52 protein-coding genes and 1 rRNA gene (1 of these 53 only partly in view) are annotated in these 56,304 nt (G+C 73.6%); 34 read left to right on the top strand and 19 right to left on the bottom strand.

The features are described from left to right. Positions 1–11: 11 nt before the first annotated feature. Both rrf and RM780_RS19375 read left to right on the top strand, forming a co-directional pair. Positions 12–128 (top strand): 5S ribosomal RNA (rrf, locus tag RM780_RS19370). 114 nt (positions 129–242) lie between these two features. After that, the gene (locus RM780_RS19375; RefSeq protein ID WP_311632060.1) at positions 243–737 is read left to right on the top strand and encodes a GNAT family N-acetyltransferase; all 495 of its coding nucleotides are present in this window, start codon (positions 243–245) and stop codon (positions 735–737) included. Between the two features lie 15 nt (positions 738–752). On the opposite strand, the gene RM780_RS19380 is transcribed toward RM780_RS19375, so the two are convergent. The 5 genes from RM780_RS19380 to RM780_RS19400 form a co-directional block, all read right to left on the bottom strand. Next, entirely contained in the window at positions 753–2,069 is a 1,317-nt protein-coding gene (locus RM780_RS19380; protein WP_311632061.1) for a type IV secretory system conjugative DNA transfer family protein, read from the bottom strand. 25 nt (positions 2,070–2,094) lie between these two features. Then, entirely contained in the window at positions 2,095–3,537 is a 1,443-nt protein-coding gene (locus tag RM780_RS19385; protein ID WP_311632062.1) for an ATP-binding protein, read from the bottom strand. Between the two features lie 64 nt (positions 3,538–3,601). Beyond that, on the bottom strand, positions 3,602–5,167 hold the full coding sequence (locus tag RM780_RS19390) for an SCO6880 family protein (protein ID WP_311632063.1): 1,566 nt from the start codon (positions 5,165–5,167) through the stop codon (positions 3,602–3,604). Next, the gene (locus RM780_RS19395) at positions 5,164–6,618 is read right to left on the bottom strand and encodes a hypothetical protein (protein WP_311632064.1); all 1,455 of its coding nucleotides are present in this window, start codon (positions 6,616–6,618) and stop codon (positions 5,164–5,166) included. The genes RM780_RS19390 and RM780_RS19395 overlap by 4 nt, the downstream gene beginning before the upstream one ends. After that, positions 6,608–7,435, bottom strand: a complete 828-nt coding sequence (locus RM780_RS19400; protein ID WP_311632065.1) for a hypothetical protein — start codon at positions 7,433–7,435, stop codon at positions 6,608–6,610. Before RM780_RS19400 ends, RM780_RS19395 begins: the two co-directional genes overlap by 11 nt. 164 nt (positions 7,436–7,599) lie before the next feature. Here RM780_RS19400 and RM780_RS19405 point away from each other — a divergent pair, with 164 nt between their 5' ends. After that, complete coding sequence (locus tag RM780_RS19405) at positions 7,600–7,980, top strand: GNAT family N-acetyltransferase (RefSeq protein WP_311632066.1); 381 nt, start codon at positions 7,600–7,602, stop codon at positions 7,978–7,980. 349 nt (positions 7,981–8,329) lie between these two features. Here the strand turns inward: RM780_RS19405 and RM780_RS19410 are convergent, their stop codons facing one another. After that, positions 8,330–9,364, bottom strand: a complete 1,035-nt coding sequence (locus RM780_RS19410) for a sigma-70 family RNA polymerase sigma factor (protein WP_311632067.1) — start codon at positions 9,362–9,364, stop codon at positions 8,330–8,332. A 277-nt stretch (positions 9,365–9,641) separates the two neighbouring features. Here RM780_RS19410 and RM780_RS19415 point away from each other — a divergent pair, with 277 nt between their 5' ends. Beyond that, positions 9,642–11,177: a protein kinase domain-containing protein gene (locus tag RM780_RS19415; protein ID WP_311632068.1), complete on the top strand. Its 1,536-nt coding sequence runs from the start codon at positions 9,642–9,644 to the stop codon at positions 11,175–11,177. A gap of 29 nt (positions 11,178–11,206) precedes the next feature. On the opposite strand, the gene RM780_RS19420 is transcribed toward RM780_RS19415, so the two are convergent. The 3 genes from RM780_RS19420 to RM780_RS19430 form a co-directional block, all read right to left on the bottom strand. After that, the gene (locus RM780_RS19420) at positions 11,207–12,106 is read right to left on the bottom strand and encodes an Fpg/Nei family DNA glycosylase (RefSeq protein ID WP_311632069.1); all 900 of its coding nucleotides are present in this window, start codon (positions 12,104–12,106) and stop codon (positions 11,207–11,209) included. Positions 12,107–12,179: 73 nt separating this feature from the next. Beyond that, entirely contained in the window at positions 12,180–12,839 is a 660-nt protein-coding gene (locus RM780_RS19425; protein WP_311632070.1) for an O-methyltransferase, read from the bottom strand. A 38-nt stretch (positions 12,840–12,877) separates the two neighbouring features. Further along, positions 12,878–14,047: a hypothetical protein gene (locus RM780_RS19430; RefSeq protein WP_311632071.1), complete on the bottom strand. Its 1,170-nt coding sequence runs from the start codon at positions 14,045–14,047 to the stop codon at positions 12,878–12,880. Positions 14,048–14,368: 321 nt separating this feature from the next. Here RM780_RS19430 and RM780_RS19435 point away from each other — a divergent pair, with 321 nt between their 5' ends. From RM780_RS19435 to RM780_RS19460, 6 genes are all read left to right on the top strand, one after another. Then, complete coding sequence (locus RM780_RS19435) at positions 14,369–15,073, top strand: UbiX family flavin prenyltransferase (RefSeq protein WP_311632072.1); 705 nt, start codon at positions 14,369–14,371, stop codon at positions 15,071–15,073. A gap of 77 nt (positions 15,074–15,150) precedes the next feature. Then, on the top strand, positions 15,151–15,621 hold the full coding sequence (locus tag RM780_RS19440) for an Lrp/AsnC family transcriptional regulator (RefSeq protein ID WP_311632073.1): 471 nt from the start codon (positions 15,151–15,153) through the stop codon (positions 15,619–15,621). 82 nt (positions 15,622–15,703) lie between these two features. Further along, positions 15,704–16,870: an aminofutalosine synthase MqnE gene (gene mqnE / locus RM780_RS19445; RefSeq protein WP_311632074.1), complete on the top strand. Its 1,167-nt coding sequence runs from the start codon at positions 15,704–15,706 to the stop codon at positions 16,868–16,870. A 77-nt stretch (positions 16,871–16,947) separates the two neighbouring features. Further along, the gene (locus RM780_RS19450; protein ID WP_311632075.1) at positions 16,948–17,247 is read left to right on the top strand and encodes a DUF4229 domain-containing protein; all 300 of its coding nucleotides are present in this window, start codon (positions 16,948–16,950) and stop codon (positions 17,245–17,247) included. Positions 17,248–17,785: 538 nt separating this feature from the next. Then, on the top strand, positions 17,786–19,111 hold the full coding sequence (locus RM780_RS19455; protein ID WP_394813020.1) for a dicarboxylate/amino acid:cation symporter: 1,326 nt from the start codon (positions 17,786–17,788) through the stop codon (positions 19,109–19,111). Between the two features lie 303 nt (positions 19,112–19,414). After that, positions 19,415–21,394 carry an AMP-dependent synthetase/ligase gene (locus RM780_RS19460; RefSeq protein ID WP_311632076.1) on the top strand — a complete coding sequence of 660 codons (1,980 nt, stop codon included), beginning with the start codon at positions 19,415–19,417 and terminating at the stop codon, positions 21,392–21,394. Positions 21,395–21,507: 113 nt separating this feature from the next. Here RM780_RS19460 and RM780_RS19465 read toward each other — a convergent pair whose 3' ends face one another. Further along, positions 21,508–21,711: a cold-shock protein gene (locus tag RM780_RS19465; protein WP_311632077.1), complete on the bottom strand. Its 204-nt coding sequence runs from the start codon at positions 21,709–21,711 to the stop codon at positions 21,508–21,510. A gap of 302 nt (positions 21,712–22,013) precedes the next feature. On the opposite strand from RM780_RS19465, the gene RM780_RS19470 reads away from it, so the two are divergent. The 3 genes from RM780_RS19470 to mqnC are packed head-to-tail and all read left to right on the top strand — an operon-like array spanning position 22,014 to position 26,066. Then, a complete protein-coding gene (locus RM780_RS19470) occupies positions 22,014–22,928 on the top strand; it encodes a menaquinone biosynthetic enzyme MqnA/MqnD family protein (RefSeq protein ID WP_311632078.1) in 915 nt (304 codons plus the stop codon). Beyond that, complete coding sequence (locus tag RM780_RS19475; RefSeq protein WP_311632079.1) at positions 22,894–24,804, top strand: serine/threonine-protein kinase; 1,911 nt, start codon at positions 22,894–22,896, stop codon at positions 24,802–24,804. Before RM780_RS19470 ends, RM780_RS19475 begins: the two co-directional genes overlap by 35 nt. A 59-nt stretch (positions 24,805–24,863) precedes the next feature. Next, on the top strand, positions 24,864–26,066 hold the full coding sequence (mqnC, locus tag RM780_RS19480; protein WP_311632080.1) for a cyclic dehypoxanthinyl futalosine synthase: 1,203 nt from the start codon (positions 24,864–24,866) through the stop codon (positions 26,064–26,066). On the opposite strand, the gene RM780_RS19485 is transcribed toward mqnC, so the two are convergent. From RM780_RS19485 to RM780_RS19495, 3 genes are all read right to left on the bottom strand, one after another. Continuing rightward, the gene (locus RM780_RS19485; RefSeq protein WP_311632081.1) at positions 26,063–26,311 is read right to left on the bottom strand and encodes a ferredoxin; all 249 of its coding nucleotides are present in this window, start codon (positions 26,309–26,311) and stop codon (positions 26,063–26,065) included. The two genes, mqnC and RM780_RS19485, sit on opposite strands and share 4 nt — an antisense overlap. A 44-nt stretch (positions 26,312–26,355) precedes the next feature. Continuing rightward, the gene (locus tag RM780_RS19490) at positions 26,356–27,546 is read right to left on the bottom strand and encodes a cytochrome P450 (RefSeq protein ID WP_311632082.1); all 1,191 of its coding nucleotides are present in this window, start codon (positions 27,544–27,546) and stop codon (positions 26,356–26,358) included. A 327-nt stretch (positions 27,547–27,873) separates the two neighbouring features. Next, a complete protein-coding gene (locus RM780_RS19495; protein WP_311632083.1) occupies positions 27,874–28,689 on the bottom strand; it encodes a hypothetical protein in 816 nt (271 codons plus the stop codon). Between the two features lie 226 nt (positions 28,690–28,915). Here RM780_RS19495 and RM780_RS19500 point away from each other — a divergent pair, with 226 nt between their 5' ends. Then, a complete protein-coding gene (locus tag RM780_RS19500; RefSeq protein ID WP_311632084.1) occupies positions 28,916–29,077 on the top strand; it encodes a hypothetical protein in 162 nt (53 codons plus the stop codon). 65 nt (positions 29,078–29,142) lie between these two features. Here the strand turns inward: RM780_RS19500 and RM780_RS19505 are convergent, their stop codons facing one another. After that, entirely contained in the window at positions 29,143–29,508 is a 366-nt protein-coding gene (locus RM780_RS19505) for a hypothetical protein (RefSeq protein ID WP_311632085.1), read from the bottom strand. A gap of 108 nt (positions 29,509–29,616) precedes the next feature. Between RM780_RS19505 and RM780_RS19510 the strand changes: the two genes are divergently transcribed. Then, positions 29,617–30,318 carry a demethylmenaquinone methyltransferase gene (locus tag RM780_RS19510; protein ID WP_311632086.1) on the top strand — a complete coding sequence of 234 codons (702 nt, stop codon included), beginning with the start codon at positions 29,617–29,619 and terminating at the stop codon, positions 30,316–30,318. A gap of 27 nt (positions 30,319–30,345) precedes the next feature. Further along, positions 30,346–31,629, top strand: coding sequence for a geranylgeranyl reductase family protein (locus tag RM780_RS19515; RefSeq protein ID WP_311632087.1), 1,284 nt, complete (start codon positions 30,346–30,348; stop codon positions 31,627–31,629). Positions 31,630–31,734: 105 nt separating this feature from the next. Here the strand turns inward: RM780_RS19515 and RM780_RS19520 are convergent, their stop codons facing one another. Beyond that, positions 31,735–32,556, bottom strand: coding sequence for a C40 family peptidase (locus RM780_RS19520; protein ID WP_311632088.1), 822 nt, complete (start codon positions 32,554–32,556; stop codon positions 31,735–31,737). A gap of 667 nt (positions 32,557–33,223) precedes the next feature. Here RM780_RS19520 and RM780_RS19525 point away from each other — a divergent pair. From RM780_RS19525 to nuoN, 14 genes are all read left to right on the top strand, one after another. Then, a complete protein-coding gene (locus tag RM780_RS19525; protein WP_311632089.1) occupies positions 33,224–33,583 on the top strand; it encodes an NADH-quinone oxidoreductase subunit A in 360 nt (119 codons plus the stop codon). Between the two features lie 34 nt (positions 33,584–33,617). Then, positions 33,618–34,172, top strand: a complete 555-nt coding sequence (locus RM780_RS19530; RefSeq protein WP_311632090.1) for a NuoB/complex I 20 kDa subunit family protein — start codon at positions 33,618–33,620, stop codon at positions 34,170–34,172. A gap of 85 nt (positions 34,173–34,257) precedes the next feature. After that, positions 34,258–34,992: an NADH-quinone oxidoreductase subunit C gene (locus tag RM780_RS19535; protein ID WP_311632091.1), complete on the top strand. Its 735-nt coding sequence runs from the start codon at positions 34,258–34,260 to the stop codon at positions 34,990–34,992. Then, positions 34,992–36,326, top strand: coding sequence for an NADH-quinone oxidoreductase subunit D (locus RM780_RS19540; RefSeq protein ID WP_311632092.1), 1,335 nt, complete (start codon positions 34,992–34,994; stop codon positions 36,324–36,326). Before RM780_RS19535 ends, RM780_RS19540 begins: the two co-directional genes overlap by 1 nt. 65 nt (positions 36,327–36,391) lie before the next feature. Then, on the top strand, positions 36,392–37,228 hold the full coding sequence (gene nuoE, locus RM780_RS19545; protein WP_311632116.1) for an NADH-quinone oxidoreductase subunit NuoE: 837 nt from the start codon (positions 36,392–36,394) through the stop codon (positions 37,226–37,228). 4 nt (positions 37,229–37,232) lie between these two features. Continuing rightward, positions 37,233–38,633 (top strand): NADH-quinone oxidoreductase subunit NuoF, encoded by a 1,401-nt coding sequence (gene nuoF / locus RM780_RS19550; protein ID WP_394813021.1) that lies wholly within the window; start codon positions 37,233–37,235, stop codon positions 38,631–38,633. Continuing rightward, positions 38,630–41,155, top strand: a complete 2,526-nt coding sequence (locus RM780_RS19555) for an NADH-quinone oxidoreductase subunit G (protein ID WP_311632093.1) — start codon at positions 38,630–38,632, stop codon at positions 41,153–41,155. The genes nuoF and RM780_RS19555 overlap by 4 nt, the downstream gene beginning before the upstream one ends. Further along, positions 41,155–42,540, top strand: a complete 1,386-nt coding sequence (gene nuoH / locus RM780_RS19560) for an NADH-quinone oxidoreductase subunit NuoH (protein WP_311632094.1) — start codon at positions 41,155–41,157, stop codon at positions 42,538–42,540. Before RM780_RS19555 ends, nuoH begins: the two co-directional genes overlap by 1 nt. Next, positions 42,533–43,165 carry an NADH-quinone oxidoreductase subunit NuoI gene (gene nuoI / locus RM780_RS19565; protein WP_311632095.1) on the top strand — a complete coding sequence of 211 codons (633 nt, stop codon included), beginning with the start codon at positions 42,533–42,535 and terminating at the stop codon, positions 43,163–43,165. Before nuoH ends, nuoI begins: the two co-directional genes overlap by 8 nt. Then, positions 43,162–44,094: an NADH-quinone oxidoreductase subunit J gene (locus RM780_RS19570; protein WP_311632096.1), complete on the top strand. Its 933-nt coding sequence runs from the start codon at positions 43,162–43,164 to the stop codon at positions 44,092–44,094. The genes nuoI and RM780_RS19570 overlap by 4 nt, the downstream gene beginning before the upstream one ends. 85 nt (positions 44,095–44,179) lie before the next feature. Further along, positions 44,180–44,479: an NADH-quinone oxidoreductase subunit NuoK gene (gene nuoK / locus RM780_RS19575; RefSeq protein ID WP_311632097.1), complete on the top strand. Its 300-nt coding sequence runs from the start codon at positions 44,180–44,182 to the stop codon at positions 44,477–44,479. Positions 44,480–44,501: 22 nt separating this feature from the next. Further along, a complete protein-coding gene (gene nuoL / locus RM780_RS19580) occupies positions 44,502–46,397 on the top strand; it encodes an NADH-quinone oxidoreductase subunit L (protein ID WP_311632098.1) in 1,896 nt (631 codons plus the stop codon). A 27-nt stretch (positions 46,398–46,424) separates the two neighbouring features. Then, entirely contained in the window at positions 46,425–48,071 is a 1,647-nt protein-coding gene (locus RM780_RS19585; RefSeq protein ID WP_311632099.1) for an NADH-quinone oxidoreductase subunit M, read from the top strand. After that, a complete protein-coding gene (gene nuoN, locus RM780_RS19590; RefSeq protein ID WP_311632100.1) occupies positions 48,068–49,669 on the top strand; it encodes an NADH-quinone oxidoreductase subunit NuoN in 1,602 nt (533 codons plus the stop codon). The genes RM780_RS19585 and nuoN overlap by 4 nt, the downstream gene beginning before the upstream one ends. 75 nt (positions 49,670–49,744) lie before the next feature. Here nuoN and RM780_RS19595 read toward each other — a convergent pair whose 3' ends face one another. Next, complete coding sequence (locus RM780_RS19595; protein ID WP_311632101.1) at positions 49,745–50,347, bottom strand: hypothetical protein; 603 nt, start codon at positions 50,345–50,347, stop codon at positions 49,745–49,747. Positions 50,348–50,601: 254 nt separating this feature from the next. Here RM780_RS19595 and RM780_RS19600 point away from each other — a divergent pair, with 254 nt between their 5' ends. Further along, complete coding sequence (locus RM780_RS19600) at positions 50,602–51,606, top strand: polyprenyl synthetase family protein (RefSeq protein WP_311632102.1); 1,005 nt, start codon at positions 50,602–50,604, stop codon at positions 51,604–51,606. 206 nt (positions 51,607–51,812) lie between these two features. After that, positions 51,813–52,703: a LolA family protein gene (locus tag RM780_RS19605; RefSeq protein ID WP_311632103.1), complete on the top strand. Its 891-nt coding sequence runs from the start codon at positions 51,813–51,815 to the stop codon at positions 52,701–52,703. A 307-nt stretch (positions 52,704–53,010) separates the two neighbouring features. Here the strand turns inward: RM780_RS19605 and RM780_RS19610 are convergent, their stop codons facing one another. Further along, positions 53,011–53,463 carry a VOC family protein gene (locus tag RM780_RS19610; RefSeq protein WP_311632104.1) on the bottom strand — a complete coding sequence of 151 codons (453 nt, stop codon included), beginning with the start codon at positions 53,461–53,463 and terminating at the stop codon, positions 53,011–53,013. A gap of 21 nt (positions 53,464–53,484) precedes the next feature. Here RM780_RS19610 and RM780_RS19615 point away from each other — a divergent pair, with 21 nt between their 5' ends. Next, complete coding sequence (locus tag RM780_RS19615) at positions 53,485–54,093, top strand: CGNR zinc finger domain-containing protein (RefSeq protein ID WP_311632105.1); 609 nt, start codon at positions 53,485–53,487, stop codon at positions 54,091–54,093. A 2-nt stretch (positions 54,094–54,095) separates the two neighbouring features. Beyond that, on the top strand, positions 54,096–54,488 hold the full coding sequence (locus RM780_RS19620) for an SRPBCC family protein (protein WP_311632106.1): 393 nt from the start codon (positions 54,096–54,098) through the stop codon (positions 54,486–54,488). An 18-nt stretch (positions 54,489–54,506) separates the two neighbouring features. Here RM780_RS19620 and rarD read toward each other — a convergent pair whose 3' ends face one another. After that, positions 54,507–55,424, bottom strand: coding sequence for an EamA family transporter RarD (gene rarD, locus RM780_RS19625; protein ID WP_311632118.1), 918 nt, complete (start codon positions 55,422–55,424; stop codon positions 54,507–54,509). Between the two features lie 221 nt (positions 55,425–55,645). Then, positions 55,646–56,304, bottom strand: partial view of a 2-oxoacid:ferredoxin oxidoreductase subunit beta gene (locus RM780_RS19630; protein ID WP_311632107.1) — the 3' portion only. It continues 436 nt past the right edge of the window; only the last 659 of its 1,095 coding nucleotides appear in the window; the start codon falls outside the window, past its right edge; it ends in the stop codon at positions 55,646–55,648.

Here is a 56,304-nt window from a genome sequence, read left to right on the forward strand (position 1 = left end):
TCTCAGAGTGTTCCGGTGGTCATGGCGGAGAGGAAACGCCCGGTTACATTCCGAACCCGGAAGCTAAGCTTTCCAGCGCCGATGGTACTGCATGGGGGACCGTGTGGGAGAGTAGGACACCGCCGGACAAATATTGAAGAGGAAACAGGGCCCGCCGGAATTCGCCGGCGGGCCCTGCTCATGTGTCCGCGTGTGCGGACAAACGTTGCGGCTCGCGCTCGGGGGGTGCAAGCATCGGGCGCATGACCTACAGGATCCGCCAGACTCGTCGCGAGGACTGGGAGAAGCTGAGGGAGCTGCGCCTCGTCGCCCTTCAGGACCCGGTGGCACCCGTGGCGTTCTACGAGCCCTACGAGGAGGCGGTGCACCTCACGCGAGGGGAATGGGAACGCCGGGCCTCCGGCCGGGAAGCGGTGACGTTCATCGGGGAGACCGAGGCCGGCAACTGGGCCGGGATGGTGGGGGCGTTCAGCAGGCAGCGCGTCGTCTACGTCGTCGGGGTCTACATGCGGCCGGAGCACCGGGGGACCGGCCTGGCGCGGGAGCTGATGCGCGCCGCCATCGCCTGGGCCGACGGCAACGAGGTGCGGCTCCGCGTCCACGAGGGCAATCAGCGCGCCGCGCGCTTCTACGCCTCCCTCGGCTTCCGGCCGACCGGGGACGCGGACGCCGACCCCCGCGACCCCTCGCTCCACGCCTACGAGCTGGCGCTGACGGAGCTGACCGAGGACGCCTGACCGGGGGCCGTCGGCTCAGGCGGCCGGGTCGAGGAAGGTCAGGGTGGGCTGGTCGGCGCGCAGGGCCTCGGCCAGCCCCGCGCGCAGCCCGGCGGTCTCCTTGTGGTCGCCGACGATGTAGAGCGTGGCGCCCTCCCCGGCGACGTTGTCCAGAGCCAGGGTGTCCACGCGTCCGGGGGCGCACGCCTGGCGGATGTGGAGCTGTTCCAGGCCGCTCAGGGCTCGCTCGATCAGCTTCAGCGCTGCGTCCCTGCGGGCCGGGTGGCCGGTGAGGGCGCTCTCCAGCTCCATGGCCGCGCCGCCGGCCGCGCGGGTGTGGGTGCGCAGCACCTTCCCGGCCTCGCCCGCCGCCCTGCCGTGGGCCCAGCGCTGCACCTGCGGGAAGGGCTCGCCGGAGAGCGCGGCGGCGTGCAGGTAGCAGCGCAGCATCGTCTCGGCGGTATCGGCGTCGAGCTGGAAGATGGGCTCGGACGGACGGACGGGCCCGAGGAGGGCGGCGGCGCGGCGGCGGGCGACGGGCATCTCCTCGCAGCCGCGGTGCGGGGCCCAGCGCAGGCGGACGGGGGCGTCCGTGGCGTGGCCGGGGTCGTAGACGTGGACGGGGCCGCGCCGCCCGCGCTGGCGGGCGGTCCGGTCCCACAGGTGCCCGGAGGGGTCGATGACGACCAGGCCCTCGGGGGCGTCGAGCACGGCCGCGACGGGCTCGCGCCCCGGCACGGGCACGGACACGGGAGCGGGCACGGGAAGGGCGGCCTCGGGCGCCGGGGCCTGCGGCGCGGGCTCGACCAGGCGGCGCGGGACGGCCGGACCGGCCGGTTCGTCCACGGGCGCGGGGACCGGGGCGGGGGCCCGCGGGGCCGGTGCGCGCCGGGAGCGGCGTCCGGCGGGGCGTTCCACCGGGCCCTGCGCCGGGCGTTCGGCGGGCGGGGGCGTGACCGGCGGAGCGGCGGGCCTGGGCCGGCCGCGGTGGGCGCGCCAGCGGGCGACCCGGAACGAGATCCACAGGGTCAGGGCGAAGAGCACCGCGAGCTGGGCGAGGAAGACCAGCCACAGGGCGTTGGCCCCGGGCAGGGCGGCCGGGTCGGCCTCGGGCCAGGCGGCGGCGACGTCCCGGGGCGCGGTGAGCAGGGACCGTATCGCCGGGGCGGTGCCGACGAAGGTCACGCCCGAGGGCCAGCCGCCGTTGCTGAGCAGGCCGGCCAGGCCGGTCGCCGTCCACACCAGCAGGGTGAGGCCGACGAGGGCTCCCAGCGTTCCGATGAGCAGGGCGTCCGGCACGCCGCCGCCCGCCCGCCGCGGGGCCGGGCCCCGCTGCTGCCGTTCGTATGCCATCCGTCGCCGTCCGCTTTCCGCCCGCCTACAGGACCCCTTGCCGCTTCTCGAACGACATCACGCGGGCCTCGGTCTCCGCATCGAAGGGGTCCTCGGGGTCGCCCGCCGCCTCCAGCGCCCGGCGGCCCGGCGGGGCTTCGGCCTCGTGGGCGGGCAGCGGGGCTGACTCGGTCATCGCGCGGTCGGTGAAGACGAGTGGCCGCTCGGCCTCGGTGACGAGGTGCTTGACGACCTGGACGTTGCCGTTGACGTCCCAGACGGCCATGCCGGGGGTGAGGGTCGGGATAATCTCCACGGCCCACCGGGGGAGGCCCAGGACCTGTCCGGTCGCTCTGGCCTCGTCGGACTTCTGGGCGTAAACGGTGCGCGTAGAGGCCATCTTGAGGATCGCGGCGGCCTCCTTGGCCGCGGCGCCGTCCACCACGTCGGAGAGGTGGTGGACCACGGCGACGAACGAGAGTCCCAGTCGGCGGCCGAACTTCAGCAGGCGCTGGAAGAGCTGGGCCACGGAGGGGGAGTTGATGATGTGCCACGCCTCCTCGACCAGGAAGATGCGCTTCTTGCGGTCGGGGCGGATCCAGGTGTGCTCCAGCCAGACACCGACGATGGCCATCAGGATCGGCATGGCGATGGAGTTGCGGTCGATGTGCGAGAGGTCGAAGACGATCAGGGGCGCGTCCAGGTCGATGCCGACGGTGGTGGGGCCGTCGAACATGCCGCGCAGGTCGCCGTCCACGAGCCGGTCGAGGACGAGGGCCACGTCCAGGCCCCAGGCGCGGACGTCCTCCACGTCGACGTTCATGGCGTCGGCGGACTCGGAGTGCGGGTGGCGCAGGCGTTCGACGATGTCGGTGAGGACGGGCTGGCGGCCGGTGGTCGTGCGGTTGACCGCGGCGTGGGCGACCTTCAGGGCGAAGCCTGAGCGCTCGTCCAGCGGGCGGCCCAGGGCGACCTCGATGATGGTGCGCAGCAGGGCGAGCTGGCCGGTGGTGGTGATGGCAGGGTCCAGCGGGTTGAGGCGGACGTTGTCGTCCAGGGCGGCCATCGGGTCCAGGCGGATGGGGGTGATGCCCAGCTCCTGGGCGATGAGGTTCCACTCGCCGACGCCGTCCTCGCCCTGGGCGTCGAGGACCACGATCTGGCGGTCGCGGAAGCGGAGCTGGCGCAGGACGTAGGTCTTCTCCAGGGCGGACTTGCCGTTGCCGGACTCGCCGAGGACCAGCCAGTGGGGGGCGGGCAGCTGCTGGCCGTAGAGCTGGAAGGGGTCGTAGATGTAGCCCTTGCCCGAGTAGACCTCGCGGCCGATGATCACGCCGGAGTCGCCCAGACCGGGGGCGGCGGTGGGGAGGTAGACCGCCTGGGCCTGGCCGGTGGAGGTGCGCACGGGCAGGCGGGTGGTCTCGGCACGGCCGAAGAGGAGGCTGGTGAACGCCTCGGTGATGGCGCTCAGCGGGTCGCGCGCGGGCACGGCTCCACCGTCCTCTCCGGGTGTCGGGGGGTGTTGGGGGCCGCCGGGGGGCGGCCGTTCCCGGTCATCGCCGGATTCCGGTGGCGAACGGGAGAGTGTTGACGAAGGCGCGGTGGTGCTCGCGGTCGCACCATTCGAGCTTCAGGTAGGACTTGCCCGCGGAGGCGCGGATGGTGCGCTTATCGCGGGCCAAAGCTTCCGGGTGGGGGGAGGAGACGGTGAGGTAGCCGACGAGGTTGACGCCGGCGGCGCCGGAGGCGAGGTCGTCGCCGCGCTGGTCGACGCGGCCGTGGGCGGCGACGTCGCGGGGGTCGACCGTGCGGTTCATCTTGGCGGCGCGGGAGCGTTCGGCCTCGTCGTTGGTCTTCTCGGTGAGCATCCGCTCGATGGCGATCTCGGTGGGCTCCAGGTCCATGCAGACGGCGACGGTGCGGATGACGTCGGGGGTGTGGACGAGGAGCGGGGCGAGGAAGTTGACCCCGACGGGGGTCATCGGCCACTCCTTGACCCAGGCGGTGGCGTGGCACCAGGGCTCGCGGGTGTCGGACTCGCGGGTCTTGGCCTGGAGGTAGGTGGCCTCGCGGGCGTCCAGCTCGGCCGGCCAGGCGTTCCGCTTGGTCATCGCCTGGATGTGGTCGATGGGGTGGTCCGGGTCGTACATCGAGTGGATGAGGGAGGAGAGGCGGGCCTCGCCCAGGGGCTGGCGGACCCGGATGTCGGCCTCGGCCAGCCGGGCACAGATGTCGGCCAGCTCGCGGGCCATGATGACGGCCAGCGCCTCGTCCTGCGTCATCCGGCGCTGGCGTCCGCCGTTGCCGCGAGGGACGCGGGAGGCGCGGGCGATGGTCTGGGCCTCGTGGCTGAGCTCGCGGGAGTGGTGCATGCAGGCCACGAGGTAGGCGCGGTGCTGCTCGCTGGAGGTGGAGACCATCGACTGGAGCTGGTCGTAGGAGTCCTGGATCCAGTGCGGGGCGAGGGCGTCGCCACGCTCGCGGACGTCGTTGGCGTGGGCGTCGGGGTCGGCGGGGAGGGTGCGGGCGAGCATCTGGAGGCGGGTGACGTGGCCGTCGCCGTTGGCCACGTGCTTGAGGAGGCTGCCGAACCGCTCGACCAGAGCCTCCTGGTCCTCGCTGTCGCGCAGGCCGACGCCGGGGCCCTCGATCTCGATGGCGGCGGTGATGGTCCTGCGGTCGGTGTGCAGCAGGACGGCCAGCTCGTCGGGGCCGAAGGCGGCGGCGAGCCACTGGACGCGGCCGACGCCGGGTGGGGCGCCGATCTCGATCTCGCGGCCGTCGAGTGAGGTGCCGGCCTCGGCGGCGGCGGAGCGGTAGGTCGCGCCGCGCCGCTGGGTGCGGCGGAAATGCCGGTTGATCTCGAACCACCTGTAGAACGTGCGGCCGTTGTAGGGCATGTAGACGGCGGCGAGGGCGAGCATGGGGAAGCCGGCCAGGCCGACGATGCGCAGGGCGAGGGCGGGGATGAGCAGGCCGCTCATCATGCCGAGGAAGGCACCGACGACGACGAGGGCGATCTCGCCGGTCTCGCGGTTGCGGCCGACGATGGCCTGAGGGCGGGCGCGGCCGATGAGGTAGGTCCGGCGCCGGGTGAGGGTGTGCGGGGGGGCGGTCACGGGTTACCTCCTCGGTTCCGCTGGTTGGTGCCGGCGCCTCCGGTGCCGGGGGCGCCGCGGCCTGCCGCGCCGGGGGGCGGGCCGGACTGGCCGGTGCGGGCGCTGTGGGCGGCGACGCCGCCGGCCAGGGGGTTCGTAGGGCGCTGGGCGCCACCGCCGCCGGGGGCCCCGGCGCCGCCCGCGCCTCCGCCGCCGTCGCGGGTGCCGTGGGTGGACATGCCCTGGCGCAGCATGTTGGCGGGGGTGGCCAGGGCGGCGCCGGCGGCGCGGCTGGCGGTGTCCTGGCGCATCTGCCGCTGGCTGACGATCTCGTCGCCGAAGCCGGGGACGAAGCGGTAGATCATCGCGGAGGCGAAGATGGCCAGCAGGATGATGGCCAGGCCCGAGATGATCGAGCCGACGGCGGTGGGGCCGTCGTCGGTGGTGAGGGCGCCGGCCAGGCCGAGGACGATGGCGATCACCGGCTTGATGAGGATGACGGCGATCATGATCCCGGCCCAGCGGCGGACGTGGCTCCAGAGGTTCTTGTCGACCAGGCCGGCGTAGACGGCGGTGCCCAGCAGGGCGCCGACGTAGAGCATCGCGGCCCGGATGACCAGCTCCAGGGCGAGGACGCCGGCGGCGAGAATGGAAATCAGGGAGACGACGATCAGCATGATCGGGCCGCCGCCGATGTCCTCGCCGTCCTCCAGGGCGGCGGCGAAGTCGCCGAAGAACGCGTCGGAGTTGTCGCCGGTACCGGCGACGATGGCCTCGGTGACGCCGTCGGTCGCGGAGACGACGACGTAGAGGATCAGGGGCGTGAAGGCGGAGGCCATGACGGTCAGCCACAGGAAGCCGAGCGCCTCGGAGATGGCCGTGGTCAGGGGGACGCCGCGAATGGCGCGCTTGACGATGGCAAGCAGCCACAGGATGAGGGTCAGGACGGTGGAGGCGGCGAAGACGACGGCGTACTGGCGCAGGAACGAGGCGTTGGTGAAGTCGACGTTGGAGGTGGCGTTCACCAGGTCGGAGAGCTCGTTGACCATCCAGGACGCGGCGTCGGCGCAGCCTCGGGCGAGGGAGGAGAGGGGGTCGAGGGAGTCGTTGAGGCCGGCGCCCCCGCCTCCGCCGCCGCCCGAGCCGCCGTCGCCCTCGCAGTAGTCGCGGGCGGCGCCGCTGATCAGATCGCAGGCGCCGTCCTCCTCGCCTGCGCCTTCTCCCTCGCCGCCGCCGTTCTCCTGCTCGCTGTCCTCGCCGTTCGTGTCCTCGGGGCTGGTGTCCTCTGTGTTTCCCTCACCGTCCTGGTCGCCGGTCTGGCCCTCGGACTGGCCGTCCGTCTGGCCCTCGGTCTGCTCCTCGTCTTCGGTGGTGGCGTGGGCCCGCGGCGCGAGCGCCAGGGTCGTGGCCAGTAAGCCGACGGGGCCCGTCGCCAGAGCGGCGGCGTGGCGGAAGCGGAGGCTAGCGCGCATAGGTGAACCCTCCGTACTCTTCGACCGCCTCGGCGATCTCGTCCGCCCCGGAGACGCGGTTGTCGCCGCTCACGGGGGTCGGTCCCTCGGCCTGCTCGGTGCTGACCACCCTCCAGTCTGCGTTCTCCCAGGCCAATGTGAAATGCGTCGTGAACCAGCTCGTGCGCACGGGGTTCTGGGAGTCGGTGCCGGCGATGCCGAAGAGACTGGTGCACCACACGGATACGGTTGCGGTGGTGCCGTCGTACGTCGTGACGGACGTTCCGATGGGCAGGGTGCGGCTGACGAAGGTGTATCCGTCCGGCACGCCACCCTCCGCGTCCAGCCCGATGCTTGTGTTGAGTTCGGAACTGTAGTCGTCATCGAACGCCGCGCGCAGGTCTGTTCGCGATGCGGAGGCGCTGATGGTGTCCACGATCACACGGCGCCGGTCGGTGTTGAACATCTCCGAGCCGCCCAGCGCGACGGCGTAGTTGGCCGCCGCGGACTCGGCGCCCTGCTCGGTGTGGGGCTGACCCATGGGGATGCCGTTCGTCTCGCTCTCCACCGGGCGTTCGCCGGAGGGGGCGGTGGGCTGCGCGCCGCCCTCCTCGCCGCTCTCCTCCGCGGACGACTCCCCGTCACCGCCGCTGCGGCTGGCGAACACGATGGCGCCCAGCAGCAGGACGACGACGGCGACGATGGCGCCGACGCTGCGGCCCGGGGAGGCGGCGGAGCGCCGCCCGCCGGTGGGCTCGGCGGACTCGGGGAGCCGGGTACGGGTCTGCGCGGGGAGCCGCCGACCGCGCTCGTCGTCGTAGTCGTCCCCGTAACTCATGGTGCGGTCCCCTCAACAGCGGTGAGTCTCCTGGCTCCTCACATGACGTTAGCGCCCCCTCGCGCCGTTCCGCCCCGCCACCGGTACGTGAGGTACGCGACGAGGGCCCCGTGACGCACGGGACGGGCGGGGCGCGGGCCCGGCCGCGGGCTTACGGTGCCGGGATGGTCGCGAAGCGGAAGAACACGGAGATCAGGATCAGGCCGGCCGAAGTCGGCGATGTGGCGGCGGTGCTGGCGTTCTGGAAGGAGGCGGCCGAGGGCGAGAGCGTCTCGGACGACGTGGCGGGCGTGGAGGGGCTGCTGGCGCGGGACTCCCACGCGCTTTTGCTCGCCGAGGTGGACGGCGAGACGGCCGGGACGGTGATCGCCGGCTTCGACGGGTGGCGCTGTCACCTCTACCGGCTTGCGGTGGCGCCGCGTTGGCGCAGGCAGGGGGTGGCGAGCGCGCTGCTGGCGGCGGCCGAGGAGCGGTTCGCCGGGCTCGGGGGGCGGCGGGCCGACGCCATGGTGCTGGAGGAGAACGCGCGCGGGCGCGCGGCCTGACGGGCGCGCGGGTACCGCAGGCAGGAGGAGTGGCGCAGGTGGGTGAAGGCGCTGGGGCGATGAGTTCTTGGCGGGCGGGGGGTCTTCTTCTGTGTGTGGGGATGGGGAAGGAGGGCCGATGGGCGGTCGTGAGGTGTTCGTGGTGCGGGGGCCGGTGGGGTTGGAGGACGTGGCGGGGGTGTGCGAGCGGTTCGCCGCCTTCGTTCAGGTGCGGGGGGGTGGTGAGGTGACGGTGGATCTCGGGGAGGTGGGCGGGCCCGGGGTGGTGGGTCTTGAGGTCGTGGCGCGGCTGCGGCTGACCGCGCGTCGGGTGGGGTGCCGGGTGCGGTTCGCCGGGGGAGGGGAGGGGCTAGTCGGCCTGCTCGGCTGGCTCGGTCTCGGCGGGGAGGTGGGTGGGGAGGCCGAAGAGGGGGAAGAGGCGGGCCGTGTCGAGGAATGCGTTGATCCCCGTGACGCGACCGGCTGAGACCTCGATGACCTGGAGGGCCCAGGGCGAGTGGCCGCCGTCGGGGTCGGGGCGGTACTGGCCGAAGGCCGCGGCGCCGTTGGCGAAGGTCGGTATGAGGCGGGAGCCGCGGCAGCCCGCGCCCTGGCCCGTCATCCAGGCGGCGATGTCGGCCGGGCCGCGCATCCACAGGTCGTACGGCGGCATGGAGAGCGTCGCGTCCTCGTGGAGCAGGGCGGTGAGCGCCTCCATGTCGTAGCGCTCGAAGGCGTCGAGGTAGCGGGCGAGGAGGGCCTTGTGGTCCTCGGACAGCGGCTGGTCCGCTCCGCCCTCGGTGGCCCCGCCCTCGGCCACGCCGGTGGCCGCCAGGGTGGCGCGGGCGCGCTGGAGGGCGCTGTTGACCGAGGCGACGGTGGTGCCCAGCAGCTCGGCGACCTCCGCGGCCTTCCAGGCCAGCACCTCGCGCAGGATCAGCACGGCCCGCTGCTTGGGCGCCAGGTGGTGCAGAGCGGCGACGAACGCCAGGCGCACGGAGTCCCGGGTCTCGGCGCGCTCGGCCGGGTCGTCGGGGAGCGTTCTGCTGTCGGGCATGGGCTCGATCCAGGCGGACTCGGGCAGGGGCGGGCCCAGCACGGCGGAGGCGGTCGGCGTCGGCGAGGAGAGGTCCATCGGGCGGGCGCGGCGGCTGCTGCCGCTGAGCTGGGTGAGACAGACGTTCGTCGCGATGCGGTAGAGCCAGGAGCGGAACGAGGAGCGGCCCTCGAAGCGGTCGTGGGCGCGCCAGGCGCGCACCAGGGTCTCCTGGACCGCGTCCTCGGCCTCGAAGGCGGAGCCGAGCATGCGGTAGCAGTAGGCGGTCAGCTCGCGGCGGTGGGCCTCCAGACGCTCGTCGAGCGTCCGGTCCTCGGTGACGGTGCCGGCGGTGATGTCGCTGGTCATCGGGGCTCCTGGCGTCGGTTCACGGCGGTGCGTGGGCGGGACTCTGTGGGGTCTCTGTGGGCGGCGACGGGTGTCGCTCGTACATCCGTGCCGTATGGGGGGCCAGCGTAACCAGGGGCACTGACAATCGAGCCGAGCCCGGGCCGGGCCCGCGCGGCCGTCCCCGACGACGGCCCTGCGGATGCCCCTGCCAATGCCCCTGCCGCCGCCCCTCCCAGGGCGCCGGGCGCCGCATAAAGTAGCGGGTACCTGGGCCAGGACGCAGGGGGTGCGAGGGATGCAGAACCGGGTGCTCGACGGGCGGTACCGGTTGGGGCGTGCGTTGGGCGCGGGCGGCAGCGGCACCGTCTGGGAGGCGGTCGACCTGCGCCTGGAGCGGCGGGTGGCGGTGAAGCTCGTCTCGACGGTCACCGCGGGGCGCGACCCGCGGGTGCGGGAGCGGTTCGAGCGGGAGGCGAAGCTGCTGGCGGCGCTGTCCAGCCCGTTCATCGTGACCGTGCACGACGTCGGCGAGGCCCGGTGGGAGGGCGCGGCCGACAGCGTCCTGTACCTGGTGATGGAGCGGCTGCCGGGCCGTTCGCTGGACCGGATGCTCTCCGAGGACCCGCAGCTTCCGCCGCCGACGGAGATCGCGCGCTGGGGCGAGCACATCTGCCGGGCGCTGGCCGTGGCCCACGCCTCGGGCGTGGTGCACCGCGACCTCAAGCCCGCGAACGTCATGGTCGGCCCCGACGGCCTGGCCCGCGTCCTGGACTTCGGGATCGCCGCGGTGCTGGCCGACTCCACCGACCACGCGCGGCTGACCTCGACCGGCGTGGTCGTCGGCACCCCCGCCTATATGTCGCCTGAGCAGATCGAGGGCCGCACGGTCGGCTTCGGCTCGGACCTGTACTCGGCCGGCTGCGTCCTCTACACGCTGCTCACCGGCCGCCCGCCCTTCCACGGCGACTCGCTCTACCAGCTCCTGCGGCAGCAGATGGAGAGCGCGCCCCAGCCGCCGAGCGCCCTGCGCGGCGGGCTGGCGCCGGACTGGGACCGCCTGGTGCTGGGCCTGCTGGCCAAGCGCCCGGCGGAACGGCCGGGCGACGCGGCGGCGATCGCCGACCGGCTGCGGGACCTGGCGCTCTCGGCCGCCGCGGCGCCCACCGTGCTGCTGCCCTCCCAGGCAGTGCCGCCGATGCCCCCCTACCGCCCCTCGACCCGCGTGGACCCGCGCTCGGTGCTGCTGTCCACCTGCCCGCTGCCCGGCGGCGGCCGGCTGCCGCTGGCCACGGGGCAACGCATGCGGCTGGCCGAGGTGATGCCGCGGGCGGCCGTATTCCAGGTCGGCCTGGACTGGCAGGCCCCGGAGGGCGCGGAGGTGGACGCCAGCGCGCTGGTGCTGGACGACGGTGGCTCGGTGCTCTCGGAGGAGCACTTCGTCTTCTACAACAACCCGGATCCGGCCGGCGTCGGCGTCGCCCTGGCGGACGGCGGCCCGGAGGCGCGGTTCGCGGTCGAGCTGCCCGCGCTGGAGGCGGCCGTGGAGCGGGTGGTCTTCACGGTCTCGGTGCACGACGCGGAGGAACGCGGCCAGGACCTGTCCGACGTCGCCCTCCTGCACGTGCGGCTGATCGACCCGGACAGCGGCGACGAGCTGCTGTGCTACGGCTTCCCGGCCGGGCCGCCGCACGCGACGGGCGTGACGTTCGGGGAGCTGGTGCGCGAGGAGGACGGCTGGTGGTTCGCGGCCGTGAGCCGGGCGTACGCCGGGGGACTCGCGGAGATCGTCGAGGCGCACGGCCTGGCGGTGGAGGCGGACCCGGCGGGCTGAGAGCCGGGGCGGGGCCGGGCGTTCCCGCGCTACTTCAGCAGCCGCGAGAGGCGCCGGTCCGCCAGCGGCTTGCCGCCCGTCTGGCAGGTGGCGCAGTACTGGAGGGAGGAGTCCCGGTAGGACACCTCCCGGACGGTGTCCCCGCACACCGGGCAGGGCTGCCCCGTGCGCCCGTGCACCCGCAGGCCCGTCTTCTTCTCCGTCTTCAGATGCCGCGCCGCCAGCCCCCGCGAGCGCTCCACGGCCTCCCGCAGCGTGCCGGTCAGCGCCGCGTACAGGGCCGCCGCCTCCTCGGCGTCCAGGCGCGCGGCGATGCGGAACGGCGACATCCGCGCCGCGTGCAGGACCTCGTCGGAGTAGGCGTTGCCGACGCCGGCCAGCACGGACTGGTCCCGCAGCACGCCCTTGACCTGCCGGTTCTCGCCGGCCAGGAGCGCCGCGAAGGTCTCCTGGGTGAACGCCGGGTCCAGCGGGTCGGGCCCCAGCCGCGCCACGCCCGGCACCTCGGCCGGGTCCGCGACGCAGTAGACGGCCAGCCGCTTCTGAGTCCCGGCCTCCGTCAGGTCGAAGCCGGTGCCGGGCGGGTCGGCCAGGGCCAGGCGGAACGCCAGCGGGCCCTTGCCCGGGCGCGGCGGCGCGGACGGCAGCCGCTCCTGCCAGCGCAGCCAGCCGGCCCGCGCCAGGTGAACGACCAGGTGCAGGTCCCGGGCCACGTCCCCCGCAGCCGGGTCGCCCGCGCCCAGCGTCAGGTCCAGGAACTTGCCGTGCCGGTCCACCGCCGTGACCGTGCGCCCCGCCAGGGCGGACACCGGCGGGTCGTAGGTCTTCAGGACGTGGAACGCCACGGGCAGCGCGGTGGCGACCGTACGGCCGGTCAGCCGGTCGGCGAGGAATCCCCTGAGGGCTTCCACCTCGGGCAGTTCGGGCATGTGTTCCAGAGTAGGTCACCGCCCGCCACTCCCCCTGAAGGGGACTTACCGGGCTTTCCGGCTCGCGCGGCGGTCAGCGCTTGCGGACCAGCGTCACGCCGTCGCGCACCGGGAGCAGCACCGAGTCGGCCCGCTCGTCGGCCGTGATCGCGTCGTTCACCCGCCGGATCGCCACGACCTCCGGCTCGTGGGCGGCGGGGTCCACGACGCGGCCCGTGCGCAGGGTGTTGTCCAGCACGAGCAGGCCGCCGGGCCGCAGCCGGGTGATCAGCTCCTCGTAGTAGACGGGGTAGCCGGTCTTGTCCGCGTCCACGAAGGCGAAGTCGATCTCCTCCTCGGCCGGCAGCGCGCGCAGCGTCTCGGCGGCCGGGGCCAGGCGCAGGTCGATCCGGTCCGCCACCCCGGCCCGCTCCCAGTAGCGGCGGGCCACGGACGTCCACTCCTCGGAGACGTCGCAGGCCAGCAGGCGGCCACCGGGGGCCAGGCCGCGCGCGATGCACAGAGAGGAGTAGCCGGTGAAGGTGCCCACCTCCACGGCCCTGCGGGCCCCGGTCAGGCGCACGAGCAGGGTGAGCAGGGCGCCCTCGTCGTGGCTGATCTGCATGCTCAGGTGGGCGGGCAGGGTGCGCCGCGTCTCCTCGGCGAGGTCGCGCAGCACCGCGTCGGCCGACGGGCTGGCGTGGGCCAGGAGGTAGTCGTTCAGGGCCGGGTGGACGATGTCGATGGCGTTCATGGGCCCGACCCTAGGCGCCCGCGCGCCCGGCCGGCCGTTCAGGGCTGCATCGGCCCGGGGACGTCCGCGCGGTCCTCGTCCTCGGCGCGGCGCTCGTTCTGCTCGGCGAGGTAGAGCAGCGCGACGGTCAGGTCCTCGGGGCTGAGGGCCTCCGCCGGCTCCTCGGGCGGGTCGAGGTTGAGGGCCGAGCCGCCGTTCAGCCGGAGGTTCAGCGGCAGGCTGCCCGCCTCGCCCTCCGCGCCGCCCGGGGCGAACTGCGCCAGGTCGAAGCCGACGTCCGTCAGCACGCCGTTGCGAATCGTCAGCTCCAGCGTCACCGGGCCGGCCGGGTCGGCGGGCTCGCCGGCCAGCGGCGGCAGTCCGAAGCGTTCGCTCTGCTCGTCCAGCAACGCCAGCAGCGGGCCCGCCGCCCGCTGCGCCTCGCCCGCCGGGAGCGTCACGTCCACCCGCTCAGCCCCGCGCTCCTCGCCCCGCCGGTCCAGCGTGGCGCCCGAGCGCAGCGTGCTCTCCAGGCCGTCGGTCCACGCCCACAGCGCCTCGGGGGTCAGCAGCGCCCCGCCGTCGGTGAGGGCTGCGGCGAGGGCCGCGGCCGTGGCGGGGGGCACGCCCGCCTCCTCGGCCAGCGCCTCGGCGTACCCCTCGTAGGCGAAGGGGTCCACCCGCACCCAGTCCCCGCGCAGGGCCGCGGCGGCGCTGCCCAGCGACTCGGGGAGGCGGGCGGCGTCCCGCTCGAAGCGCTCGGCGCGGGCGACGGCGGCCTCGCCGCCGCCGTACACGTCCTCGACGACCGCCTGGCCGCCGACACGGACGTAGGTGTCGCCGGCAAGCTGCTTGACGCCGGCCACGTCCCGGCCGCCGAAGTTCAGCGTCATCGCGCCGTCCAGCGCGGCGCCCTCCTCCAGGTCCCGCAGCCGCGTGTCGCCCTCCGGGTCCCCGACCGAGACGGTCAGCTCCAGGTCGGAGAGCAGCCGGGCCTCCCCGGGAGTGGCCCGCGGCCCCTCCCGGCCCTGCCGCTCGTCCGCCCGGCGGAGGTAGTCGTACACCTGTTCCGGGGTGGCGTCCACGGTCGCGGTGGCCGTCACGGCCTCCCACTTGGTCAGCTCGTCCACGGCGCCGGAGACCGCGTGCCCCGCCCGGGCGCCCTCGATGACCTGGCAGGCCCCGGTCCCGGCGGCCAGCAGCGCGGCGCCGCCGAGCGCGCCGAGCACGGAAACCAGCCGGGCACGCGGCCGGTAAGCGCGGGTACTGATGGGCTCACTCCTGTCCGTGGGGGCCGCGGGGGCCCTGGGGGTCCGTGGGGGCGACGGACGGGCTCCCTCAAGTGTCCACGCGCCGCCGGGGGCGACGACGCCCGGGGCGCCGTCTGTGGCCCAGGCGTCACCGACCGGTAAGCGGGCCGTTAGCTCCCGGCCGCCCGCCGGCCGGGGCCGGGCCGGTTCCCCGGCGGAATGTCCGGGGGGCAACGTCCGCGGCGGGCCGCCCGGCGGGGGCCGGGGAGGGTTCCGCGGGAGAGGCCCTAGCCTCGGGGCATGCGAGATTCGACGCGGCGCCCCTGGATCGTCGGGGTGTCCGGCGCCTCGGGCACGCCCTACGCCGCGGCCGTGCTGCGGGCCCTGCTGGCGGCCGGGGAGGACGTGGACCTGGTGGTCAGCCGGGCCGCGCGGCTGACCCTGCTGGACGAGACCGGCGTCGCCTTCCGCGACGCCCACGCCGCCGAGGACCTGGCGGCCTGGCTGGAGCGGGGCGCGGACGGCAAGCCCGGGACGTTCCCCCTGGAGGCGGCCGACCTCGCCCGCGTGCGGCACTGGCCCGCGGGCGACCTGGCCGGCGGCCCGTCCTCCGGCTCCTACCCGGCGAAGGGCATGCTGATCGTGCCCGCCTCCACGGCGGCCGTCGCCGGGGTGGCCCTGGGGCTGTCCAAGGACCTGCTCCAGCGCGCGGCCGGCGTCACGCTGAAGGAGCGCCGCCCGCTGGTCGTCGCCGTCCGCGAGACCCCGCTGGACGGCCAGACCCTGCGCCACCTGGTCACCCTCGACGGCGACGGGGCCGTCGTGCTGCCCTGCGCCCCGGCGTTCTACGCGGGCGCCGCGCACCTGCAGGACCTGGTGGACTTCGTCGCGGGGCGCGCGCTGGACGCCGTCGGCGTGCCGCACGGGCTCTACCGGCGCTGGCGCGGCGAGCTGGGCGCGGCGCGCGGGGAGGGCGGACGGAGGGGCCGGGCCGGGCTCTCGTAGGCCGCCGGGGGCGAATGCCTTAGATTCTTCTGTGCGACGGACCATTCAGCCACGGGGACGAGGAAGGCGCTGCGACGATGGACGCGGTGGACAGGCAGCTGATTCAGGCGTTGCGGGAGAACGGCCGGGCCTCCTATGCCGAGTTGGGCCGCCTCGTCGGCCTCTCCGGGCCCAGCGTCACCGACCGCATCAACCGGCTGGAGGCCGCGGGCGTCATCACGGGATACCGGGCGACGGTGGACGCCCGCTCGCTGGGCCTGGGCGTCACCGCCCTCATCGGCATCCAGCTCTCGGACGCGGTCGACCACGACGAGGCCGCGGCCCGCCTGCGCGAGCTGCCCGAGATCGAGGACTGCTGGTTCATCGCGGGCGAGGACTCGTACATGCTCAAGGTCCGCGCCGGGGACGTGGACGGCCTGGAGCGCACCATCCGCCGCCTGACCGGCATCAAGGGCGTCTCCCGCACCCGCACCACCATCGTGCTGTCCACCAAGTGGGAGAACCGCGTCGGCGACCTGCCCGAGCAGGCAGGACGGGCGCGGGCGTAGTCTCGACCGAGGTGCCGCGGCACGGCCGGGTCGCCGGGGCCCGGCGGGAGTGCCGGGGCGAACTGCGAGGAGGCGTGTGGGTATGGACGCGGGACTCAAGCGCGAGCTGGAGGCGAAGGTCCTGGCCGGCGAGCGGCTCGGCCGGGAGGACGGCGTCGCCCTGTACGCCTCGGACGACCTGGCGTGGCTGGGCGGCCTGGCCCACGAGGTGCGCACCCGCAAGAACGGCGACGCGGTGTACTTCAACGTCAACCGCCACCTGAACATGACCAACGTCTGCACCGCCTCCTGCGCCTACTGCTCCTTCCAGCGCAAGCCCGGCGAGAAGGACGCCTACACCATGCGCATCGAGGAGGCCGTCCGCCTGGCCCGGGCCATGGAGGGCGACGGCCTGACCGAGTTGCACATCGTCAACGGCCTGCACCCCACGCTGCCCTGGCGCTACTACCCGCGCTCGCTCCGGGCGCTGAAGGAGGCGCTGCCGCCCTCCGTCTCGCTGAAGGCGTTCACCGCCACCGAGATCCACCACTTCGAGACGATCTCCGGGCTGCCGGCCGACGAGATCCTGGACGAGCTGATCGACGCGGGCCTGGAGTCGCTGACCGGCGGCGGCGCCGAGATCTTCGACTGGGAGGTGAGGCAGCACATCGTGGACCACAAGACCCACTGGGAGGACTGGTCCCGCATCCACCGCCTCGCCCACTCCAAGGGCCTCAAGACCCCCTCCACCATGCTCTACGGGCACATCGAGGAGCCCCGGCACCGCGTGGACCACGTGCTGCGGCTGCGCGAACTCCAGGACGAAACCGGCGGGTTCCAGGTCTTCATCCCGCTGCGCTACCAGCACGACTTCGTGGACATGAAGGACGGCAAGGTCCGCAACCGCCTCCAGGCCCGCACCACGATGGCCACCGGGGCCGAGGCACTGCGGACGTTCGCCGTCTCCCGGCTGCTCTTCGACAACGTCCCGCACGTGAAGGTCTTCTGGGTGATGCACGGCGTGCAGACCGCCCAGCTCGCCCTCCAGCACGGCGCCGACGACATGGACGGCTCGGTGGTGGAGTACAAGATCACCCACGACGCGGACAACTACGGAACGCCCGATAAGCTCACCCGCGAGGACCTGCTGGAGCTGATCCGGGACGCCGGCTTCCGGCCCGTGGAGCGCAACACCCGCTACGAGGTGGTCCGCGAGTACCCCGGGCCCGACCCGGACCGGCGCGAATCCCCCCAGCCGATGCGCGTGTGAGGCGCCGTGCTTGACTGGAGGCGGCTCCGCCCCGGGGGCCCGGACCCGGGGAAGCGCGAGGAAGGAAGGGCCCGCCCGTGAGGACGCGCAACGCCACTCTGCTCTACACCGGCCTGCGGCTGGCCATCTTCGCCGCCAGCTTCGTCGTCATCGCCGTGCTCGCCTACGTCGGCGTCATTCCCGAGTCCGTGGGCACGGCCAACCCGCTGTGGCTGATGCTGCTGTCCATCGTGGTCTCCGCGCCGATCAGCCTCGTCGTCCTGCGTGGCCGCCGCGAGGCGATGTCCCGCGAGCTGGCCCCCCGCATCAGCCGCGCCACGGACAACGCCCGCCGCCGCCTGAACGCCAACCGCGCCATGGAGGACGACGCGGCCTGACCCGGCCGCGGGCCTCCGCGCACCGCCCGCCCCGGCCGCCTCCCGGCCGGGGCGTTCGCACGCCGTGATCTCCCTCACCCCGGTCCGCCCCCGCGCCCGCCCCGGCCCCCGAACGCCCCCGGCGCGCGCCGCCGACTCCCGTGCCGGCCACGGGCGTTGCGGCGGAACGGCCCGGGCGCGGGCCGCGCGTGAACGATTCGCGCCGGTGACGAGGGCAAGCGGCGGTGCTACGGTGCAGAGCATGAGAACCGCAGTCGCGCCGCCCCTGGCCACGAGCGTCCTGCTCGTCGCGCGCCTGCACATCGACCTCTGCCGCTGCCTGACCGCCGCCTGTCGCTGAACCCCCGGCACCGCGCCCCGCGTCACGCCCCCGCCGCGTCACGCCGCCGCGCCCCCTTCGCCGCCCTTCGCCGCCCTTCGCGCCGGCAACGCCCCCGGCCGCCCCCCGTACGTACCCGGGCCCCGGCGCGCCCGCGCGTTCCCGTGCGCCCCCCGGCCGTTTCCCATCCGTTCCCACCCGTTCTTCCGGAGTGTGCCCGTGTCCTCGCCCGCCCCCGAACCCGCCGCGCCCCAGCCCGGACCCGCCCGGCGGGGGATACCCCGGGTACCCCTGCCGCCCTTCTGGGCGCAGATCCTCCTCGGCCTCGTGCTGGGCGTTCTCCTCGGCTGGGCCGCCCGCACCTGGGAGGTCGACTGGCTCGGCCGCGCCCTGGAGGAGACCGGCGACACCTTCGTGCAGCTCCTGCGGCTGGCCGTCGGCCCGCTGGTCTTCCTGGCCATCGCCGTCTCGATCACCAAGCTGCGCAACGTCTCAGGCGCCGCCCGCCTGGCCGGGCGCACGCTGCTGTGGTTCCTGGGCACCTCGCTGATCGCCGTCGCCATCGGCCTGGCCATCGGCCTGCTCACCGACCCCGGCGCCGGCAGCGGCCTGACCCCCGCCGACGGCTCCGCCCCCGAGACCGAGGGCTCCTGGCTGGACTTCCTCACCGGCATCGTCCCCACCGACGTGGTCACGCCCTTCACCGAGCTGAACGTCCTCCAGATCGTCTTCCTCGCCGCCGTCACCGGCGTCGCCGCCCTGCGCCTGGGCGAGCGCGCCGCGCCCCTGATCGCCTTCGGCGAGGGCGCCCTGGCCCTGCTCCAGAAGGCCCTGTGGTGGGTCATCCGCCTCGCCCCGCTGGGCAGCCTGGGCCTGATCGGCCGGGCGATCAACGAGTACGGCTGGGACCTCATCGGGGACTACGCCACCTTCACCGCCGACGTGTACCTCGGCTGCGGCCTGGTCCTCTTCGGCGTCTACCCGCTGCTGCTGCGGCTGGCCGCCGGCGTCGACCCGCTGCGCTTCTTCCGCGCCGCCTGGCCCGCCCTCCAGCTCGCCTTCGTCTCCCGCTCCTCGGTGGGCACCCTGCCCGTCACCCAGAAGGTCACCGAGCGGCTGGGCGTGCCCCGCGAGTACGGCTCCTTCGCCGTGCCCTTCGGCGCCACCACCAAGATGGACGGCTGCGCGGCCGTCTACCCGGCGCTGGCCGCGATCTTCGTCGCCGAGGTCTTCGGCGTCGGCCTGGACCTGCGCGACTACCTGCTGATCGCGTTCGTCTCGGTCATCGGCTCCGCAGCCACCGCCGGGCTGACCGGCGCCACCGTGATGACCACGCTGACCCTCTCCACCCTCGGCCTGCCGCTGGAGGGCGTCGGCCTGCTGCTGGCCATCGACCCCGTCCTGGACATGGTCCGCACCGCGACCAACGTCGCCGGGCAGGCCGTGGTCCCCGTCGTGGTCGCCGCCCGCGAGCGCATCCTGGACCGCGAGGCGTACGCCAACGCCCGGGGCTTGGACGCCGGCGACCTGCGGGAGGCCGCCTAGCCGCGCCGGGGCCGCCGGCCGTCCGCGCCCGTTTCCCGGCCGTTCGCGACCCTTCCCTACCCTTCGCGACCTGCCGTGACGCTCCGCGACCGCCGACGGCCCCCGCCGCCCTCCCGCGCTGGCCGGAAAGAGCCTGTTGCCCGCCGCGCAGGGAGGGTGATCTTTTTTGTCAATGGGGGCAAAGTGCCTCCCGGCGGCAAGTGGCGCGTGTTAGTCCGGTGAACCTCTCGCTCAATCGGCCTTTCACTGGGCAGAATCTCGGAATCCACCCAGTCCAGGGTCGCACCGGGGAGGACCGAGGAGATGCCGAAAGCGCGAGTCAACATGGAAGACCTGGCGGTCCACCGACCGCGGGGCGTGAGGCGGGGCTTCACGGTCGACGACCTGCCTCCCCTGGTCTTCCCGGAGCTGACCACCGAGCGCGGCTCCGTGACGGGCGTGTCCACGCCACCGCTCGCGCCGCCCATCGAGCACGGCAGCCTGGCGGACGTTCCCTTCGTCAACGCCTACGAGGCCCCGGACACCGTCGCATTCAGCCGCAAGCACCGTGACGGAACGTGGCGGGACATCACCTGTGCGGAGTTCGCCGACGAGGTGATGGCCGTCGCCAAGGGCCTGATCGCGCACGGCCTGCGGCCCGGCGACCGGCTGGCCATCATGTCCCGCACCCGGTACGAGTGGACCCTCCTGGACTTCGCCGCCTGGGCGGCCGGCCTCATCACCGTCCCCATCTACCCGACCTCCTCCCCGACGCAGGTGGCCTGGATGCTGCGCGACGCGGGCGTGCGGGCCTGCGCCGTGGAGGGCGTGGAGGAGGCGCGCACCCTCACCGCCATCCGGCAGGACGTGCCGGAGCTGGCGCACCTGTGGCAGCTCACCGCGATATCCGGCACCGAGACCAGCGCCATCGGGCAGATATCCGCGGCCGGCAAGGACATCCCCGACGGCGCCGTCGAGGAGCGCCGCGCGCTGCTGGCGCCCTGGCTGGCCGCCACCATCGTCTACACCTCCGGCACCACCGGCATGCCCAAGGGCTGCGTCATCACCCACGGGAACCTCTTCGCCGAGGTGGACAACGGCATCGAGCTGCTCTACCCCGTCTACCAGGCCGCCGTGGACGAGCCCGCCTCCACCCTGCTGTTCCTGCCGCTGGCCCACATCCTGGGCCGCACCGTCGCCGTCGGCTGCGTCCGCGCCCGCGTCCGCCTCGGGCACGCCCCCAGCATCCAGACCGAGGACCTGCTGGCCGACTTCACGGGCTTCCGCCCCTCGTTCCTCTTCGCCATCCCCTACGTGCTGGAAAAGGTCTTCAACACCGGCCGGGCCACCGCCGAACGCATGGGGCGCGGCTCCTCCTTCGACCGCGCCGTGCGCGTCGCCCGCCGCTACGGCGCCGCCAGCGAGGCCCGCCAGCACGGCGACGTGCGGGGCCCCGGCCTGGGCCTGCGGCTGGCCCGCGCGCTGTACGAGCCCCTGGTCTACCGCCGCATCCGGGCCGCCCTGGGCGGCAAGCTGCGGCACGTGGTCTGCGGCGGCTCGCCGCTCAGCCGCCAGCTCGGGACGTTCTTCGAGGGCGCCGGGGTGCACATCTACGAGGGCTACGGCATGACCGAGACCACGGCCGCCGCCACCGTCACCCCGCCCTGGGCCCCCAGAATCGGCACCGTGGGGTGGCCGATGCCCGGCACCGACCTCAAGCTCGCGCCGGACGGCGAGGTGCTGGTGCGCGGGCCGCAGGTCTTCTCCGGGTACTGGGACGCCGAGCTGCGGGACGTGATTCCGGCCACGGACGCGGACGGCTGGCTGCCCACCGGGGACATCGGCTCCCTCGACCCCGAGGGCTACCTCACCATCACCGGACGCAAGAAGGACCTGATCATCACCTCCGGCGGCAAGAACGTCGCCCCCTCCCCGCTGGAGGACAGCCTGCGGGCCCACCCGCTGGTCAGCCAGTGCCTGGTCATCGGCGACAACCGGCCCTACCTGACCGCCCTGATCACCCTGGACCCGGACGGCCTGGCCCACTGGCAGCAGATGGCCGGGCGCAAGCACGTCCCGCTGCACCAGCTGATCAAGGACACCGACCTGCTGCGGCACCTCCAGCGAGCCGTGGACGACGCGAACGCCCAGGTCTCCACCGCCGAGTCCATCCGCCGCTTCCGCGTCCTGCCGCGCGACTTCACGATGACCTCCGGCCACCTGACGCCCTCGCTGAAGCTGCGCCGCTCCGCCGTGCTGCGCGACTACGCCGGCGAGGTCGAGGCCCTCTACGCCCGCGACTGAGGCGGGCCGGGGCGGGCCAGGGCCCGGATCGCCCCGGAAAGGCGCGAGAGGCCCCCGCCCTGGGCCGGGCGGGGGCCTCTCACCGTCGGACTCCGGCGATCCGCCGGACCGGCTCAGACGATGTTGACGTTCTCAGCCTGCGGGCCCTTCGGGCCCTGCGTGACGTCGAAGGTCACCGCCTGGCTCTCCTCAAGAGAGCGGAAGCCGGTCGCGTTGATCGCGGAGTAGTGAACGAAGACATCGGGGCCGCCGCCATCCTGAGCGATGAAACCAAAGCCCTTCTCGGCGTTGAACCACTTGACGGTTCCGGTAGCCATCAGCCCTCCCTGGGCCTAAAAGGGTCGCCCTGCTCCAGAACCTGCATGAAGCCTGAAAACGACGAAAGCCCGCGGCCAGAATGCTCCGCAGGCTCGTACTGCAAGGGAAACCAAACTGCAACTCGACGCGAGCCTAGCACGCACACTGCGCGACCGGAAGGGACAAGATCACCCGCCGGGGACGCGGCGGACGACCGCCCCACCCGACGCCATGCCGCGCTCTCGCGCCCCTCCTGGACTCCCAGGCACTCCTGACTTGCCTGGCCGCTGACTCGCACGACCTCAGGCGTACCCTCCCAAGGGTGACTACACACCACCGGAAACGCCCCCGGGTGGGCCACATCCAGTTCCTCAACTGCCTCCCCCTCTACTGGGGCCTCGCCAGGACCGGCACCCTGCTCGACCTGGAGCTGGCCAAGGACCTCCCCGACAAGCTGGGCCAGGCCCTCGTCGAGGGGGACCTCGACATCGGGCCGATTCCGCTGGTGGAGTTCCTCAAGCACACCGACCGGCTGGTCGCCCTCTCCGACATCGCCGTCGGCTGCGACGGCCCGGTGATGTCCTGCGTGATCGTCTCCCAGACCCCCCTGGAACGCCTCGACGGCGCCCGCGTCGCCCTGGGCTCCACCTCCCGCAGCTCCGTGCGGCTGGCGCGCCTCCTGCTGGACGAGCGCTACGGACTGACCCCCGAGTACTTCACCTGCCCCCCCGACCTCGGGCTGATGATGCAGGAGGCCGAGGCCGCCGTCCTCATCGGTGACGCCGCCCTGCGCGCCAGCCTCCACGACGCGCCCCGCCTGGGCCTGGAGGTGCACGACCTCGGCGCCCTGTGGCGCGAGTGGACCGGGCTGCCGTTCGTCTTCGCCGTCTGGGGCGTGCGCCGCGACTACCTCCGGGACGAGCCGGAGACCGTGGCCGAGGTGCACCGGGCGTTCCTCGCCTCCCGGGACCTGTCCCTGGCCGAGGTGGGGAAGGTCGCCGAACAGGCCGCCCGGTGGGAGGATTTCGACGCCGCCACGCTGGAGCGGTACTTCACTACGCTCGACTTCCGGCTGGGCGAACGCCAGGTGGCCGGCATCCGCGAATTCGCCCGCCGCATCGGCCGGGCGCAGGCCGGGGCCGGCGTCGAACTGCTGACGCCGGGCACGGCGCGGGAGGACGAGGGATGGAACGGGGACGCGGATGACGGAGGCGCTGGCAGCCCTCAGCGGGGATGACCCGCAGACGGTCGGGCCCTACCGGGTCCTGCGCCGCCTGGGCCGGGGCGGCATGGGCCGGGTCTACCTGGCGCGCAGCGCCGGTGGCCGGACGGTCGCGCTGAAGGTGGTCCATAGGCACTTCGCCGCGGACGAACGCTTCCGCGCCCGGTTCGCCCGCGAGGTGACCGCCGCGCGGGCGGTCGGCGGCGCGTGGACCGCCCCGGTCCTGGACGCCGATCCGGCCGCGGAGATCCCGTGGGTGGCCACGGGCTACGTCGCCGGCCCCGACCTGCACGCCGCCGTCCGCGCGCACGGCCCGCTGCCGGAACGCACGCTGCGGGCGCTCGGCGCGGGGCTGGCCGAGGCGCTGGCCACGGTCCACGCGCGCGGCCTGGTGCACCGTGACGTCAAGCCGTCCAACGTCCTGCTCGCCCTGGAGGGCCCGCGGCTGATCGACTTCGGCATAGCCAGGGCCACCGACGCGACCGCGCAGCTGACGGCGACGGGCGTGGCGGTGGGCTCGCCCGGCTACATGTCGCCCGAGCAGGTGGTGGGCGGCGAGGTCGGCCCGGCCACGGACGTCTTCGCGTTCGGGGCGGTGATGGCCTTCGCCGCGGGCGGCAGCGCCCCGTTTCCCGGCGACACCCCGGCCCAGCTGCTGTACCAGGTGGTGCACGAGCAGCCCCGCCTCGACGAGGTGCCCGGGTGGCTGCGGGAGCTGGTCGCGGCCTGCCTGGAAAAGGACCCGGCCCGCCGCCCCGCCCCCGCCCACCTGACCGCCACCTGCGGCGACGCCCCCTCCCTGGTCACCCCCGGCTGGCTCCCCCAGCCCATCGTCGAGGAGGCCACCCGCCACGCGATCACCCTGCTGAACCTGGAGGCGGCACCACTGCCGGCCCCGACGACGGAGCCTGCGGCCGGCTCGCCCGACGCGCCTCCGGTGCAGGGGCCAGCGGCCGGCTGGCCCGCCGCCGCGGCGCCGACCGAGGCCAGAGCGACCGGCTCGCAGCCCGGCATCCCGCCTGGCACCGCGCAGGCGCCCGCGGGCGCAGGGGCGCCCGGCTCACCGCCGGGGGCCGCGCCCGGAGACGCGCAGGTTCCGGTACCCGGCTCGCCGCTGGCGCACGCGCAGACCGGGGCCTTCAGCCCGTGGCCGGGCCCGCAGACCCCTCCGCCCGGGGCCGCGCAGGCGTCCGGTTCGTGGCCGGGGGGCGCGCAGGCCGGGCCGTCCGGTGGGGCAGGGGTTACCGATCCGCGCCTGGGCATGGCCGTTCCGGCAGGGGGGTCGCACGCGTACGGCGCGGACACGGTCGGCGAGACGGCGGCGGGGGCCCGCACCGTGCCGAGCGTGGCACGGCGGCGGAGGTGGCGGACGGTGGCCGCGGCCGTCGTGGCCGTGGCCTCGCTCGGGGTGGGGGGTGCCTGGCTGGTGGGGGCCTTCGACGGCGAGGGCGGGGAACCGACCCCGAACCCGACCGGCGGCGACACCGGCGGGAGCGGGGGCGAGAGCGGGGGCGGCGACGGGCGGCTGCCCCAGGCGTTCGCGGGGGAGTGGGAGGGCACGATGGAGCCGATCCCGGGCCTGAACGGCGGCACCATCGCCGTCGTGCTGGCGGACGGCGCCACCGGCGAGGAGCTGGGCACCGTCACCACCGTCGACGCCATGGGCCTGAGCACCTGCGTGGACCGCCTCACCTTGCAGGAGACCGGCGAGAGCCAGGTCGTCCTGCGCGCCGAGCACGACCCCGAGGCGTCCACGGGCGGACGGCCGTTCTGCACCGAGGGGACCCATGAGGCCGTGCTCCGCCTCGACGAGAACGGAGTCCTGTCCTACGACCCCACGGGGGACGGTGCCCCCGGCCGGCTGACCCGCAGTGGCGGGGGCGGCGGCTGAGGGGCCTCCAGGCCCGTGACGTACGCTGGTGCGGTCGCCGCGAGGGAAGGGACCGGGCCATGAGCCAGAGTGCCGAGCTTCAGACCGTGCTCGACCGCGCAGCGGAAGGCGGGCGCATCAGCCCGGAAGAGGCCCTGGCCGTCTACCGGTTCGCGCCGCTGCACGCCCTGGGCCGCGCCGCCGACGCCGCGCGCCGCCGCCGGTACGCCGGCACGGAGCACATCGCGACGTACATCATCGAGCGCAACATCAACTACACCAACGCCTGTGTGACCGCCTGCAAGTTCTGCGCCTTCTACGCCCCGCCCAAGAGCGAGCAGGTGTGGACCCGCGACCTGGACGACATCCTGCGCCGCTGCGCGGAGACGGTCGAGCTGGGCGGCACGCAGATCATGTTCCAGGGCGGGCACCACCCGGACTACGGCGTGGAGTACTACGAGCGCCACTTCGCCGCGATCAAGCGGGATTTCCCCCAGCTGGTGATCCACTCGCTGGGGGCCTCCGAGGTGGAGCACATGGCGCGGATCTCCGGCGTGAGCGCCGAGGAGGCCATCCGCCGCATCCACGCCGCCGGCCTGGACTCCTTCGCCGGGGCCGGTGCGGAGCTGCTGCCGGCCCGGCCGCGCAAGGCCATCGCGCCGCTGAAGGAGTCCGGCGAGCGCTGGCTGGAGATCATGGAGACCGCGCACCGGCTGGGCGTGGAGTCCACCAGCACGATGCTGATGGGCACCGGCGAGACCAACGCCGAGCGGATCGAGCACCTGCGGATGATCCGCGACGTGCAGGACCGCACCGGCGGCTTCCGGGCGTTCATCCCCTACACCTACCAGCCGGAGAACAACCACCTGCGCGGCCGGACGCAGACGACGGTCTTCGAGTACCTGCGGCTGCTGGCCACCGCGCGCCTCTTCCTGGACAACGTCGCGCACATCCAGGGCTCCTGGCTGACCACCGGCAAGGAGGCCGGCCAGCTCTCGCTGCACTACGGCGCCGACGACCTCGGCTCGGTGATGCTGGAGGAGAACGTCGTCTCCTCGGCCGGCGCCCGGCACCGGTCGAATCGGCTGGAGCTGCTCCACCTGATCCGGACGGCCGGCCGGGTCCCCGCGCAGCGCAGTACCACCTACGAGCACCTGGTGGTCCACGAGGACCCGGCCCTGGACCCGGCCGACGACCGGGTGGTGTCGCACCTGTCCTCCACCGCCCTCGAGGGCGGCACGGCGCACCCGGAGCTGAAGCTGATCGACGCCGCCGGGCGCTAGGACCTCGCCCCGGGCGCCTGGGCGGAGGCGTCCGCCGCGGCGTCCGGGGGCCCGTCGAGGACGGTGATCGCGCCGTTGGGGCAGGAGTCCGCGGCCCGGCGGACGAGGTCGTGCCGCTCCGGCGGGGGATCGGCCTCCAGCAGCACCACGGCCCCGATCTCCTCGTCCTGGTCGAAGACCCCCGGCGCGGTCAGCGCGCACATCCCCGCGGACAGGCACCGCTCGGGATGAATCCTGATCTCCATCGGCGAACTCCTCATCTCCGGCTCTCTCAGGCCGCGCCGCGGCCCTACCAGGTGACGGGCAACTCGTAGACCCCGTACACCTGCATGTCGTGCCGGAGCCTGATCTCCTCCGGCGGAACGGCCAGCCGCAGGCCGGGAAGGCGCCGCAGCAGGGCGGACAGCCCCACCCGCAGCTCGATCCTGGCCAGTTGCTGGCCCAGGCACTGGTGGGCCCCGTGCCCGAAGCCCAGGTGGGTCACCGGCGGGCGCGAGACGTCCAGCGCCTCCGGGTCCTCGAAGCGGTCGGGGTCCCGGTTGGCCGCGGCCAGCGAGATCATCACGACCTCGCCCTTGCGGATGCGGTGCCCGCCCAGCTCCACGTCCTCCAGGGCCGCCCGCGAGGGCCCGTGGTGCACGATGCTCAGGTACCGCAGCAGCTCCTCCACGGTGGCGTCCACCCGCGTGAGGTCCGCGCGGACGGCCGCGAGCTGCTCGGGGTCGGTGAGCAGGGCCAGCACGCCCAGGGCCGTCTGGTTCGCCGTCGTCTCGTGCCCGGCGACCAGCAGCAGGTACGCGATGGCCGTCAGCTCCTCGTCGGTGAGGGTGGGGTCGTCGCGGATCAGGCCGCTGATGATGTCGTCCCGCGGCTCGGCGCGCCGCTGGGCGACGATCCCGCCCAGGTAGCCCGTGAGGCCGAAGAACGCCCGGGCCGTGCCCTCCATGTCGGTCTCGAAGCTGCTCCAGACCGCGGAGTCCTCCTGGAAGCGCTCCCGGTCCTCCACGGGAACGCCCAGCAGCTCGGCGATCACCAGCGAGGGGATGGGGAGGGCGAAGGACTCGAACAGGTCGGCGGGCGGCCCGGCCTCCTCCAGCCGGTCCAGGTGCTCCTCGGTGATCCGCTCGATCCAGTCGGTGAGCTGCCGCATCCGGCGGACGGTGAACTGGCCGACCAGGAGCTTGCGGTAACGCTGGTGCTCGGCGCCGTCGTGCTGGATGAACATCCCGGGCGGCGCGGCCGGCGGCTTCTCCGGCATGGCCGCGCGGGCGACGGGCTGGTGCTTCAGCTCGCCGCGGGCGCTGAAGCGGGGGTCGGCGAGGACGGCGCGCGCCAGGGCGTAGCCCGTGATCAGCCAGCCCTCGTGCCCGTCGGCGAACGTCATGCGCGCCAGGGGACGTTCGGCGCGCAGCATCCGTAAGCGCGCCGCGGGGTGGAAGATGCCGTCCCGGACGGTGGTGTAGGTGGTGGCCTCGGTCATGGTCGGTGTGCCCTCCCTGTGCCGGGGTGTGCCGGGTGGTGCCGGAGAGGAACCGGAGGCGGGTCCGTTCCGTCGGTCGGCACAGGGACCATCCTCGGTCGGCGCCGGGCGGCGGGGGGCGAGTACCGGCCAAGGCTTGGGGAGGAGGTTTGCGGACCGTGGCACAGCGGTGACCGTGCGTCGTGCTCGCCCCTGCGGTCTTCCGGGGTGCGTGTGACGGGAGGGGCGGGCCGGGCTGGCCGGAACCGCGCCCCTCGCCATCCCCCGCGGGGGTGATGTGCCCCGCCCGGCCATTGACGCCGGGCAGCCGCTCAGCCGCTCAGTCGCTCAGTCGGTCACGAGCGCGCAGATGACGGACTCGCCGTCGTCCACTTCCCAGTAGTAATAGATCGTCTGGTCCGAGGAGTTCTCCGCGCAGAAGCCCGGCGGGTACTCCTCCTGCGCCGTGTAGTAGCCCGTGATCCGCAGGAGTTGGTTGGTGTCCGCGGGGAGGGAGTCGGTGTCGCAGGGCCACACGGAGTTGATGCGGGCGTTGATCACCGCGTCCGCGCCCTCGCCGGAGGTGTGGTCCCCGGCGAAGCACTGCTCCTCGTGGTACTGCCGGGCCAGGCACAGGGTGCGGTTCACCGTGACGGGCGCGTACCAGTACGCCTCGCTGTTCGAGCCGGAGCAGCTCGCCGTCGGACCGGCGCTGGTGACGAAGTAGAAGGCCCCGGCCCCCTCGCAGGACACCTCCTGCGGCACCTCGCTCGGGTCCCACTGCACGCCGTCGTAGTAGTTGCGCAGGCAGTCCCCGGCCTGCACGGCGTCGAAGGCGTCGGCCACCGGGTCGGGGGTGGGCGTCGTCGCCGTGGGCGCGGTCGGCACGGCGGGTGTGGAGGGCAGGTCGAGCGTGGGCGCGGTGGGTATCGCCTGGCTGGGCGCGCCCCCGCCGCCGAACGGCCCGCCGCCCTGCGATCCGCCCTCGTCGTCGTCGCTCCCGCTGAGCGCGACGGCGGCCACGACCCCGCCCACCACCAGGAGGGCGAGCACGGCCCATATCCAGCCCTGGTTCTGCTTCTTCGCCGGCGGCGGGGGCGGCGGGCCCGCGGGCCCGCCCGGGTACGGGGAGTAGGGGGAGTACGGCGAGTTGTATCCGCTCACGGCCGGGCTCCCCGCGTTCGCTCCTTGCCCATGGTCGCCCCGCCCCTCCGTGTCCGCCTGTGCGCTCCGGACGATCGTAGGCGAGGCGGTTCACGTCCGAACAGCGGCGTTCCCGTAGCGAGTTGGTCACAAGGGTCACGATTGTCACGAGACGGCCGGAGGGCGGGAACCCCGGTCGCCGCGCCGACGAAGTGCGCCCCCGCGGGTGGCGGGGTGCAATGGGGGCATGGAGGACTTCATCGACATATGGACCCGTCGGCTCGTGGAGCTGTCCGGGGGAGCGGTGGACGGAGCGGCGGCGCGGGCGCTGGTGACCGAGATCTACAACGCGGCGGCGGGCCTGCACGAGGAGGAGTACGCGGAGCTGGAGGCCGAACGCGAGGAGTGACCACCGCCGCGCCCGCCGGCCGCGCCGGTGGTCAGGCCGGCCGGGCGGCGGGGTAAGCGGCGGGGTCAGCCCAGCGACAGGGGCAGGCCGCCCAGCAGCTCCTGGCCCGAGATGCCGTCGCTGAGCGCCCCCGTCAGCAGCGCCGAGCTGACCGGACGGAAGTCGGCCACCTGGGCGCCCGCGGAGTTGTCCAGCGGATTCACCGGGGTGCGGGCCAGCGGGTACAGCTCCAGGCCCAGCGCCGGGGCAACGGTCGTGGCCGCGGTGTCCGACACCCACCCGAGGGTGTCGGTGACCCCGGTGAGCGTGCTGCCGATGGGGTCCGGGCCCTGCGGCGCGGCGTCGGCCGCGGGGGCCGCCGCGGCCCCCGCGGCGCTGGCGAGGACGGCGGCGGTGGCCGCCGTGGCGGTGAACAGGACGCGACTGGTCATGGGACGCACCGTAGTTGCCCGGAGGCGGCCGGTTCACCCCTGAGCGGGGGGAAGTCGCCCGAACGGGGTAAGCCGGGGCGCCCCGGGGCCATCGGCGAGAATGGGCCCGTGACTCGTGCCTCCCTGGACAAGCAGCCCCGTGACGTCGCCGCCATGTTCGACGCGGTGGCCGACCGGTACGACCTGACCAACGACGTGCTCGCGCTCGGGCAGAACCGGCGCTGGCGCAAGGAGGTCGCCCGCGCCGTCGGGGCGCGCCCCGGGGAGCGGGTGCTCGACCTGGCCGCGGGCACCGGCACCTCCTCCGAGCCCTTCGCCGCGGCGGGGGCGTTCACCGTTCCCTGCGACTTCAGCGCCGGGATGCTGGCCGCGGGGCGCGCGCGGGCCCCGTGGATGCCGTTCGTCGCGGGCGACGCGACCCGGCTGCCGTTCCGGGACGGGGTCTTCGACGCGGTGACCATCTCCTTCGGGCTGCGCAACGTCCAGGACACCGGCGCCGCGCTGCGCGAGATGCTGCGGGTGACCGCGCCCGGCGGGCGGCTGGTGGTCTGCGAGTTCAGCCGGCCGGTGTGGGGGCCGTTCGCCACCGTCTACACCGAGTACCTGATGCGCGCGCTGCCGCCGGTGGCGCGGCGGGTCTCCAGCAACCCCGAGGCGTATGTCTACCTGGCCGAGTCCATCCGGGCCTGGCCGGACCAGCCCGGGCTGGCCGCGCGGCTGGGCGAGGCGGGCTGGCGGCACGTCGCCTGGCGCAACCTCTCCGGCGGCATCGTGGCCCTGCACCGGGGGGTCAGGGAGGCGGCGGCCTAGACTCGGGGGCGACCAGGCAGGGGAGAGATGGGAGCAGCCCTCGTGTCCGAGACCGCTGATGTGATCGTCGTCGGAGCCGGGCCCGCGGGGTCGGCCACCGCGTTCCACCTCGCCCAGGCGGGACTTGAGGTGGCTCTGCTGGAGAAGACCGCCTTCCCCCGGGAGAAGGTGTGCGGCGACGGGCTGACCCCACGGGCCGTCAAGCAGTTGGTGGCGATGGGGATCGACGTCTCCGAGGAGGCCGGCTGGCTGCGCAACAAGGGCCTGCGGGTGATCGGCGGCGGCCGGCGCCTGGAGCTGGAGTGGCCGGACCTGGCCGCGTTCCCCGACTACGGACTCGTGCGCAAGCGCGACGACTTCGACGAGCGGCTCGCCCGCGCCGCCGAGAAGGCCGGCGCCCGGCTGTACGAGCGGTGCAACGTCTCCGGCCCGCTGCGCGACGAGCGCACCGGCCGGATCACCGGCGTCGAGGCGCGCCTGGGCGACGAGAAGAAGCAGGTCTCCTTCTCCGCGCCCGTGGTGATCGCCGCGGACGGCAACTCCTCCCGCCTCTCGCTGGCGATGGGCCTGCACCGCGACGAGAAGCGGCCCATGGGCGTGGCCGTGCGCACCTACTTCACCTCGCCGCGGCACGACGACGACTACCTGGAGTCCTGGTTCGAGCTGTGGGACCGGCGCGGCGGCCGGGAGCGGCTGCTGCCCGGCTACGGCTGGATCTTCGGCATGGGCGACGGGACCTCCAACGTCGGCCTCGGCGTGCTCAACAGCTCCCCCGACTTCAAGGAGCTGGACTGGCGCGAGGTGCTGCGCACCTGGTGCGCCTCGCTGCCGGCCGAGTGGCAGTTCACCCCCGAGCACATGACCGGGCCGATCCGGGGCGCCGCGCTGCCCATGGCGTTCAACCGCAAGCCGCACTACGAGCGCGGCCTGCTCCTGGTGGGCGACGCGGGCGGGCTGGTGAACCCCTTCAACGGCGAGGGCATCGCGTACGCCATGGAGTCGGGCCGGATCGCGGCCGAGGTCGTCAGCCAGGCCCTGGCGCGGCAGACCCCGCACCAGCGGGAGCTGGCGCTGCGCGGCTACCCGCGGGTGCTGGCCGAGACCTACGGCGGGTACTACTCGCTGGGCCGGGCGTTCGTCTCGCTGATCAGCAACCCGCGGGTGATGCGGGTGGCCGCCGAGCGCGGCCTGAGCCACCCGGTGCTGATGCGCTTCCTGCTGAAGCTGCTGGCCAACCTGACCGACCCGCGCGGCGGCGACGCGATGGACCGCGTGATCAACGGCCTGACCAAGGTGACGCCCCGCTCCTGAGCGGGGGCGAGCCCGGGCACGGCCTCCGGACACGACGAAGGCTCCCGCGCGGCACACGGCCGCGCGGGAGCCTTCTCCGCGTGCGGGGGACGACGCCCGGAGGCGTCAGAGAATCCGGACGGCGCCCGAGGGGCTGTCCCAGGAGAGGTCGTGCTGCGCCACGCCCGTGGAGGGGTTCTGGGCGCCGATGAACGTCCCGTCCCCGGCGTAGATCGCCACGTGGTAGGCGCTGCCCGCGCCGCCCCAGTAGAGGATGTCGCCGGGCTGGAGGGCGTCGAGGGAGACCTGCGTGCCGCGCAGCGACTGCTCGCCGGAGGTTCGGGGCAGGTCGATGCCGACGCTGGCGTAGGCGGCCTGGACGAGACCGGAGCAGTCCCAGGCGCCGGGGCCGGTGGAGCCCATGGAGTAGGCGTCGCCGAGCTGGGCGCGGACGAAGTCGACGACGGCCGAGCCGCTTCCGCTGCCGCCGGTGGCGGGCGCGGGGGCTTCGGCGGTGGCCGCGGCGAGGGTCTGGACCTGCTCCGCCGCGGCGGCGGCCTCCTCCGCGGCGGCGGCCTCGGCAGCCGCCTGCTCGCGGGCCCGGCGCTCGGCGGCCTCCTCGGCGGCGGCGCGGCGCTCGGCGGCCTGCTCGTGGGCCCGGGCGAGGGCGCGGTCCTGTGCGCGCTGCCAGTCGTCCCGGGCGGTGGTCTCGCCGACGTACGTCTCGGTCGCGGCGGCGGCCAGGGCGGCGGCCTCGGCGTCGAGGATGGGAAGTTCCCCGGTGCGCTCCGCGGGCTGCTCGCCGGCGGAGGCGGGGGTGGTCGCTCCGGTGACGGCCACGGTGCCGACCACGCCGGTCAGCAGGCCGCCGCGCAGGAGCGTGGTGGTGCGGGAGGCCCGGGGCTTGCGATGTCGGCCACGGGCGGCTCGATAACGAATTGGGGACATGGGGATAACGGCTATCAGCACCTCTCGCCGGATCTCAATTCCCGTGGCCTGCGTCACATCTGGCGTGTACGCGGCACGGCCCTGACCGGCTTTGGCCCTCTTCGTCCGGTTCGCCGCTTCGCTCGCCGCGGGCCGGCCGGGCGTGCGGAAACGGCCGTTGGCCTGTGGCTTGTCCGCTTTGCCCGGCCCCGGGTCGCCGACTAGCACGAAGCGGGCGGCCGTTCAACGTTGGCCCGCCGCTCCTGTCGTGCGCCGTGGCGTATGTCACGCTCGGATAACGGCCCGCGCGGGCGCCGCCACCGAGCGTGCCCGCTGTCCCGGGGTCCGGCGACAGGGGGTGGCGAAGGGGGCGCCTTTATCACAGGGTGGTATCGGCTGCGAATTTGCGGCCGTGTGAAGGCCGGTGGTAGAGCGCCGCCCGCGCGTGGTCGCGCGGGCGGCGGAAGGAATCGGCCCGAATCACCGCATGGTGGCCGGTCGGCCACCTTGCGTGGAGCGCGGCGGACTGCTCCGCGACAGCGGGTGGGAGAGATCACAAAGCCGTTGGGGGACCCCGTGTCGAAGGTCACAGGGGGAGAGGCATAGGATGCCTCCAGCTTTGTGAACTGACTCACATGGTGCTGATCTTCGTGGCAGCAGTCGCCGTCGACTGGAAGGAGCGTGGTGCGTGAACGCGTACGTTCCCATCCTCGTGCTGGGCGCCCTCGGGGCCGCCTTCGCCGTCTTCTCCGTGGTAACCGCCGCGCTGGTGGGCCCGAAGCGCTACAACAGGGCCAAGCTCGACGCGTACGAGTGCGGCGTCGAGCCGACCCCGCAGCCGGCGGGCGGCGGGCGATTTCCCGTCAAGTACTACCTGACGGCCATGCTCTTCATCATCTTCGACATCGAGATCGTCTTCCTCTATCCCTGGGCGGTGCAGTTCGACTCCCTCGGGATGTTCGGGCTCGTCCAGATGCTGGTGTTCGTCGGCCTGATCGGCGTCGCCTACGCCTACGACTGGCGGCGCGGCGGGCTGGAGTGGGACTGATGCGGTCCACGGGACCGGGAAAGGGGCGAGGCTGATGGGCCTTGAGGAGAAGCTGCCCAGCGGGTTCCTGCTCAGCACGGTGGAGCAGATGGCCGGACTGGCCCGGAAGTCGTCGGTCTTCCCCGCCACGTTCGGCCTGGCCTGCTGCGCGATCGAGATGATGACGACGGGGGCCGGGCGCTACGACCTGGCCCGCTTCGGCATGGAGGTCTTCCGCGGCTCGCCCCGGCAGGCCGACCTCATGATCGTCGCCGGCCGGGTCAGCCAGAAGATGGCCCCGGTGCTGCGCCAGGTCTACGACCAGATGCCCAACCCCAAGTGGGTCATCTCGATGGGCGTGTGCGCCTCCTCGGGCGGCATGTTCAACAACTACGCCATCGTGCAGGGCGTCGACCACATCGTCCCGGTCGACATCTACCTGCCGGGCTGCCCGCCGCGCCCGGAGATGCTGTTGGACGCGATCCTCAAGCTCCACCAGAAGATCCGCGAGGAGAAGCTCGGCGTCAACCGCGAACAGGCCGCCCGCGAGGCGGAGGAGGCGGCCCGCAAGGCCCTCCCGACGATCGAGATGAAGGGGCTCCTGCGGTGAGCGACGCACGTGCGGCTGCCGGGCCGCGGATGGTGACGATGGCCGCGCTGTGCCGCGCGGGCGGAGAAGCGATCGAGGGGGCACGGTGACCGACCCCAACAGCGGTGGCGACGGCGTGAACGGGAACACAAGCACAAGCCCGGCCGCCGCCGGCGGCTCCGGGGAGCCGATCGCCCGCCGCCGCGGCATGTTCGGCGCGAACAACGGCGGCGACACCTCCGGTTACGGCGGCCTGGCCCGCACCGTCCGGATGCCCGGCGCCTCCTCCCGCCCCTACGGCGGGTACTTCGACGAGGTCGCCGACGAGCTGGAGGGCGCGCTGGAAGAGCAGGGCGTCGACCCCGCCGCCGCCATCGAGCGCACCGTCGTCGACCGCGGCGAGCTGACGTTCCACATCGCCCGCGAGCACCTGCCCCGGGTCGCCCGCACGCTGCGCGACGACCCCGCCCTGCGCTTCGAGCTGTGCCTGGGCGTCAGCGGCGTCCACAACCCCGCGGACACCGGCCGCGAGCTGCACGCCGTCTACCCCTTGCGCTCGCTCACCCACGGGCGGCTGATCCGCCTGGAGGTCAGCGTCCCCGACGCCGACCCGCACCTGCCCTCGGTCGTCGAGACGTACCCGACCAACGACTGGCACGAGCGCGAGGCGTACGACTTCTTCGGCCTGATCTTCGACGGCCACCCCGCGCTGACGCGGATCATGATGCCCGACGACTGGCAGGGCCACCCCCAGCGCAAGGACTACCCGCTCGGCGGCATCCCCGTCGAGTACAAGGGCGCCCAGATCCCGGCTCCCGACCAGCGGAGGTCGTACAGCTGATGTCCACACACGCGACCCGGCCCGCGGGGGCCAGGGAAACCACCGAAGGCACCGTCTACACCGTCACCGGCGGGGACTGGGACGCGCTCGCCCAGGAGGTCGCCGACCGCGCAGACGACGAGCGGATCATCGTCAACATGGGCCCGCAGCACCCCTCCACGCACGGCGTGCTGCGGCTGATCCTGGAGATCGACGGCGAGACGGTCACCGAGGCCCGCGCCGGCATCGGGTACCTGCACACCGGCATCGAGAAGAACCTCGAATTCCGGACCTGGACCCAGGGCACCACCTTCGTGACGCGCATGGACTACCTCACGCCCTTCTTCAACGAGACGGCGTACTGCCTGGGCGTGGAGAAGCTGCTGGGCATCACCGAGGACGTCCCCGACCGCGCCAGCCTCATCCGCGTCCTGCTGATGGAGGTGAACCGTCTCTCCTCCCACCTGGTGGCCATCGCCACCGGCGGCATGGAGCTGGGCGCCACCACCGTCATGATCTTCGGCTTCCGCGACCGCGAGCTGTGCCTGGACATCTTCGAGCTGATCACCGGCCTGCGGATGAACCACGCCTACATCCGCCCCGGCGGGCTCGCCCAGGACCTGCCGCCGGGGGCCGTGGACGCGCTGCGCGAGTTCGTCCGCACCATGCGCAAGAACCTCAACGAGTACGACCAGCTCTGCACCGGCAATCCCGTCTTCAAGGCGCGGCTGAAGGACATCGGCTACCTCGACCTGGCCGGCGCCCTCGCGCTGGGCGCCACCGGACCGATCCTGCGCTCCGCGGGCCTGCCCCACGACCTGCGCAAGTCCGACCCCTACTGCGGCTACGAAACCTTCGACTTCGAGGTCCCCACCACCGACACCTGCGACTCCTTCGGCCGCTTCCTGCTGCGCCTGGAGGAGATGCGGCAGTCGCTGCGGATCATCGAGCAGTGCATCGACCGGCTGGAGCCGGGCCCGGTCATGGTCGCGGACAAGAAGATCGCCTGGCCCGCGCAGCTCGCCCTGGGCCCCGACGGCCTGGGCAACTCCCTGGACCACATCCGCACCATCATGGGCACCTCCATGGAGGCCCTCATCCACCACTTCAAGCTGGTCACCGAGGGCTTCCGGGTCCCGGCCGGGCAGGCGTACGCCGCCGTCGAGTCCCCCAAGGGCGAGCTGGGCGTCCACCTGGTCAGCGACGGCGGCACCCGCCCCTACCGGGTCCACTTCCGCGACCCCTCCTTCACCAACCTCCAGTCCATGGCGGCGATGTGCGAGGGCGGCATGGTCGCCGACGTCATCGTCGCCGTCGCGTCCATCGACCCCGTGATGGGAGGCGTCGACCGGTGACCGACGTCAGCACCAACGCCGGCGGCGGCGCCGGCGGGAACGTCAGCAGGGACGTGTCCCTCGGCATGCCCGCGATGCCCGCCCCGGACTACCCGCCCGAGACCCGGGCCCGTCTTGAGCGGGACGCCGCCGCGATCCTCGCCCGCTACCCCGGCAGCCGCTCCGCCCTGCTGCCCCTGCTGCACCTCACGCAGGCCGAGGAGGGCTGGGTGACGCCCACCGGCGTGCGGTTCTGCGCCGAAACGCTGGGCCTGACCACCGCCGAGGTCACCGCGGTGGCCACCTTCTACACCATGTACCGGCGCCGCCCCTCCGGCGAGCACCAGGTCGGGGTCTGCACCAACACCCTGTGCGCGGTCCTCGGCGGCGACGCCATCTTCGCCGCGCTCCAGGAGCACCTGGGCATCGGCAACGGCGAGACCACCGAGGACGGCAAGGTCACGCTGGAGCACATCGAGTGCAACGCGGCCTGCGACTTCGCGCCCGTCCTGATGGTCAACTGGGAGTTCTTCGACAACCAGACGGTGGAGTCCGCCAAGCGCCTCGTGGACGACCTGCGGGCCGGGCGCGAGGTCACGCCCACCCGCGGCGCCCCGCTGACCGGCTTCCGCGACACCGCCCGCGTCCTGGCCGGCTTCCCCGACGAACGCCCGGGCGCGGTCGCCGCCGGGGGCAGCGCCGGGCCCGCCTCGCTGGCCGGACTGCGCCTGGCCCGCGGGGAGTCGGGGCCGCCCGCCGTGGACGTTCCCCGGCACCCGGAGGTTCCGCGGGCCGAGCCGCCCAGCACGCACCTCAGCCGCCACGACGCCCCGCTGTCCAGCTCCGCCTCCGACCCGCACCACCCCGCGGGCCCGGTGACGGACGAGGCGGACGGGACGAACGCCAGGGAAGAGGGGGAGTGAGACCGTGACGACCGACGACAGGAACGGCGGGGCCGGAGAGCGGGACGCGGGCGGCGTCAACCGCGTCAGTCCCGAGAAGCTGCTCTCCCCGGTGCTGTCCGCCTTCTGGGACCGCGAGGAGTCCTGGACCCTCGACGTCTACCGGGCGCACGGCGGCTACCGCGCGCTCCCCAAGGCCCTGGCCATGCCCCCCGACGACGTCATCGCCTACGTCAAGGACTCCGGGCTGCGCGGGCGCGGCGGCGCCGGCTTCCCCACCGGCATGAAGTGGCAGTTCATCCCGCAGGGCGACAACAAGCCGCACTACCTGGTGGTCAACGCGGACGAGTCCGAGCCGGGCACCTGCAAGGACATCCCGCTGCTGTACGCCAACCCGCACTCCCTCATCGAGGGCGTCGTCATCGCCTGCCACGCCATCCGCTCCCACCACGCGTTCATCTACCTGCGCGGGGAGGTCGTCCCCGTGCTGCGCCGGCTGCACGCGGCCGTGGCCGAGGCGTACGCGGCCGGGTACCTCGGCAAGGGCGCGCTGGGGGAGGGCGGGGACCTGGAGGTCACCGTCCACGCCGGCGCGGGCGCCTACATCTGCGGCGAGGAGACCGCCCTCCTCGACTCCCTGGAGGGGCGCCGCGGCCAGCCCAGGCTCCGCCCGCCCTTCCCGGCCGTGGCCGGCCTCTACGCCTGCCCCACCGTGGTGAACAACGTCGAGTCCATCGCCTCCGTTCCCGCGATCATCGACCGCGGCAAGGAGTGGTTCCGGTCGATGGGCACCGAGAAGTCCCCCGGCTTCACCCTCTACTCCCTCTCCGGGCACGTCGCCCGCCCCGGCCAGTACGAGGCCCCCCTGGGCATCACGCTGCGCGAACTGCTGGAGATGAGCGGCGGGATGCGGCCCGGGCACCGCCTGAAGTTCTGGACCCCCGGCGGCTCCTCGACCCCGATGTTCACCGAGGAGCACCTGGACGTCCCGCTGGACTACGAGGGCGTCATGGGCGCCGGCTCGATGCTGGGCACCAAGGCCCTCCAGTGCTTCGACGAGACCACCTGCGTGGTCCGCGCGGTGACCCGCTGGACCGAGTTCTACGCCCACGAGTCCTGCGGCAAGTGCACCCCCTGCCGGGAGGGCACCTACTGGCTGGTGCAGCTCCTGCGCGACATCGAGGCGGGCAAGGCCTCCCTCGGCGACATCGACAAGATCGCCGACATCGCCGACAACATCAACGGCAAGTCCTTCTGCGCGCTCGGCGACGGCGCCGCCAGCCCCATCTTCTCCTCGCTGCGGTACTTCCGCGACGAGTACGAGCGGCACGTCACCGGCGGCGGCTGCCCGTTCGACCCGGCCAGGTCCACGGTCTGGGCGGACGGCGCGGGCACCGGCACGGCTCACCAGGAGGTGAACGCATGACGGCCCAGGGCACCACGCCCCCCGAGGAGCTCGTCACCGTCCAGATCGACGGCGTCGGGATCTCCGTCCCCAAGGGCACCCTGGTCATCCGCGCGGCCGAGCAACTCGGCATCGCCATCCCGCGGTTCTGCGACCACCCGCTGCTCGACCCGGCGGGCGCCTGCCGCCAGTGCATCGTGGAGGTGGAGGGCCAGCGCAAGCCGATGGCCTCCTGCACCATCACCTGCACCGACGGCATGGTCGTGAAGACCCACCTGACCTCGCAGGTCGCCGAGAAGGCCCAGCGCGGCGTCATGGAGCTGCTGCTGATCAACCACCCGCTTGACTGCCCGGTCTGCGACAAGGGCGGCGAGTGCCCCCTCCAGAACCAGGCGATGTCCACCGGCGACCCGGAGACCCGGTTCGAGGGCACCAAGCGCACCTTCGACAAGCCCGTGCCCATCTCCACCCAGGTCCTGCTGGACCGCGAGCGCTGCGTGCTGTGCGCCCGGTGCACCCGCTTCTCCCAGCAGATCGCGGGCGACCCCATGATCGAGCTGCTGGAGCGCGGCGCGCTCCAGCAGGTCGGCACCGGCGAGGGCGACCCCTTCGAGTCGTACTTCTCCGGCAACACCATCCAGATCTGTCCCGTGGGCGCGCTCACCTCCGCCGCCTACCGCTTCCGCTCCCGCCCCTTCGACCTGGTCTCCTCGCCCACCGTCTGCGAGCACTGCTCCGGCGGCTGCGCCACCCGCACCGACCACCGGCGCGGCAAGGTCATGCGCCGGATGGCCGCCGAGGACCCCGAGGTCAACGAGGAGTGGATCTGCGACAAGGGCCGCTTCGCGTTCCGCTACGCCCAGCAGCCCGACCGGCTGACCGCCCCGCTGGTGCGCAACCCCGCCACCGGCGAGCTGGAGCCCACGAGCTGGCCCGAGGCCCTGCGGGTGGCCGCCGATGGCCTGACGGCCGCCCGCGACCGGGGCGCCGCCGTCCTCACCGGCGGTCGGCTCACCGTCGAGGACTCCTACGCCTACGCGAAGTTCGCCCGGGTCGCCCTGCACACCAACGACATCGACTTCCGGGCCCGGCCGCACAGCGCCGAGGAGGCCGCCTTCCTCGCCTCCCGGGTCGCCGGGCACGGCCTGGACCTGGACGGCAACGGCCCCACGCACCGTTCGCTGGAACGGGCCCCCGCCGTCCTGCTCGCCGGCTTCGAGGCGGAGGAGGAGGCTCCCGGCGTCTTCCTGAGGCTGCGCAAGGGCAGCCGCAAGCACGGCACCCGCGTCTTCTCGCTGGCCACCCACATCAGCCGCGGCCTGGCCAAGACGGACGGCACCCTGCTGCCCGCCGCGCCCGGCACGGAGACCGCGTGGCTGGCCGCGCTGGCCGACCCGGGGGCCCCCGAGCTGGACGAGGCGGGGCGGCGGGCCGCCGAGGCGCTGCGCGCTCCCGGCGCCCTGCTGCTGCTGGGCGAGCGGCTGGCCAGCGTCCCCGGCGCCTACGCCGCCGCCGTCGCCCTGGCCGGCACCACCGGTGCGGGGCTGGTGTGGATCCCACGCCGCGCCGGCGAGCGCGGCGCGATCGAGACCGGCGCGCTGCCCGGGCTGCTGCCCGGCGGGCGGCCGTTCTCCGCCCGGCGCGCCCGGCAGGAGGTCGCCCACGCCTGGGGCCTGGGCTCGCTGCCCGAGCGGCCGGGCCGGGACACCGGCGAGATCCTGGCCGAGGCCGCCGCCGGCCGCCTGGGCGCCCTGGTCGTCGCGGGCGTCGAGCTGGCCGACCTGCCCGACCCGGCGCTGGCCCGGCGGGCGCTGGACGCGGTGGCCGCCGAGGGCTTCCTGCTCAGCCTGGAGCTGCGGCCCGGCGAGGTCACCTCCCGCGCCCACGTGGTGCTGCCCGTCGCGGCCGTGGTGGAGAAGGACGGCACCTTCCTCAACTGGGAGGGCCGCGCCCGGCCGTTCGCCGCCGCGGTCAAGCCCGACCAGATGACCCGCCGCCAGGTCCAGCCCGACGCGCGCGCGCTGCACATGCTCGCCGACGCAATGGACGTTCACCTGGGCCTGCCCGACCTGCCGACGCTGCGCGCCGAGCTGGACTCGCTGGCCGAGTGGGACGGCGACCTGCCGCTGGGGCCCACGGGCACCCCGGGCGAGCTGCCCAGCCCCGCCGAGGGCGAGGCCGTCCTGGCCGGGCACCGCCTGCTGCTGGACCAGGGCCTGCTCCAGGCCGGGGACGAGGCGCTGGCCGGGACGCGGCACGCCGCCGTCGCCCGGCTCTCCCCCGTCACCGCCCGCGAGGCCGGGGCCTGCGACGGCCAGCCCCTGACCGTCACCGGGCCGGGCGGGGGGACGGTGACGCTGCCGCTGGCCGTGACCGCCGAGCTGCCCGACCGGGTGGTATGGATTCCGCTCAACTCCGTGGGCGGCGGCGCCTACAGCGACCTCGAAGCGCTGCCGGGCCGCGTCGTCCGAATCGCCGCGGGTCCCGGGGATACCGCTACTCCCGCCGCGGACGCCGGCGCCGTCGAGGAGGTGACCGCCTGATGGTGCTCGCGCAGGAGCCGGACCTCTCGATGTTCGGCGACGACCCCTTCTGGCTGATCGTGATCAAGGCCGTGGCCTGCTTCGCGTTCCTGATGATCTGCGTGCTGATCAGCATCGTCATGGAACGCAAGGTGCTGGGCTGGATGCAGCTGCGCATCGGCCCCAACCGGCACGGCCCCTGGGGCATGCTCCAGTCGCTGGCCGACGGCGTGAAGCTGATGCTGAAGGAGGACATCATCGTCAAGGGCGCCGACAAGGCGCTCTACGTGCTGGCCCCGATCCTGGCGGCCATCCCGGCGTTCATGGCCATCGCCGTGATCCCCTTCGGCCCCAAGGACGACCCGGTCTCGATCTTCGGGACCCGCACCGTCCTCCAGCTGACCGACCTGCCGGTGGCGCTGCTGTACGTGCTGGCCACCTCCGCCATCGCGGTCTACGGCACGGTGCTGGCCGGCTGGGCGTCGAACTCGACCTACCCGCTGCTGGGCGGGGTGCGGGCCACGGCGCAGATCATCTCCTACGAGGTCGCGATGGGCCTGTCCTTCGCGGCCGTCTTCCTCTACTCCGGATCGATGTCCACCTCGGCCATCGTGGAGGCGCAGGACGACCGGTGGTTCATGATCCTGCTGCCGGTGTCCTTCCTCATCTACATGGTGTCGATGGTCGGCGAGGCGCACCGGCCGCCGTTCGACATGCCGGAGTCCGAGGGCGACCTGGTCGGCGGGTACCTCACCGAGTACTCCTCGATCAAGTTCGCCTTCTTCATGCTCTCCGAGTACATCCACACCGTCACGGTCTCCGCACTGATGGTGACCCTCTTCCTCGGCGGCTGGCGCGCCCCGGCGCCGCTGAGCCTGTGGGAGGGCGCGAACACCGGCTGGTGGCCGCTGCTGTGGTTCACGGCCAAGCTGGTCTGCGTCATCTTCTTCTTCATGTGGATCCGCGCCTCGCTGCCGCGGGTGCGCTACGACCAGTTCATGGCGCTGGGCTGGAAGATCCTCATCCCCATCGCGCTGGTCTGGCTGATGCTGGTGGCCACCGTCCGCGCCATGCAGAACGAGGACTACGACTTCCAGGACATCGTGCTGTGGGTCTCCGGGGGCGTCCTCACCATCCTGCTGCTGTCGTTCGTCGCCGACTTCTTCCGCGACCGCTCCGAGCGGCGCCACGAGGAAGCCGGGGGAGCCGGGGAGCCCGGCGCGGAGGGAACCCAGGAGCCCTTCGACCCCACGGCCGGCGGCTACCCCGTGCCGCCGCTGCCGGGACAGACCCTGCCGCCGGTGCCGCGCCGGCCCTCCCGGACGCACCGGGAGAAGGCCGCGGCCGGGGCGGCAGCCGAATCCGAGGGACACACCCAGGGAAGGGAGGGCAGCGACGATGCCTGAGTTCCGCAACCCCGTGGCCGGCTTCGGCGTGACCTTCAGGTCCATGTTCAAGAAGCGGCTCACCGAGCAGTACCCGGAGGAGAAGAAGCCGACCGCGCCCCGCTTCCACGGCCGGCACCAGCTCAACCGCCACCCGGACGGCCTGGAGAAGTGCATCGGCTGCGAGCTGTGCGCCTGGGCCTGTCCCGCCGACGCCATCTACGTCGAGGGCGCGGACAACACCGAGGAGGAGCGGTACTCCCCGGGCGAGCGCTACGGCCGCGTCTACCAGATCAACTACCTGCGCTGCATCCTGTGCGGCCTGTGCGTCGAGGCCTGCCCCACCCGGGCGCTGACCATGACGAACGAGTACGAGCTGGCCGACCGCACCCGCGCCTCCCTCATCTACACCAAGGAGGAGCTGCTGGCCGGCCTCACCGACGGCATGGTCGAGGCCCCGCACGCCATGTACCCCGGCGCGGACGAGCAGTCCTACTACCGCGGCGAGGTCCGCGGGGCCGCCCCCGGCACGGTCCGCCAGACCGTCACCGGCGAGCAGCTGGCCGAGGACGACGCGGTCTCCGCCGCCACCCGCCTCCACGATCCGGCGCCCGGCACCTCGGGCGCGGACAGGGGGCAGGCGTGAACGCCCTGACCACCGCCGCCGGCCTGGCCGCCGAGACCTCCACCTCCACCGGCGAGGCCGCGCAGTTCTGGGTGCTGGCGCCGCTGGCCGTGGCCGGGGGCCTGGGCACCGTTCTGATGCGCCGCGCGGTGCACTCCGCGCTCTGCCTGGCCGGAACGATGGTGCTGCTGGCCGTCTTCTACCTCGCCAACGGCGCCTACTTCCTGGGCATGGTGCAGATCGTCGTCTACACCGGCGCGGTCATGATGCTCTTCCTCTTCGTGCTGATGCTGGTCGGCGTCTCCAGCGCCGACTCGCTGAAGGAGACGCTCAAGGGCCAGCGCTGGCTGGCCGCCGGCTGCGGCCTGGGCCTGGGCCTGCTGCTGATCGCCGGCATCGGCCAGGCGTCGGTCGGCTCCTTCACCGGGCTGGAGCAGGCCAATTCCCAGGGCAACGTCCAGGGCCTGGCCTCGCTGCTGTTCACCCGCTACGTCGTGGCCTTCGAGGTCACCGGCGTGCTGCTGACCGTCGCCGCCGTGGGCGCCACGCTCCTCACCCACCGGGAGCGGATCGAGCGCATCAAGACCCAGCGCGAGCAGGCCGAGGAGCGGGTGCGCGCGGGCGTTCACCTGCCGCCGCTGCCCGCCCCCGGCGTCTACGCCCGGCACAACGCCGTGGACCTGCCGGGCCTGCTGCCCGACGGCACGCCCTCGGAGCTGACCGTCAACGCCACGCTCCGCTCCCGCGGCCAGGTCCGGGAGGTGCACCGGCAGGCCGTCGCCGACGTCGCCGCGCTGGAGCGCCGCACCGCCCGCCACCACGGCCAGCGCTACATGGACCCCGAGACGCCCGCCGCCGGCCGCGGGGCCCTGGCCCCCACGGACCCGGCGCGGGCCGCCGAGGAAGAGGGCGCCGGTCGCGAGGCCACCGAGGAGGGGGCGCGCCAGTGAGCGACGCACGCGCGGCTGCCGGGCCGCAGATGACGACGAATCCCGCACTGTGCCGCGCGAGCGGAGAAGCGAACAAGGGGGCGCAGTGAATCCCATCAACTACCTCTACCTGGCCGCCCTGTTGTTCACCCTGGGCGCCTGCGGGGTGCTGCTGCGGCGGAACGCCATCGTCGTCTTCATGTGCGTCGAGCTGATGCTCAACGCCGCCAACCTGGCCCTGGTCGCGTTCTCCCGCATCCACGGCAACCTCGACGGCCAGATCGTGGCGTTCTTCGTGATGGTCGTGGCCGCCGCCGAGGTCGTGGTCGGGCTGGCCGTCATCGTCACCGTCTACCGCTCCCGCCACTCGGCCTCGGTGGACGACGCCAGCCTGATGAAGCTCTAAGGGTCGAAGGGTCGTAAGAACAGTGGAGTCATTGATCGGACTGCTGATCGGCGCGCCCCTCCTGGGAGCCGCCGTGCTGCTGCTGGGCGGGCGGCGCCTGGACCGGGTGGGCCACTGGCTGGCCACCGCGCTGGCCGCGGCCTCCTTCGTCCTGGCGGCCGTCCTCTTTTTCGACCTGCTGGGCAGGGACGCCGAGGACCGCACGCTGCGCGAGCACCTGTTCAGCTGGGTGCCGGTCGCGGACCTCCGCGCGGACGTGGCCTTCCAGCTCGACCAGCTCTCCATGACGTTCGTGCTGCTGATCACGAGCGTGGGCACGCTGATCCACCTCTACTCGGTCGGCTACATGGCCCACGACGAGCGGCGGCGGCGGTTCTTCGCCTACCTCAACCTCTTCCTCGGCGCCATGCTGCTGCTGGTGCTGGCCGACAACTACCTCCTGCTGTACGTCGGCTGGGAGGGCGTGGGCCTGGCCTCCTTCCTGCTGATCGGCTTCTGGCAGCACAAGCCGAGCGCGGCGACGGCGGCGAAGAAGGCGTTCATCGTCAACCGCGTCGGGGACGTCGGCCTCTCGCTGGCGATCCTGCTGATGTTCACCACCTTCGGCACCTTCGCCTTCGAGCCGGTGCTCGGCGGGGCCACGGGCGCGAGCGAGGCCACGCTCACCGGCATCGCCCTGATGCTGCTGCTGGCGGCCTGCGGCAAGTCGGCCCAGGTGCCGCTCCAGTCCTGGCTGGGCGACGCCATGGAGGGCCCGACCCCGGTCTCCGCCCTCATCCACGCCGCGACCATGGTCACCGCCGGCGTCTACCTGGTCACCCGCTCCGCCGCCGTCTTCGACGCCGCGCCCGACGCGCAGACCGTCGTGATCACGGTCGGCGCGGTGACGCTGCTCTTCGGTGCGATCGTCGGTTGCGCCAAGGACGACATCAAGAAGGCCCTGGCCGGCTCGACCATGTCGCAGATCGGGTACATGATGCTGGCCGCCGGGCTCGGCCCGCTGGGCTACGTCTTCGCGATCATGCATCTGGTCACCCACGGCTTCTTCAAGGCCGGGCTCTTCCTCGGCGCCGGCTCGGTGATGCACGCCATGAACGACGAGGTGGACATGCGCCGCTACGGCGGCCTGCGGCGCCATCTGCCGGTCACCTTCGCCACGTTCGGCCTCGCCTACCTGGCGATCATCGGCTTCCCCTACCTCTCCGGCTACTTCTCGAAGGACGAGATCATCTACGCCGGGTTCAGCAAGGGCGGCACCCAGGGCTGGATCCTGGGCGGGGTGATGCTGCTGGGCGCGGCCCTGACGGCGTACTACATGACCCGGATCATGCTGCTGACGTTCTTCGGAGAACGCCGCTGGCAGCCCGACGCGCAGGGCCACGAGCCGCACCCGCACGAGGCCCCGCTGACCATGACGGTCCCGATGATCGTGCTGGCGATCGGCTCGGTCGGGGCGGGCTTCTTCTTCGACGCGGGCGAGCGGTTCGTCCACTGGCTGGAGCCGGTCACCGGGCTGGCGCACGGGGACTCGCCCGTCAGCCACGGCCAGGTCGCGCTGGCCGCCACGGGCGTGATGCTGCTCGGCGTGCTCGGCGCGTGGTGGCAGTACGGCCGCCGCCCGGTGCCCGTGGTGGCCCCGGCCGGGCGGTTTTTCACCCGGGCCGCGCGGCGGGACCTGCTCCAGGACGACTTCAACCACGCCGCGTTCGTCCGGCCCGGCAACTACCTCACCCGCGGCCTGGTCTTCCTCGACCACAAGCTGGTGGACGGGGTGGTCAACGGCCTGGCCGCGGGCTTCGGCGGCGCCTCAGGCCGGCTGAGGCGGGTGCAGAACGGCTTCGCCCGGTCCTACGCGGTCTCGATGTTCGGCGGCGCGGCCCTGCTGATCGCCGCGACGCTGCTGATGCGCGCGGTCTGAGCGGGCGAGAATTGAGGAGAGACTGACATGTCGTTTCCCCTGCTGACGGCCACGGCCCTGACCCCCGCGGTGGGCGCGGTGGTCACGGCGGCCGTCCCGGCCGCCCGGCGGACGGCCGCCAAGTGGCTGGCGCTGCTGTTCTCGCTGGCCACCGCGGGCTTCGCCGCGGCGATCCTGGTCCGCTTCGACACCGCAAGCGGCGCCGACCGGTACCAGCTGACCGAGTCCCGGTCCTGGATCGAGGACTTCGGCGTCCGCTACGAGCTGGGCGTGGACGGCATCGGCGTGGCGATGATCGCGCTGACCGCCGTGCTGATCCCCTTCCTCATCGGCGCCGGCTGGAACGACGCCGACCCCAGGGAGGGCGAGGCGCCCGCCTCCAGGCGGTGGCGGCCCACCCAGGGCTTCTTCGCGCTGATCCTGGCGGTCGAGGCGATGGTCATCCTGTCCTTCGCCGCCACGGACATCTTCCTCTTCTACATCTTCTTCGAGGCCATGCTCATCCCGATGTACTTCCTCATCGGGGGCTTCGGGGACCGGGCGGGGGCCGCGGACGAGGCCGGGCAGGCGCTCCAGCGCACCTACGCGGCCGTCAAGTTCCTCCTCTACAACCTCGTCGGCGGCCTGGTGATGCTGGCCGCCCTCATCGGGCTGTACGTGGCCACGGCCGACCAGCTGGAGACGGGGACGTTCTCCCTCCAGGCGATCCTCCAGGCGCGCGCCGCCGGGGAGTTCGACCTGGCCACCTCCACCGAGCGCTGGCTCTTCCTCGGCTTCTTCCTGGCCTTCGCGATCAAGGCCCCGCTGTGGCCGCTGCACACCTGGCTGCCCAACGCCATGGGCGAGTCGACCGCGCCCGTGGCCGTGCTGATCACGGCCGTGGTGGACAAGGTCGGCACCTTTGCGATGCTCCGCTTCTGCCTGGGCCTCTTCCCCGAGGCCAGCGACTGGGCCACGCCGGTGGTCCTCGTCCTGGCCCTGGTCTCGATCATCTACGGGGCGCTGCTGGCGCTGGGCCAGCGGGACATGAAGCGGCTGATCGCGTACGCCTCCATCAGCCACTTCGGCTTCATCGTGCTGGGCATCTTCGCGATGACCAGCCAGGGCCAGGGCGGCGCGACGCTCTACATGATCAACCACGGCGTGGCCACGGCCGCGCTGATGCTGGTCGCCGGGTTCCTCATCTCCCGGCGCGGCTCGCGGCTGATCTCCGACTACGGCGGCGTGCAGAAGACCGCGCCGGTGCTGGCGGGGACGTTCCTCGTCGGCGGCCTGGCCACCCTGTCGCTGCCGGGCACCGGGCCGTTCGTCAGCGAATTCCTGGTCCTGGTGGGCACCTTCAGCCGGTACCAGGCGGTGGCGATCATCGCCTCCGCGGGCATCGTGCTGGCCGCGCTGTACGTGCTGGTGCTCTACCAGCGGACCATGACCGGGCCGGTGCGCTCCGGCCTGGAGAAGCTGCCGGACCTGCGGGTGCGGGAACTGGCCGTCGTGATGCCGCTGATCGGGCTGCTGATCTTCCTCGGGGTCTACCCGCGCCCGCTGACCGACATCGTCAACCCCGCGGTCGAGCACACGCTCTCCGACGTGGACCAGTCCGACCCCGAGCCGCACACCGTCCCCGAGCGCGGCGAGACCCCGGGGCACGAGCATGAAGTGGAGGCGGCGGAATGAACGAGCTTCAGGCGCCCGACATCGAGTGGGCGGCTCTCTCGCCGAGCCTGATCGTGTTCGGCGCGGCGATGCTCGGCGTGCTGGTCGAGGCGTTCCTGCCGCGGCGGGCCCGGTACGGCGCGGAGGTGGTGCTCTCGGCGCTGGCGCTGGCCGGGGCCTTCGCCGCGGTGATCGCGCTGGCGGCCGGGGGCCACGCGACGAGCGAGGCGCAGGTGGCGGGCGAGGGCTCGCTGGCGGTGGACGGCCCGGCGCTGTTCCTCCAGGGCGTGATCCTGCTGGTGGGCCTGGTCTCCGCCTTCCTCTTCGCCGAACGCCGACTGGAGCCCGCCGCGCACGGGCGGGCCGTCGACTCCTTCGCGGCCTCGCCGGCGGCGGTGCCGGGCGGCGCGGCCGAGCAGGAGGCGGTGCGGGCCGGGCACACCACCACGGAGATCTTCCCGCTGCTGCTCTTCGCGGTCGGCGGGATGCTGCTCTTCCCCATGGCCAACGACCTGCTGGTCCTCTTCATTGCCCTCGAGGTGCTCTCCCTGCCGCTGTACCTGCTGTGCGCGCTGGCCCGCCGCCGGCGGCTGCTGTCGCAGGAGGCCGCGGTGAAGTACTTCCTGCTGGGCGCGTTCGCCTCGGCGTTCCTGATCTTCGGCATCGCGATGCTCTACGGCTACGCCGGCACGGTCTCCTACGCGGGGATCGCCGACGTGGTCAGCGGCAACCCGCCCGTGGTCGACCCGGGCCTGGCCTCCACGATGGGCAACGACGCGCTGCTGCTGATCGGCGGCGCGATGGTGACGATGGGGCTGCTGTTCAAGGTCGGCGCGGTGCCGTTCCACATGTGGACCCCGGACGTGTACCAGGGCGCGCCGACGCCGGTGACCGGGTTCATGGCGGCGGCCACCAAGGTGGCGGCCTTCGGGGCGCTGCTGCGGCTGCTGTACGTGGTGCTGCCGGGCCTGCGCTGGGACTGGGAGCCGGTGCTGTGGGGCGTGGCCATCGCCTCGATGGTGGCGGGCGCGGTGATCGCCATCACGCAGACCGACGTGAAGCGGCTGCTGGCGTACTCCTCGATCGCGCACGCCGGGTTCATCCTCTCCGGCGTGGTCGCGGTCAGCGAGGACGGCGTGTCCTCCGTGCTGTTCTACCTGGCGGCCTACTCCTTCGTGACGCTGGGCGCCTTCGCCGTGGTGACGCTGGTGCGGGACGCGGGCGGGGAGGCCACGCACCTGTCGAAGTGGGCCGGTCTCGGGCGGCGCTCGCCGCTCCTGGCCGGGGTCTTCGCGCTGTTCCTGCTGGCCTTCGCGGGCATCCCGCTGACCTCGGGCTTCACGGGGAAGTTCGCCGTCTTCCGGGCGGCGGCCGACGCGGGGGCCACGGGCCTGGTGATCACCGGCGTGCTGGCCTCGGCGGTGGCAGCGTTCTTCTACGTCCGGGTCATCGTGCTGATGTTCTTCAGCGAGCCGAAGGAGGACGGCCCCTCGGTCGTGATCCCCAGTCCGCTGACCGTCTCGGTGGTGGCGCTGGCGGCGGCCGTCACGGTGGTGCTGGGCGTGGCCCCGCAGTACTTCCTGGACCTGGCCGGCGACGCCGGGGTCTTCGTCCGCTGAGCCCGGGCGCGCCGAAGGCCCGGGACCCCCAAGGGGTTCCGGGCCTTCCGGCTGCCTCCTCGCCGCTGTGGCCTGTCAGCCGAAGGTCGGGACGGTCGGCATCGTGGGCATGGTCGGGATGCCGCCGCCCCCCAGGTCGTTGCGGGCCATGGTCTGCGTCGCGCCGGAGGACCAGGTGACGGTGAGCTGGTCGCCGTTCAGCGTGATGTTCGCCGTGGTGTCGGGCCACGTGTTGGGGCCGTACCGGGTGCACTGGACGGTGATGGTGCCGTTGGCGATCGGGCCGCGGCAGATGTCGCCGTCGCCGCCTGCGTCCTCCTCCCAGCGGACCGTGTTGTCCGGGTAGACGTCCAGCGTCGCGCCGCCGCCGGAGGTCTCCGAGGCCGGGCCCGGGTTCACCGCCCAGGAGCCGACGATCTGCTCGGTGGTCGGCACGCCGCCACCGCCGCCGCCCTGGTCGCCGCCGCCCTGGTCACCACCACCCTGGTCGCCGCCACCCTGCTGGCCGCCCTGGTCGCCGCCGCCCTGGTCGCCGCCTTCCTGGCCGCCCTGCTGGCCGCCGCCGGCAGCGCCGCCCGCGGCGCCGAAGGGGGACTCCCCGTCGTCGTCGCCACAGGCGCTCAGCAGAAACATCGCCGCGGCCACCGCGGGCACGGCCAGCCGTATGGACTTGCGCATGGGTTCCCCTCGTTACGTTCGTTCGTGTCCGGGCAGATTATCTTGCCCGCCGGTGGGGGGTGGGGAAGTGTTACGTGCCTATGCCAATCGCCGCCGGACTGATACCCGTGTGACGTCGCGGGCGTGACCGTTCCGTCGCGGCCGTGATCGTTGCGCGGACGGCCCGGACGGCGATCGGCTCACCCTGAGCCGGTGATCCACTTCGGACCGGCTACGCTGCCGGGGACAAGGCACCCAAGGCAGGGAGAACGCTCGTGACCGGTCCGTTCGGGGTGAGCGTGCGCGACGAGGCCCTGCGGGCCGACATCCAGGCCGGGCTGGCGGCCGTCGAGGCCCACCTGGTCGAGGCGACGAAGAGCGACGTCCCGTTCATAACGGAGACCGCCCAGCACCTGGTGCGCGCCGGGGGCAAGCGGTTCCGGCCGCTGCTGGCCCTGCTGGCCGCGCAGTTCGGCGACCCGCACGCGCCAGGCGTGGTCCCGGCGGGCGTGGTCGTGGAGCTGACCCACCTGGCCACGCTCTACCACGACGACATCATGGACGAGGCCGAGGTGCGGCGCGGCGTCGCGAGCGCGAACGCCCGCTGGAGCAACTCGGTGGCCGTCCTCACCGGCGACTTCCTCTTCTCCCGGGCCTCCTCCATCGTCTCGGAGCTGGGCCCCGAGGCCGTCCGCATCCAGGCCGAGGCCTTCGAGCGCCTGGTGACCGGCCAGATCCAGGAGACCGCCGGGCCGCGCGAGGGCGAGGACCCCGTGGCCCACCACTTCGAGGTCGTCGCCGGGAAGACCGGCTCGCTGATCGCGGTGGCCGGGCGGCTGGGCTCCCTGATGTCCGGGGCGCCCGAGCCGGTGGTCAACACCCTGGCCCAGTACGGCGAGCGCATCGGCGTCGCCTTCCAGCTCGCGGACGACGTGCTGGACATCGCGGGCGAGGAGCGGGAGTCGGGCAAGACCCCGGGCACCGACCTGCGCGAGGGCGTGGCGACGCTGCCCGTGCTGCGGCTGCGGGAGATGGCGGCCCGGGACGGCGCGGCGGCGGACCGCGAGCTGGTCGAGCTGCTGGCGGGCGACCTCACCGACGACGCCCGGCACGCCGAGGCGCTGGCCGCGCTGCGGGCCCACCCCGCGCTGCGCCGGGCCCGGCAGGACGCCCTGGCCTACGCGGACCAGGCCCGCCGGACGCTGGACCCGCTGCCCGACGGGCCGGCGAAGGCGGCGCTGGCCGAGCTGTGCGACGCGGTGGCCGACCGCACCGCGTAACGCCCCGTGCGCGCCCGGTGCGCCAAGCGCGCCCCGGCCGTTCCCCCCGCCCCTTCCCGATCGGGACCATCCCCTAGGGGGAGGGGAGACCGCGCCCCCTCCCCGTCCTCCTGTGGTTGTACGCCGATGCCTCCCTCGGGCGGATGCCTCCTTCCGCCCCGGCTGTTGGAATGGACAGTGCCGACAGGTGAGTGGAGGGGCACGAAATGTCACTGAGTGAGAACATCCGTCGCGCGGTGGTACCGACCGCCGTGGTCGCCGGGATCGCCGCCATAGGGGCGGGCGTCTGGCCGGCCATCGCGAGCGACGGTGGCGAGAGCCCGGAGCTGCCGGAAGTGACGGCCGAGGAGCTGCTCGTGCGGGTGGCGCAGGCCGATGCCGCGCAGCTGTCGGGCACGGTGCGGGTGGACGCCGACCTGGGTCTGCCCGCGGACGGCCTGGTGGGCCAGTTCCTGGACCGGGTCGAGGGCCCGGCCGGGAGGCTGGCCCAGCTGGCCACGGGCGAGAGCACCCTGCGGGTCGCGCTCGATGGCCCGGAGCGGCAGCGCATCGGCCTGGTCGACGGGGAGGACGAGTTCAGCGTCATCCGCGACGGCGACCAGCTATGGGCGTACGACTCCGCGGGCGGCACGGTCCTCAGCGCCGACCTGGCCGGGCTCTCCGAGGAGGCCGCACGGCACGGCGGGATCGGGGCCGAGGAGCTGCTGGGCGGGACGACCCCGCAGCAGGCCGCGGAGCGCCTGCTGGCCGAGGCCGGGGAGCACGCCGACATCACGGTGGACGGCACGGCGCGGATCGCCGGGCGGGACGCCTACGAGGTGCTGGTGGAGCCCACGGAGGCCGGGAGCCCGGTGGAGCGGGTGCGGATCTCGGTGGACTCCGCGACCGGGGTCCCGCTGGCGGTGGACGCCGAGGGTGAGGGCCGGTCCCTGGAGGTGGCGTTCACGGAGATCGAGTACGCCCAGCCGGCCGGCAGCGTCTTCGAGTTCACCCCGCCCAGCGGCGCGGAGGTCCTGGAGGTCGACCCGGATCAGCCCTTCGGCGGCCTCCTGGAGGAGCTCCTCCCGGAGGGCTTCCCCGAGGGCCTGTCCCACTAGGGCCTTGCCGGCCGGGCTTGGGCCACGCGGTGTTTCCGCGTCCGCGAGCGCCACGGCTTGGCCGCGTCAGCGGCACGGCCCCGGCACCCGGCCTCGCGGCCGGGCCCGCCGGGGCCGCGCCATGTCCGCGCCCGGCGGGGCGGGCTGAGCGGTACGCGGCCGTAGCCCGCCGGGGCCGCGCCTTGTCTGCGGCCCCTGTCCGCGTCCGCGAGCGGCACGGTCCCCGGCCCCGGCCGGGGCCGGGCCGTTGCCCACGGGCGCATCGAGGCCGCGGCGCGCCACCCTTGGCCGGGCGGCGCCGCGCGCGTCAGCTGACGCAGAACTCGTTCCCCTCGGGGTCGAGCATGATCGTCCATGAGCCCGCCGGACCCTGGTCGACCGTGCGGGAGACGGTGGCGCCCAGGCGTTCCAGGCGGGCGACCTCGCGCTCGCGCTCGCCGGGGGCCGCGTGGACATCGAGGTGGAGGCGGTTCTTGACCTTCTTGGGCTCGGGAACGTCCTGGAAGAGCAGGCGCCGCCCGTGGCCGATGCCGGTGGCCTCGTCGTAGGGGTCCTCGGGGTGCCGGATGGCGGTCATGCCCCGGAAGTGGCGGCGTCCCCGGCGCTCGGCCAGATGCTCCTCGGTGACGTACCCGGCGGCCAGCAGCCGTTCGATGTGCGCGCTGTTGTCCTCGACGCGGTAGCCCAGGGCCTGCGCCCAGAACTCCGCGAGGGCGGGGGCGTCGGCGGTGTCGATGACCAGCTTCCAGTGCAGTGGCATGTAACCGGTTATAGTAGTTGCATGTCCGTGTACGCAAGCGCCCCCGCCGGGCTCGTGCTGCGCGCCTCCTCCGGCGTCTCGTTCCGCTTCGACCCCGGGGCGCTGTGCCTGGAGCTGCTGCCCACCGGCGGCCCCGGCCCGCTGGCCCGCTGGGAGGTGCTGCGCGCGCCCGCCGACCTCGTGGCCTGGGCGGAGAGCAGCCGCCTGGACCCCACGCCGCGGCTGACCGTCTCGCCGCAGGACGTGGCCGCCGCGCGGCGGCTGCGGGACGCGCTGTGGCGGGCCGCGACCGCGCTCGCGGGCGGCCTGCCCCCCGCCCCCGGGGACCTGGCGGAGGTCAACGCCGCCGCCGCCCGCCCCTCGCTGGTTCCCGCCCTCGCGCCGGACGGCACCCTGGCCTGGGCCGGGGACCCGGACGGACGGGCCCTGCTGTCCACCGTGGCGCGGGACGCCGTGCGCCTGTTCACCGGGCCGCACGCGGGCCGGGTGCGGGAGTGCGCGGGGGAGAACTGCGCGCTGGTCTTCGTGGACACCTCGCGTCCGGGCCGCCGCCGCTGGTGCTCCATGGAGCGCTGCGGGAACCGTCACAAGGTGCGGGCGCTGCGCGCCCGCCGCTCCGAGGAGGGATGACCATGCCGCCCACGGGACTGACCGAGGGCGCCGGCTGGCAGGTCGGCGTCTCGCGCACGCTGCCCCATCCGCCGGACGCCGTCTGGGAGTTCATCTCCGGGCCGCGCGGCCTGGCGCTGTGGCTGGGTCCCGGTGCCGACCTCACGCCGCGCCGCGGTGCCCCCTACCGCACGGCCGAGGGCGTCACGGGCGAGGTCCGCGGGTACCGGGAGCGCGAACGCATCCGCGTCACCCACGGCAGCACGACCCTCCAGGTCACCGTCTCGGCGGCCCCCGACCCCGCCAGGGCCGTCCTCCGCTTCCACCAGGAACGCCTGGCCGGCCCCGCCGAACGCGACCGCCGGCGGGCCCACTGGCGCGCCGTCGCCGACGCGGTGGCCGAGGCCCTGGCCTGAGGAGTCGGCCGCGGCCGTTCAGTCCGTGAGGGCGGCGGGCTGCCGGGAGCTGGGCTCCGCCGCGGGGCCCGGCAGGGCGTTCCCGGCCGCCAGGGCCGTCGCCCGGCGGTTGCGGTGGGCGTTGCGCAGGGCGTCCCAGGTGAGGATGCACAGGGCGGCCCAGACCAGCAGGAAGCCGGCCCAGCGCTCGGCCGGCATGTCCTCGTCGAACGCCAGCCAGCCGAGGAGGAACATCGTGGCCGGCGCGATGTACTGCATCAGCCCGATCGTGGACAGCGGCACGCGCACGGCCGCCGCGCCGAAGAGGATCAGCGGCAGGGCGGTGGCCACCCCGCTGACCGCGAGCAGCAGCGCGTGCCCCGGCCCCTCGGAGGTGAACGTGCTGTCCCCGCGCCCGGCCAGGATCACCAGGAAGACGGCGGCGGGCAGGAACTGGAGCGTGGTGTCGGCGGTGAAGCCCTCAAGGCCGTCGAGGGCGGTGCGCTTCTTGGCCAGCCCGTAGAGCGCGAAGGTGACGCTGAGCGTCAGCGAGACCCAGGGCACCTCGCCGTAGGCGACGGCCATCACGACCACCGCGAGTCCGCCGATGCCCACGGCCACCCACTGGGGCCGGCGCAGGCGCTCGCGCAGCAGCAGGACGCCGGTGGCGATGGTCAGCAGGGGGTTGATGAAGTACCCGAGGGAGGCTTCGAGGACCCGGTCCTCGGCCACGGCCCAGATGAACAGGTACCAGTTGACGGTGATCAGCGAGGCGGTCGCGGCCAGCAGCGCCAGCCGCCTCGGCTGCCGCAGCAGCGGGCGTATCCAGGACCAGTTCCGCACGGCGATCAGCAGCAGCAGCGCCGTGGGCAGGGACCAGGCGACCCGGTGGGCCAGGACCTCCCCGGCCGGGGTGCCCTCCAGTTCGTGCCAGTACAGGGGCAGCAGGCCCCACATCCCGAACGCGGTCAGGCCGTACGCCAGGCCCGCCCGACTCGCCGCACCGCTACCCGCACCCACCAGCGACCTCCCGCGCCTCACCGCTTCACGCCCGCAACCACCCTGCCCCCGACGAAACTAGCGCCGGGGGAGCGGCTTGTCATTCCCGTTTCCGGCCTACGGTCCTGACAGTGCCGCGGGCGTGACGGACGGGGAGGGACGCGGGAGCGCCCCGCGGCTCAGCCGGCCACGGTCCAGGTGTCGTTGCCGGTGAGCAGCGCGCCCAGGTCGCCCTTGCCCCGCCGCTCGACGGCCTGCTCCAGCTGCTCGGCCATCAGGTCGTCGTAGACCGGCCGGGCCACGTCCCGGAAGATGCCGACCGGCGTGCGGTGCAGCGTTTCCGGGTCGGCGAGGCGGGTCAGCGCGAAGGCCGTGGCCGGGGACTCGGCGTGCGCGTCGTGCACGAGGATGCCGTCCGTGCCCTCGGCCGCCACGTCGATCACCCGCAGCTCGCCCGTGGCCGGATCGCGCACCACGCCCTTGTTGCCCAGGCCGTCCTCGGCCGGCGCGCCGAAGCGGATCGGGGCGCCGTGCTCCAGCCGGATCACGGCCTCCAGCGCCTGCTGCTTGTCCTTGAGCACCTCGAAGGCGCCGTCGTTGAAGATGTTGCAGTTCTGGTAGATCTCCACCAGCGCCGAGCCGTGGTGGGCCGCCGCCGCGCGCAGCACCCCGGTCAGGTGCTTGCGGTCGGAGTCCACGGTCCTGGCGACGAACGAGGCCTCCGCGCCCAGGGCCAGGGACAGCGGGTTGAAGGGGGTGTCCAGCGAGCCCATCGGCGTGGACTTGGTGATCTTGCCGGGCTCGGAGGTGGGGGAGTACTGGCCCTTGGTCAGGCCGT

This window comes from Streptomyces boetiae, from assembly GCF_031845405.1.
In the GTDB taxonomy this organism is placed as follows: Bacteria; Actinomycetota; Actinomycetes; order Streptomycetales; family Streptomycetaceae; genus Streptomyces; species Streptomyces boetiae.

Bases quoted from the DNA above. Each gene is read 5' to 3' on its own strand.
- nuoH (WP_311632094.1), top strand. From the start codon at position 41,155: ATGGTGCTCGCGCAGGAGCCGGACCTCTCGATGTTCGGCGACGACCCC.
- RM780_RS19610 (WP_311632104.1), bottom strand. From the start codon at position 53,463: ATGCCACTGCACTGGAAGCTGGTCATCGACACCGCCGACGCCCCCGCC.
- RM780_RS19415 (WP_311632068.1), top strand. From the start codon at position 9,642: ATGCAGAACCGGGTGCTCGACGGGCGGTACCGGTTGGGGCGTGCGTTG.
- RM780_RS19400 (WP_311632065.1), bottom strand. From the start codon at position 7,435: ATGAGTTACGGGGACGACTACGACGACGAGCGCGGTCGGCGGCTCCCC.
- RM780_RS19620 (WP_311632106.1), top strand. From the start codon at position 54,096: ATGCCGCCCACGGGACTGACCGAGGGCGCCGGCTGGCAGGTCGGCGTC.
- RM780_RS19440 (WP_311632073.1), top strand. From the start codon at position 15,151: ATGGACGCGGTGGACAGGCAGCTGATTCAGGCGTTGCGGGAGAACGGC.
- RM780_RS19585 (WP_311632099.1), top strand. From the start codon at position 46,425: ATGTCGTTTCCCCTGCTGACGGCCACGGCCCTGACCCCCGCGGTGGGC.
- RM780_RS19485 (WP_311632081.1), bottom strand. From the start codon at position 26,311: ATGGAGATCAGGATTCATCCCGAGCGGTGCCTGTCCGCGGGGATGTGC.
- RM780_RS19380 (WP_311632061.1), bottom strand. From the start codon at position 2,069: ATGGCATACGAACGGCAGCAGCGGGGCCCGGCCCCGCGGCGGGCGGGC.
- RM780_RS19405 (WP_311632066.1), top strand. From the start codon at position 7,600: ATGGTCGCGAAGCGGAAGAACACGGAGATCAGGATCAGGCCGGCCGAA.
- RM780_RS19425 (WP_311632070.1), bottom strand. From the start codon at position 12,839: ATGAACGCCATCGACATCGTCCACCCGGCCCTGAACGACTACCTCCTG.
- RM780_RS19615 (WP_311632105.1), top strand. From the start codon at position 53,485: ATGTCCGTGTACGCAAGCGCCCCCGCCGGGCTCGTGCTGCGCGCCTCC.
- RM780_RS19530 (WP_311632090.1), top strand. From the start codon at position 33,618: ATGGGCCTTGAGGAGAAGCTGCCCAGCGGGTTCCTGCTCAGCACGGTG.
- nuoN (WP_311632100.1), top strand. From the start codon at position 48,068: ATGAACGAGCTTCAGGCGCCCGACATCGAGTGGGCGGCTCTCTCGCCG.
- RM780_RS19555 (WP_311632093.1), top strand. From the start codon at position 38,630: ATGACGGCCCAGGGCACCACGCCCCCCGAGGAGCTCGTCACCGTCCAG.
- RM780_RS19505 (WP_311632085.1), bottom strand. From the start codon at position 29,508: ATGACCAGTCGCGTCCTGTTCACCGCCACGGCGGCCACCGCCGCCGTC.
- RM780_RS19465 (WP_311632077.1), bottom strand. From the start codon at position 21,711: ATGGCTACCGGAACCGTCAAGTGGTTCAACGCCGAGAAGGGCTTTGGT.
- rarD (WP_311632118.1), bottom strand. From the start codon at position 55,424: ATGTGGGGCCTGCTGCCCCTGTACTGGCACGAACTGGAGGGCACCCCG.
- nuoI (WP_311632095.1), top strand. From the start codon at position 42,533: ATGCCTGAGTTCCGCAACCCCGTGGCCGGCTTCGGCGTGACCTTCAGG.
- RM780_RS19420 (WP_311632069.1), bottom strand. From the start codon at position 12,106: ATGCCCGAACTGCCCGAGGTGGAAGCCCTCAGGGGATTCCTCGCCGAC.
- RM780_RS19460 (WP_311632076.1), top strand. From the start codon at position 19,415: ATGCCGAAAGCGCGAGTCAACATGGAAGACCTGGCGGTCCACCGACCG.
- RM780_RS19605 (WP_311632103.1), top strand. From the start codon at position 51,813: ATGTCACTGAGTGAGAACATCCGTCGCGCGGTGGTACCGACCGCCGTG.
- RM780_RS19375 (WP_311632060.1), top strand. From the start codon at position 243: ATGACCTACAGGATCCGCCAGACTCGTCGCGAGGACTGGGAGAAGCTG.
- RM780_RS19520 (WP_311632088.1), bottom strand. From the start codon at position 32,556: ATGTCCCCAATTCGTTATCGAGCCGCCCGTGGCCGACATCGCAAGCCC.
- RM780_RS19395 (WP_311632064.1), bottom strand. From the start codon at position 6,618: ATGCGCGCTAGCCTCCGCTTCCGCCACGCCGCCGCTCTGGCGACGGGC.
- RM780_RS19475 (WP_311632079.1), top strand. From the start codon at position 22,894: ATGACGGAGGCGCTGGCAGCCCTCAGCGGGGATGACCCGCAGACGGTC.
- RM780_RS19490 (WP_311632082.1), bottom strand. From the start codon at position 27,546: ATGACCGAGGCCACCACCTACACCACCGTCCGGGACGGCATCTTCCAC.
- RM780_RS19515 (WP_311632087.1), top strand. From the start codon at position 30,346: ATGGGAGCAGCCCTCGTGTCCGAGACCGCTGATGTGATCGTCGTCGGA.
- RM780_RS19410 (WP_311632067.1), bottom strand. From the start codon at position 9,364: ATGACCAGCGACATCACCGCCGGCACCGTCACCGAGGACCGGACGCTC.
- mqnE (WP_311632074.1), top strand. From the start codon at position 15,704: ATGGACGCGGGACTCAAGCGCGAGCTGGAGGCGAAGGTCCTGGCCGGC.
- nuoE (WP_311632116.1), top strand. From the start codon at position 36,392: ATGCCCGCGATGCCCGCCCCGGACTACCCGCCCGAGACCCGGGCCCGT.
- RM780_RS19500 (WP_311632084.1), top strand. From the start codon at position 28,916: ATGGAGGACTTCATCGACATATGGACCCGTCGGCTCGTGGAGCTGTCC.
- mqnC (WP_311632080.1), top strand. From the start codon at position 24,864: ATGAGCCAGAGTGCCGAGCTTCAGACCGTGCTCGACCGCGCAGCGGAA.
- RM780_RS19595 (WP_311632101.1), bottom strand. From the start codon at position 50,347: ATGCGCAAGTCCATACGGCTGGCCGTGCCCGCGGTGGCCGCGGCGATG.
- RM780_RS19435 (WP_311632072.1), top strand. From the start codon at position 14,369: ATGCGAGATTCGACGCGGCGCCCCTGGATCGTCGGGGTGTCCGGCGCC.
- RM780_RS19540 (WP_311632092.1), top strand. From the start codon at position 34,992: ATGTCCACACACGCGACCCGGCCCGCGGGGGCCAGGGAAACCACCGAA.